This is a genomic window from Janthinobacterium sp. SUN128 (assembly GCF_030587275.1).
GTDB classification, from domain to species: domain Bacteria; phylum Pseudomonadota; class Gammaproteobacteria; order Burkholderiales; family Burkholderiaceae_D; genus Janthinobacterium; species Janthinobacterium lividum.
Genome location: NZ_JAPWHY010000001.1, coordinates 397461 through 454436, shown reverse-complemented (window position 1 = coordinate 454436; position 56976 = coordinate 397461). Strand labels below are relative to the sequence as shown.

General features: G+C 63.0%; 53 protein-coding genes and 1 pseudogene (2 of these 54 running past the window's edge). 24 read left to right on the top strand and 30 right to left on the bottom strand.

Annotation, left to right across the window (positions count from 1 at the left end):
• Both gltX and O3297_RS02205 read right to left on the bottom strand, forming a co-directional pair.
• On the bottom strand, window positions 1-37 hold the start of the coding sequence (gltX, locus tag O3297_RS02210; RefSeq protein WP_305047626.1) for a glutamate--tRNA ligase. The gene continues 1370 nt to the left of window position 1, outside the view; 37 of the gene's 1407 nt are visible here — the first part of the coding sequence; it begins with the start codon at window positions 35-37; the stop codon falls past the left edge of the window.
• Between the two features lie 70 nt (window positions 38-107).
• Window positions 108-1019 (bottom strand): LysR family transcriptional regulator, encoded by a 912-nt coding sequence (locus O3297_RS02205; protein WP_305047625.1) that lies wholly within the window; start codon window positions 1017-1019, stop codon window positions 108-110.
• Window positions 1020-1165: 146 nt separating this feature from the next.
• On the opposite strand from O3297_RS02205, the gene lysA reads away from it, so the two are divergent.
• On the top strand, window positions 1166-2404 hold the full coding sequence (gene lysA / locus O3297_RS02200) for a diaminopimelate decarboxylase (protein ID WP_305047624.1): 1239 nt from the start codon (window positions 1166-1168) through the stop codon (window positions 2402-2404).
• 62 nt (window positions 2405-2466) lie between these two features.
• The gene (locus O3297_RS02195) at window positions 2467-4032 is read left to right on the top strand and encodes a phospholipase D family protein (protein WP_305047623.1); all 1566 of its coding nucleotides are present in this window, start codon (window positions 2467-2469) and stop codon (window positions 4030-4032) included.
• 52 nt (window positions 4033-4084) lie between these two features.
• Here O3297_RS02195 and O3297_RS02190 read toward each other — a convergent pair whose 3' ends face one another.
• From O3297_RS02190 to apbC, 3 genes are all read right to left on the bottom strand, one after another.
• On the bottom strand, window positions 4085-5761 hold the full coding sequence (locus tag O3297_RS02190; protein ID WP_305047622.1) for an alkaline phosphatase family protein: 1677 nt from the start codon (window positions 5759-5761) through the stop codon (window positions 4085-4087).
• Window positions 5762-5900: 139 nt separating this feature from the next.
• On the bottom strand, window positions 5901-6308 hold the full coding sequence (locus O3297_RS02185) for a DUF4399 domain-containing protein (protein WP_034778045.1): 408 nt from the start codon (window positions 6306-6308) through the stop codon (window positions 5901-5903).
• Between the two features lie 87 nt (window positions 6309-6395).
• The gene (gene apbC / locus O3297_RS02180; protein WP_034758315.1) at window positions 6396-7484 is read right to left on the bottom strand and encodes an iron-sulfur cluster carrier protein ApbC; all 1089 of its coding nucleotides are present in this window, start codon (window positions 7482-7484) and stop codon (window positions 6396-6398) included.
• A 160-nt stretch (window positions 7485-7644) separates the two neighbouring features.
• Here apbC and metG point away from each other — a divergent pair, with 160 nt between their 5' ends.
• The 5 genes from metG (at window position 7645) to panC (ending at window position 12457) form a co-directional block, all read left to right on the top strand.
• Entirely contained in the window at window positions 7645-9804 is a 2160-nt protein-coding gene (metG, locus tag O3297_RS02175; protein WP_099393082.1) for a methionine--tRNA ligase, read from the top strand.
• 19 nt (window positions 9805-9823) lie between these two features.
• Window positions 9824-10303 carry a GNAT family N-acetyltransferase gene (locus O3297_RS02170; protein WP_034778216.1) on the top strand — a complete coding sequence of 160 codons (480 nt, stop codon included), beginning with the start codon at window positions 9824-9826 and terminating at the stop codon, window positions 10301-10303.
• A gap of 108 nt (window positions 10304-10411) precedes the next feature.
• A complete protein-coding gene (locus tag O3297_RS02165) occupies window positions 10412-10621 on the top strand; it encodes a DUF3460 family protein (RefSeq protein ID WP_034778041.1) in 210 nt (69 codons plus the stop codon).
• Window positions 10622-10638: 17 nt separating this feature from the next.
• Window positions 10639-11562 (top strand): ScpA family protein, encoded by a 924-nt coding sequence (locus tag O3297_RS02160; protein WP_305047621.1) that lies wholly within the window; start codon window positions 10639-10641, stop codon window positions 11560-11562.
• A 55-nt stretch (window positions 11563-11617) separates the two neighbouring features.
• Window positions 11618-12457: a pantoate--beta-alanine ligase gene (gene panC / locus O3297_RS02155; RefSeq protein WP_305047620.1), complete on the top strand. Its 840-nt coding sequence runs from the start codon at window positions 11618-11620 to the stop codon at window positions 12455-12457.
• A 53-nt stretch (window positions 12458-12510) separates the two neighbouring features.
• Here the strand turns inward: panC and O3297_RS02150 are convergent, their stop codons facing one another.
• A complete protein-coding gene (locus O3297_RS02150) occupies window positions 12511-12963 on the bottom strand; it encodes a hypothetical protein (RefSeq protein WP_305047619.1) in 453 nt (150 codons plus the stop codon).
• Window positions 12964-13257: 294 nt separating this feature from the next.
• Between O3297_RS02150 and O3297_RS02145 the strand changes: the two genes are divergently transcribed.
• Complete coding sequence (locus O3297_RS02145) at window positions 13258-14010, top strand: SDR family oxidoreductase (RefSeq protein ID WP_305047618.1); 753 nt, start codon at window positions 13258-13260, stop codon at window positions 14008-14010.
• A 72-nt stretch (window positions 14011-14082) separates the two neighbouring features.
• Here the strand turns inward: O3297_RS02145 and cheY are convergent, their stop codons facing one another.
• From cheY to flhD, 14 genes are all read right to left on the bottom strand, one after another.
• Window positions 14083-14481, bottom strand: a complete 399-nt coding sequence (cheY, locus tag O3297_RS02140) for a chemotaxis response regulator CheY (protein WP_010396677.1) — start codon at window positions 14479-14481, stop codon at window positions 14083-14085.
• A 147-nt stretch (window positions 14482-14628) separates the two neighbouring features.
• Window positions 14629-15699, bottom strand: coding sequence for a chemotaxis response regulator protein-glutamate methylesterase (locus tag O3297_RS02135; RefSeq protein WP_034778028.1), 1071 nt, complete (start codon window positions 15697-15699; stop codon window positions 14629-14631).
• Between the two features lie 108 nt (window positions 15700-15807).
• Window positions 15808-16416: a chemoreceptor glutamine deamidase CheD gene (gene cheD / locus O3297_RS02130; RefSeq protein ID WP_034758343.1), complete on the bottom strand. Its 609-nt coding sequence runs from the start codon at window positions 16414-16416 to the stop codon at window positions 15808-15810.
• Window positions 16417-16425: 9 nt separating this feature from the next.
• Window positions 16426-17298 carry a CheR family methyltransferase gene (locus O3297_RS02125; RefSeq protein WP_034778025.1) on the bottom strand — a complete coding sequence of 291 codons (873 nt, stop codon included), beginning with the start codon at window positions 17296-17298 and terminating at the stop codon, window positions 16426-16428.
• A 71-nt stretch (window positions 17299-17369) separates the two neighbouring features.
• A complete protein-coding gene (locus tag O3297_RS02120; RefSeq protein WP_305047617.1) occupies window positions 17370-19088 on the bottom strand; it encodes a methyl-accepting chemotaxis protein in 1719 nt (572 codons plus the stop codon).
• A gap of 188 nt (window positions 19089-19276) precedes the next feature.
• On the bottom strand, window positions 19277-19783 hold the full coding sequence (locus O3297_RS02115) for a chemotaxis protein CheW (protein ID WP_034758356.1): 507 nt from the start codon (window positions 19781-19783) through the stop codon (window positions 19277-19279).
• Window positions 19784-19813: 30 nt separating this feature from the next.
• A complete protein-coding gene (gene cheA / locus O3297_RS02110; RefSeq protein WP_305047616.1) occupies window positions 19814-22015 on the bottom strand; it encodes a chemotaxis protein CheA in 2202 nt (733 codons plus the stop codon).
• A gap of 43 nt (window positions 22016-22058) precedes the next feature.
• Window positions 22059-22424 carry a response regulator gene (locus O3297_RS02105; protein WP_034758362.1) on the bottom strand — a complete coding sequence of 122 codons (366 nt, stop codon included), beginning with the start codon at window positions 22422-22424 and terminating at the stop codon, window positions 22059-22061.
• Window positions 22425-22507: 83 nt separating this feature from the next.
• Window positions 22508-23056: a hypothetical protein gene (locus tag O3297_RS02100; protein ID WP_034758366.1), complete on the bottom strand. Its 549-nt coding sequence runs from the start codon at window positions 23054-23056 to the stop codon at window positions 22508-22510.
• A gap of 46 nt (window positions 23057-23102) precedes the next feature.
• Window positions 23103-24080: a flagellar motor protein MotB gene (gene motB, locus O3297_RS02095; protein WP_034778017.1), complete on the bottom strand. Its 978-nt coding sequence runs from the start codon at window positions 24078-24080 to the stop codon at window positions 23103-23105.
• A 58-nt stretch (window positions 24081-24138) separates the two neighbouring features.
• A complete protein-coding gene (motA, locus tag O3297_RS02090; RefSeq protein ID WP_034778015.1) occupies window positions 24139-24999 on the bottom strand; it encodes a flagellar motor stator protein MotA in 861 nt (286 codons plus the stop codon).
• 220 nt (window positions 25000-25219) lie between these two features.
• Window positions 25220-25981 carry a cyclopropane-fatty-acyl-phospholipid synthase family protein gene (locus O3297_RS02085; protein ID WP_070257775.1) on the bottom strand — a complete coding sequence of 254 codons (762 nt, stop codon included), beginning with the start codon at window positions 25979-25981 and terminating at the stop codon, window positions 25220-25222.
• Window positions 25982-26090: 109 nt separating this feature from the next.
• Complete coding sequence (gene flhC / locus O3297_RS02080; RefSeq protein WP_034778011.1) at window positions 26091-26651, bottom strand: flagellar transcriptional regulator FlhC; 561 nt, start codon at window positions 26649-26651, stop codon at window positions 26091-26093.
• A gap of 146 nt (window positions 26652-26797) precedes the next feature.
• Window positions 26798-27115 carry a flagellar transcriptional regulator FlhD gene (gene flhD, locus O3297_RS02075; RefSeq protein WP_034758381.1) on the bottom strand — a complete coding sequence of 106 codons (318 nt, stop codon included), beginning with the start codon at window positions 27113-27115 and terminating at the stop codon, window positions 26798-26800.
• A gap of 605 nt (window positions 27116-27720) precedes the next feature.
• Between flhD and kynU the strand changes: the two genes are divergently transcribed.
• The 5 genes from kynU (at window position 27721) to O3297_RS02050 (ending at window position 33606) form a co-directional block, all read left to right on the top strand.
• Window positions 27721-28971: a kynureninase gene (kynU, locus tag O3297_RS02070; RefSeq protein WP_305047615.1), complete on the top strand. Its 1251-nt coding sequence runs from the start codon at window positions 27721-27723 to the stop codon at window positions 28969-28971.
• 8 nt (window positions 28972-28979) lie between these two features.
• Window positions 28980-29867 carry a tryptophan 2,3-dioxygenase gene (gene kynA / locus O3297_RS02065; RefSeq protein WP_034778007.1) on the top strand — a complete coding sequence of 296 codons (888 nt, stop codon included), beginning with the start codon at window positions 28980-28982 and terminating at the stop codon, window positions 29865-29867.
• Between the two features lie 9 nt (window positions 29868-29876).
• Window positions 29877-30422: an alpha/beta hydrolase gene (locus O3297_RS02060; RefSeq protein ID WP_305047614.1), complete on the top strand. Its 546-nt coding sequence runs from the start codon at window positions 29877-29879 to the stop codon at window positions 30420-30422.
• A gap of 95 nt (window positions 30423-30517) precedes the next feature.
• Window positions 30518-32572, top strand: a complete 2055-nt coding sequence (locus O3297_RS02055) for a toxin-antitoxin system YwqK family antitoxin (RefSeq protein WP_305047613.1) — start codon at window positions 30518-30520, stop codon at window positions 32570-32572.
• A gap of 2 nt (window positions 32573-32574) precedes the next feature.
• Entirely contained in the window at window positions 32575-33606 is a 1032-nt protein-coding gene (locus tag O3297_RS02050; protein WP_305047612.1) for a hypothetical protein, read from the top strand.
• On the opposite strand, the gene O3297_RS02045 is transcribed toward O3297_RS02050, so the two are convergent.
• Window positions 33603-34649, bottom strand: a complete 1047-nt coding sequence (locus O3297_RS02045) for a hypothetical protein (protein ID WP_211547152.1) — start codon at window positions 34647-34649, stop codon at window positions 33603-33605. The two genes, O3297_RS02050 and O3297_RS02045, sit on opposite strands and share 4 nt — an antisense overlap.
• Before the next feature lie 134 nt (window positions 34650-34783).
• Here O3297_RS02045 and O3297_RS02040 point away from each other — a divergent pair, with 134 nt between their 5' ends.
• Complete coding sequence (locus O3297_RS02040; protein WP_305047611.1) at window positions 34784-35515, top strand: alpha/beta fold hydrolase; 732 nt, start codon at window positions 34784-34786, stop codon at window positions 35513-35515.
• Here O3297_RS02040 and O3297_RS02035 read toward each other — a convergent pair.
• Complete coding sequence (locus O3297_RS02035; protein WP_305047610.1) at window positions 35492-35857, bottom strand: hypothetical protein; 366 nt, start codon at window positions 35855-35857, stop codon at window positions 35492-35494. The genes O3297_RS02040 and O3297_RS02035 overlap by 24 nt on opposite strands.
• 166 nt (window positions 35858-36023) lie before the next feature.
• Here O3297_RS02035 and O3297_RS02030 point away from each other — a divergent pair.
• The 4 genes and pseudogenes from O3297_RS02030 to O3297_RS02015 form a co-directional block, all read left to right on the top strand.
• Window positions 36024-37118, top strand: a pseudogene (locus O3297_RS02030) (alkene reductase); the annotation flags it as partial.
• Between the two features lie 21 nt (window positions 37119-37139).
• Entirely contained in the window at window positions 37140-37685 is a 546-nt protein-coding gene (locus tag O3297_RS02025) for an OsmC family protein (RefSeq protein ID WP_305049589.1), read from the top strand.
• Window positions 37686-37747: 62 nt separating this feature from the next.
• Window positions 37748-38080, top strand: a complete 333-nt coding sequence (locus O3297_RS02020) for a carboxymuconolactone decarboxylase family protein (RefSeq protein WP_121668995.1) — start codon at window positions 37748-37750, stop codon at window positions 38078-38080.
• A gap of 61 nt (window positions 38081-38141) precedes the next feature.
• Window positions 38142-38840: a DsbA family oxidoreductase gene (locus O3297_RS02015; protein ID WP_305047609.1), complete on the top strand. Its 699-nt coding sequence runs from the start codon at window positions 38142-38144 to the stop codon at window positions 38838-38840.
• An 11-nt stretch (window positions 38841-38851) separates the two neighbouring features.
• On the opposite strand, the gene O3297_RS02010 is transcribed toward O3297_RS02015, so the two are convergent.
• The 3 genes from O3297_RS02010 to O3297_RS02000 form a co-directional block, all read right to left on the bottom strand.
• The gene (locus tag O3297_RS02010) at window positions 38852-39415 is read right to left on the bottom strand and encodes a TetR/AcrR family transcriptional regulator (RefSeq protein ID WP_151093828.1); all 564 of its coding nucleotides are present in this window, start codon (window positions 39413-39415) and stop codon (window positions 38852-38854) included.
• Between the two features lie 185 nt (window positions 39416-39600).
• Window positions 39601-41520, bottom strand: a complete 1920-nt coding sequence (gene htpG, locus O3297_RS02005) for a molecular chaperone HtpG (protein ID WP_305047608.1) — start codon at window positions 41518-41520, stop codon at window positions 39601-39603.
• An 89-nt stretch (window positions 41521-41609) separates the two neighbouring features.
• Entirely contained in the window at window positions 41610-43034 is a 1425-nt protein-coding gene (locus O3297_RS02000) for a PLP-dependent aminotransferase family protein (protein ID WP_225317246.1), read from the bottom strand.
• A gap of 137 nt (window positions 43035-43171) precedes the next feature.
• On the opposite strand from O3297_RS02000, the gene O3297_RS01995 reads away from it, so the two are divergent.
• From O3297_RS01995 to O3297_RS01985, 3 genes are all read left to right on the top strand, one after another.
• Window positions 43172-44083 (top strand): DMT family transporter, encoded by a 912-nt coding sequence (locus O3297_RS01995; RefSeq protein ID WP_151093826.1) that lies wholly within the window; start codon window positions 43172-43174, stop codon window positions 44081-44083.
• 176 nt (window positions 44084-44259) lie between these two features.
• Complete coding sequence (locus tag O3297_RS01990; protein ID WP_070278801.1) at window positions 44260-45453, top strand: PLP-dependent aminotransferase family protein; 1194 nt, start codon at window positions 44260-44262, stop codon at window positions 45451-45453.
• A 290-nt stretch (window positions 45454-45743) separates the two neighbouring features.
• Entirely contained in the window at window positions 45744-47102 is a 1359-nt protein-coding gene (locus O3297_RS01985) for a diguanylate cyclase domain-containing protein (RefSeq protein ID WP_305047607.1), read from the top strand.
• On the opposite strand, the gene O3297_RS01980 is transcribed toward O3297_RS01985, so the two are convergent.
• From O3297_RS01980 to O3297_RS01960, 5 genes are all read right to left on the bottom strand, one after another.
• The gene (locus O3297_RS01980) at window positions 47099-49360 is read right to left on the bottom strand and encodes a TonB-dependent hemoglobin/transferrin/lactoferrin family receptor (protein WP_305047606.1); all 2262 of its coding nucleotides are present in this window, start codon (window positions 49358-49360) and stop codon (window positions 47099-47101) included. The genes O3297_RS01985 and O3297_RS01980 overlap by 4 nt on opposite strands.
• A gap of 250 nt (window positions 49361-49610) precedes the next feature.
• Entirely contained in the window at window positions 49611-51188 is a 1578-nt protein-coding gene (locus O3297_RS01975) for an FGGY-family carbohydrate kinase (protein ID WP_305047605.1), read from the bottom strand.
• 3 nt (window positions 51189-51191) lie between these two features.
• On the bottom strand, window positions 51192-51587 hold the full coding sequence (locus tag O3297_RS01970; protein ID WP_305047604.1) for a hypothetical protein: 396 nt from the start codon (window positions 51585-51587) through the stop codon (window positions 51192-51194).
• Window positions 51544-53112 (bottom strand): glycerol-3-phosphate dehydrogenase/oxidase, encoded by a 1569-nt coding sequence (locus tag O3297_RS01965; protein ID WP_305047603.1) that lies wholly within the window; start codon window positions 53110-53112, stop codon window positions 51544-51546. The genes O3297_RS01970 and O3297_RS01965 overlap by 44 nt, the downstream gene beginning before the upstream one ends.
• The gene (locus O3297_RS01960) at window positions 53109-54719 is read right to left on the bottom strand and encodes an FAD-binding oxidoreductase (RefSeq protein ID WP_305047602.1); all 1611 of its coding nucleotides are present in this window, start codon (window positions 54717-54719) and stop codon (window positions 53109-53111) included. Before O3297_RS01960 ends, O3297_RS01965 begins: the two co-directional genes overlap by 4 nt.
• Before the next feature lie 139 nt (window positions 54720-54858).
• Between O3297_RS01960 and O3297_RS01955 the strand changes: the two genes are divergently transcribed.
• The 3 genes from O3297_RS01955 to O3297_RS01945 all read left to right on the top strand — a co-directional run.
• Window positions 54859-55932, top strand: coding sequence for an AraC family transcriptional regulator (locus O3297_RS01955; protein WP_305047601.1), 1074 nt, complete (start codon window positions 54859-54861; stop codon window positions 55930-55932).
• Between the two features lie 92 nt (window positions 55933-56024).
• Window positions 56025-56807, top strand: coding sequence for a 3-hydroxybutyrate dehydrogenase (locus O3297_RS01950; RefSeq protein WP_034777971.1), 783 nt, complete (start codon window positions 56025-56027; stop codon window positions 56805-56807).
• 62 nt (window positions 56808-56869) lie between these two features.
• Window positions 56870-56976, top strand: partial view of a DUF2071 domain-containing protein gene (locus tag O3297_RS01945; protein ID WP_305047600.1) — the start only. The gene runs 742 nt beyond the window's last position; only the first 107 of its 849 coding nucleotides appear in the window; it begins with the start codon at window positions 56870-56872; its stop codon lies beyond the right edge, outside the window.

The following is a 56976-nucleotide window of genomic DNA, read 5'->3' as shown; positions in this document are numbered from 1 at the left end:
CGAAACGGGTACGGACGGGAGTAGCGGTTGTGGTCATCGAAGTAATCAGGCCTGAATAAGTAAAACGCCATTTTACTCTGTTGACCGCCGCCGCTCCACAAGCACCGTCACAGCTGCAGCAGCCGCCTTTTCACTTCGTCCGCCTGCGCATGCAACGCCTGCTCGAACAGGGCGACAAGTTGCGACAGGGGCCGGTGCAAAGGCTTCACGAGATTCACCGTGAACGGCAGGGACACGGCGAAGCGGCGGATCTGCAAGCCCTGCCCCGCATAATCGAGGGCCGTGAGCGGATTGACGATGGCCAGGCCCACGCCTTCGCGCACCATCGCGCACACGGAGGCGGCGCTGTGCGTGTCGAGCGCCATGCGCCGCTCCACGCCCGCCTGCGCGAAGATGGCGTCGATCTGCTGGCGGTAGGGGTCGACGGCGGCCAGGCTGATGAAAGGCTGGCCCGCGAAGTCCGCCGGCTGCAGCACGCTCTTGCTGGCGAGCGCATGGCCGTCCGGCAGCACGCACACTTCATCGACGGACATCAGGGTGTCGAGCGCGGTGCCCGGCGGCGCATTGCCCACTTCCGTCAGGCCGATATCGTGCCGCTGCGCCGACAGCCACTCTTCCAGCAGCGGCGACTCCTGCGGCGTGATGCTGATGCTCACTTTGGGAAAATCGGCGACGAAGCGCTTGCACGCCTGCGGCAGCAGCGACTGGGAAAACACGGGCAGGCAGGCGATCGACAACTGTCCCTGGTCGAACTGGCGCAGGGCCGCCGCCGTGCTGACGATGCGCTCGAGGCCGAAATATGCGCGCTGCACTTCCTCGAACAGCTGCAGCGCCTGGGCCGTGGGACGCAGCCGCCCCCGCTCGCGCTCGAACAGGATCAAGCCCGTCAAATGCTCGAGGCGCGCCAGTTCGCGGCTGACGGTGGGCTGCGACGTATGCAGCATGGCGGCGGCGGCCGTCACGCTGCCCGTCGTCATGATGGCGCGGAAGACTTCGATATGGCGCAGGGAGATAGTCATGGCCATATCATAAATGAATAAGGTAGGCCTAAATAGATATTTTATGTTTACAAAGAAAACCCGCATCATGGCCAGCATCGTAGGTCGGATTAGCGGGCAAAGCCCGCGTAATCCGACGCCACCCATCAAATGACAAAGACCACACCATGAAACCAGTGCCAGACGCCACCCTCGCCCAACTCGCCCAGGAACACGGCACCCCCCTGTGGGTGTATGACGCGGCCACCATCCGCGCGCGCGTGGCGCAGCTGGCGCAGTTCGACACCGTGCGCTTCGCGCAAAAGGCCAATTCGAACATCCATCTGCTGACCTTGATGCGCGAAGCGGGCGTGCACGTGGACGCCGTGTCGCTGGGCGAGATCGAGCGCGCGCTGCAGGCAGGCTTTACACCGGCGCAAACGAACGGCGCCGCCGGCGTGGTCTTTACCTGCGACCTGTTCGACCGCGCCACCCTGGCGCGCGTGGCGGCGGCGAAGATCGAAGTCAATTGCGGCTCCGTCGACATGCTGCGCCAGCTGGGTCCCGTGTCGCCCGGCCACCGCGTCTGGCTGCGCATCAATCCAGGCTATGGCCATGGCCACAGCAACAAGACCAATACGGGCGGCGAAAACAGCAAGCACGGCATCTGGCATGAAGAGCTGCCGGAGGCGCTGGCCGTCATCCGCGCGCATGGCCTGCACCTGGTGGGCCTGCACATGCACATCGGCTCGGGCGTCGACTACAGCCACCTGGAAACCGTCTGCGGCACCATGGTCGATCTGGTCAAAAACATGGGCCACGATATCGAAGCCATTTCCACGGGCGGCGGCCTGTCCGTGCCCTACCGCGAAGGCGAGCAGCCCGTCGACACGGACCACTACTTCCAGCTGTGGGATGCGGCGCGCAAGCAGATCGAGGCGCACCTGGGCCATCGCGTGCACCTGGAAATCGAACCGGGCCGCTTCCTCGTGGCCGACGCGGGCTTGCTGGTGGCCGAAGTACGCGCCACCAAGCAAATGGGCGGCAACCATTTCACCTTGCTCGATACGGGCTTCAATGAACTGATGCGCCCGGCCATGTACGGCAGCTACCATGAAATGTCGGTGATCGCGCATGACGGCCGCGCGCTGGACGCGCAGCACGCCACCGTCGTCGGCGGCCCCCTGTGCGAATCGGGCGATGTGTTTACCCAGCGCGATGGCGGCGTGGTGGAAACCCGGCAGCTGCCGGCAGCGCAGGTAGGCGACTACGTCGTGTTCGAGGGCGCGGGCGCGTATGGCGCGTCGATGTCGTCGAACTACAACAGCCGCCCCCATGCGGCGGAATACCTGGTCGACGGAGAACAATCCCGCTTGATCCGCCGCCGCCAGACGGTGGCCGAGCTGATCGCGCTGGAACAACTCTAAAACCGCGCCGCGTGCGGGCATGCGCATCTGCTAACATCAGGGCAACTCGATGAAAGCCCGCCATGCCCGCCCAAGCACTTCCCTTCCGCAGCGCCACCCGGCTGCTGCTGCCCCTGCTGCTGTCCACCATCCTCGCTGGCTGCGCTTCACTGCCTTCGCTGGAGAGCCGCACTCCCTCCAGCGTCATCACCGATACGGCACATACCCAGCTGGCCACGGCCATTGCGCCCATGGCGGCGCAGCATCCGGGCGTGTCCGGCATTTATCCGCTGGTCGATGGGCGCGACGCCTTTGCCGCGCGCGCCCTGCTGGCCGCCGCCGCCCAGCGCAGCCTGGACGTGCAGTACTACATCTGGCACAAGGACATCACGGGCACACTGCTGTTCGACGCCCTGCGCCAGGCAGCGGAGCGGGGCGTGCGCGTGCGCCTGCTGCTCGACGATAACAACACGGCGGGCCTGGACCAGACCTTGAGCATGCTGGGCAAGCAGCAGAATCTGGAGATCCGCCTGTTCAACCCATTCATTCCCCGCGCGCCGCGCGCACTGGCCTTTGCCGCGGATTTTTCCCGCCTCAACCGGCGCATGCACAACAAATCGTTCACGGCCGATAACCAGGCCACCATCGTCGGCGGACGCAATGTGGGCGATGAATATTTTGGCGCGGCCGGCGATGTGCTGTTTGCCGACCTTGACGTGCTGGCCATCGGCCCCGTCGTCGACGACGTGTCGCAGGATTTCGACCGCTACTGGAACAGCGCCTCTGCCTACCCGGCCAGACTGCTGCTGACCAGCCCTGTCGAGGGCGACGCGGCCACCATCGCCGCCGAAGCGGACCGCATCGACGATACCAAGGCGGCCGAGGAATACGTGCAGGCGCTGCGCACCTCGCCCTTCGTCAAGCAGATGATGGAACGCACCCTGCCCTTCGAATGGGCCAAGACGCGCATGGTCAGCGACGACCCGGCCAAGGTGCTGGACAAGGCCCGGCCAGGCACGGGCGTGGCGGACAACCTGCAAAACCTGCTGGGTGTGCCGGAAAAGGAAGTGGACCTGGTGTCGCCGTATTTCGTGCCCGGCAAATCGGGCACGCAAGCCTTCGCCGACCTGGCAAGAAAAGGCGTGGGCGTGCGCATCCTGACGAATGCGCTGGAAGCGACCGACGTGGCGGCCGTGCATGCCGGCTATGCGAAGTGGAGAAAGCCGCTGCTGGAAGCAGGCGTGCTGCTGTACGAGTCGCGCCGTTCGTGGGAACGGGGCGATGCGCGCGAACAGCCGGGCCGCTTCGGCAGCTCCGCATCGAGCCTGCATGCAAAGACCTTTGCCGTCGATGATAGGCGCATCTTTGTCGGCTCGTTCAACTTCGATCCGCGCTCGATCGAATTGAACACGGAAATGGGCCTCGTCATCGACAGCCCCGCGCTGGCCAGCCAGCTGGGGCAAGCCATGCGCACCACGATCCCGCAGCGCGCCTACCAGGTGCTGCTTGGCGACGACGGTGCGCTGTACTGGATCGCGCGCGACGCCAGCGGCGCCACCACGCGCTACGACACGGAGCCGGGCACCAGCGTGTGGAAGCGCATGGGGGTGGCGATTCTGTCGGTGCTGCCGATCGACTGGCTGCTGTAAGCGGCTTGACCAACGATGTTGTCGGATTACGCGGCTTCGCCGCTAATCCGACCTACCGCACCGCTTCCGTCAAAACCCGCCCTTCCGACGCCGATGGCTGGCGTATGCGCAGCAGATGGGCCAGGGTCGGCGCGATGTCGACCACTTCCGCGTACTCGCCGTAGGCGCCCGGCTTGATCCAGCGGGGGCCGAAGACCATCAGCGGCACGTTGGTGTCATAGGTGTACGGCGTGCCGTGCGAAGTGCCGCCGCTGCCCTTGCCGAAGTACCAGGCCGGCTTTGTGACGACCATCAGGTCGCCCGACAGCTGGCGGTTCCAGGCGCGGCGCATCAGGGTGTCCATGCGCGTGGCGACGGCTCCCGTTTCCATCTGCGTGCGCGTGTAGACTTGCGCCAGGCCGTCCTGCTGCAGCAGGAAGCGGGCCGCCGCGTCTTCCAGGGCGGCGCGATTGACGCCGCTCTTTTCCGCCAGCGCGTAATCGAGGTAGATATTCGGCAGCGACGACGCCGTCACCAGCTTATCGATGCCCAGGTTTGTCGCCAGGTGCCGGTTCAAGCCATCGACCAGTTTGGCGCCATCGATGCGCTTGGCCGAGAAGCCGCGCGTTTCGGCAAATTCCGGCACGTTGGCAAAGCCATGGTCGGCCGTCAGCACCACCAGCACATTATCCATGCCGACTTTTTTATCGAGGTCGGCAAAGAAGCCGGCCAGCATGCGGTCCAGGCGCTGCAGGTGGTCGTGCGACATCTTGCTTTCCGGGCCGTAGGCGTGATTCACATAATCGTGCGCGGACAGGCTCACGCCGAGGATATCGGGCACGCCGGCCGGGTTGCGGCCCAGGTTCTCGCCATCGATGGCGGCACGCGCGAATTCCAGGGTCAGTTCATCGAGGAAGGGGCCGGACTTCAAGCGGCTGTAGTACTCGCCATCGAGCTTGCCGCTGTCGCTGTAGTAGGCGAACGGGAAGGTGTTGCGCGTGCCCGGCTTGGCCGCCACAAGGTCATCACGGGCGTCCCGCGCATAGGCCGAATCGGCCAGCAGCGGCGTCCAGCTCTTGCCATAGTAGCGGTCCTGCGGTTTGGCAGCCTGGTAGCGCTGCACCCATTGCGGATGCTGCTGCATGTAATAGGTGCTGCTGGCGAAATTGCCCGTCTTTTCCATGTACATATAGGCCGTGCCCGTTTTCCCGGCCAGCAGGATGGCGCCCCGGTCCTTGCCCGACACGGTGACGACCTTGGCCTGGTCGCCCGTGGAATAGCGCAGCTCGTCGCCCAGGGTGCTCACGCGCAGTTTCGTCGGCGCCGTGCCATCATCGGGCTGCGTGTCTTCGCCGATGTAATGGAAATTGCCATCTTCGGTGCAATACACGGATTTTTTCGTGACGGGATCGATCCAGTTATTGCCGATCACGCCGTGCTGATACGGATAGGTGCCCGACAGCACGGCTGAATGGCCGATGGCGGTGACCGTGATGCCATGCGCCTGGTGGGCATCGCTGAACCACGCGCCCTGCTCCAGCAGACGGCGGAAACCGCCCTGGCCGAACTGGTCGCGGTAGCGCGTCACCTGCTCCTGCGGCAAACCGTCCACCACCAGCACCACCACCAGCTTCGGCTGCGCCACGGTATTGGGAACCGCCTTGGCCGCGTGCGCCTGGCACGCCGCCACGCCAGCGACCAGCAGCAGCGCCTGCGCCAGTTGCCGGGAAAGGGAGAAATGTTTCGTCATATCCGCTCATCAAAAGTTAGGCCACCGGGCAGCATACGCCGACTATATGACGCAATGATGACAAAAAGCAATACCATAAAAAAGGCCGGGCTCCATCGCTGGAACCCGGCCTTTGCCGAAACAGATGAAAATGCCGGACTTACTTGACCGTCACCTTGATGCTTTTGCTCAACTCCGGCCCATACGACTGGTGCGCGCCATTGGCGAACTGCATCGTCAGGGTGTACTGGCCCGGCGGCAAGGTGACGTCCGTTTCCGTCTGTCCTTTGCCGAAATGCAAATGCTTGTCATCCATGGGTATCATCTCGCCCGCCTTCATCGGCCCCATATTGATGAGCAAATGATGGTGGCCCGTCTTTGCCGTCATGTCGCCGGCCGGCTTGACGTCCATGCCGCTGACGGCGAACTTGACCTTGAACGGGCTCGTCACCGTCGCGCCATCGACTGGCTCGACGAACGAAACGGATTGCGCAAACGCGCTGGCGGCCAGCAGGCTGCCGGCGATCACGGCTGCGGCCTGGCGCAGGAATACGGTGGTCAATTGCATGATGTCTCCTCTTGTTTAATAACAACACGGACTGCATGAAACCATATTCCTGCTGACACTGGCGCATGGGAGCGCCACATCCGACGTTTAATCGTTCTTGATGACGATCGACGGGAATTTACTTGTCATGTCCTTCGCCTTTTCCGCCACCTTGATGGCGATGGTGCGGGCGATCTGCTTGTAGATCACGGCGACGGGACCTTCCGGCTCGGCCACGACGGTGGGCGTGCCCGAATCCGTCTGCTGGCGAATCGCCATGGTCAGCGGCAAGGCGCCGAGGAATTCCACGCCGAAGTCCGCGCACATCTTCGCGCCGCCGCCGGCGCCGAAGATTTCTTCCGCATGGCCGCAGTTCGAGCAGATGTGCGTGCTCATGTTTTCCACCACGCCGAGGATCGGGATGCCGACCTTCTCGAACATTTTCAAGCCCTTGCGCGCGTCCAGCAGCGCGATGTCCTGCGGCGTCGTGACGATGACGGCGCCCGTGACGGGCACTTTCTGCGACAGGGTCAGCTGGATGTCGCCCGTGCCCGGCGGCATGTCGACGATCAGGTAATCGAGGTCGCGCCAGTTGGTCTGGTCCAGCAATTGCTGCAAGGCTTGCGTGACCATCGGGCCGCGCCACACCATCGGTTCGTCCGGATCGATCATGAAGCCGATCGACGACACTTGCAGGCCGTGGTTTTCCATCGGCTCCATGCTCTTGCCGTCCAGGGTCTTCGGCTGGCCGCTGATGCCCAGCATCATCGGTTGCGATGGGCCATAGATGTCGGCGTCCAGCATGCCGACGGTGGCGCCTTCGGCCGCCAGGGCCAGGGCCAGGTTCACGGCCGTGGTCGATTTGCCAACACCGCCCTTGCCGGAAGCGACGGCAATGATGTTTTTCACGTTGCTCATCGGCTTCAAGCCGCGCTGCACCGTGTGCGAAATGATTTTCGACGACACGCCCACGCTGACATTGCCTACGCCCGGCAGCACGCGCAGGGCGGCCAGCACGGATTTGCGAATCAGGTCGATCTGGCTTTTCGCCGGATAGCCCAGCTCGATGTCGAGCGAAATGTCATCGCCATCGACCTTCAGATTCTTGACTGTTTTACTGGAAACGAAATCTTTATGTGTATTTGGATCAATAACCTGGGCCAGCGCGGCCTTGACGTCTTCTACTGTGATGCTCATGTAAATCTCCGTGTGTACTACATATGTGCAATACGCGCAGTCTAGCGCAAATTTGCAGGGCGCGATGGCGGCAAAAGCAGCACTTGCCGGCGCTGCATCTGCTCATATTGCCTTTCCGCTGTTAAAATGTCCTATTATCCATCCCAAAAGTGCATCAATCATGACTCGCAAGCTGTTCGTCACCACTGCCCTGCCTTACGCAAACGCCGCTTTTCACATTGGCCACATCATGGAATACATCCAGGCTGATATCTGGGTCCGGTTCCAGCGAATGCAACGCGATGGCGCAGCCGGCCGTGAAGTGCACTTTGTGGGCGCCGACGATACGCATGGCACGCCCATCATGATCGCCGCCGAAAAGGAAGGCATCACGCCGCAGCAATTCGTCGCCAATATCGCCGCCGGCCGCGCCCAGTACCTCGATGGCTTCCATATCGCCTTCGATAACTGGTACTCGACCGATTCGCCGGAAAACGTCGATCTGTCGCAATCGATCTACCGCAAACTGCGCGATACGGGCCTGATCGTCACGAAAACCGTCGACCGCTTCTTCGATCCGGTCAAGGGCATGTTCCTGGCCGACCGCAACATCAAGGGCGAATGCCCGAAATGCGGCGCCAAGAACCAGTACGGCGACAATTGCGAAGTGTGCGGCGCGGCCTACCAGCCGACCGACCTGGTCAACCCGTTCTCCGTGTTTACCAATGCGACACCCGTGATGAAGCCGTCGGAACAGTATTTCTTCAAGCTGTCCGACCCGCGCTGCTTCGAGTTCCTCAAGGATTGGCTCAACACGCCAGGCCGTTTGCAGCCTGAAATGGTCAACAAGGTCAGCGAATGGCTGGGAGAAGCGGGCGAAAAGCTGGCCGACTGGGATATCTCGCGCGATGCGCCTTACTTCGGCATCCCGATTCCCGATGCGCCGGGCAAGTTCTTCTATGTGTGGATGGACGCGCCCGTCGGCTACCTGGCCAGCCTGAAAAACTATTGCGACAAGAAAGGCCTCGATTTTGACGCCCTCTTGAACGACCCGGCCACGGAACAGATCCACTTCATCGGCAAGGACATCGTTTCCTTCCATTTGCTGTTCTGGCCCGCCATGCTGAAATTCGCCGGCCATCCGGTGATCGACAAACTGAAAGTCAATGTTCATGGCTTCCTGACGGTCAACAACGAAAAGATGTCGAAGTCGCGCGGCACGGGCATCTCGCCGCTGCGCTACCTGGACTTGGGCATGAACCCGGAATGGCTGCGCTACTACATCGCCTTCAAGCTGAACTCGAAAGTGGAAGACCTGGACTTCAACGGCGACGACTTCGTGGCCCGCGTGAACAGCGACCTGATCGGCAAATACGTGAACATCGCCAGCCGCTGCGCCGGCTTCATCGCCAAGCGTTTCGACGGCAAGCTGGCATCGACGCTGTCGGAAGGCGCGCAAAGCTGGATCAACCGCGCGCTGACGGTGGACGTCAACGGCGTCATCGTCGAGCGCCAGGCCAGTATCGCCGCACACTTCGAGAACCGCGAATTCGGCAAGGCCTTGCGCGAGATCATGGAAATCGCCGACATCACCAACCAGTATGTCGATGAAAACAAACCGTGGATCCTGGCCAAGGACGCGGACAAGACGGCCGAACTGCACGACGTGTGCACCACGGCCCTGATCCTGTTCCGCCAGCTGACGATCCTGCTGTCGCCGGTCCTGCCGGGCGTGGCCAAGAACGTGGCCTCGTTCCTCAACGACGCCGAGTTTACCTGGGCCGATACGCAAGTGTTCGGCGACGCCGTCTCGAACAGCATGCTGGGCCGTACTATCGGCGCCTACAGCCACTTGATGACGCGCATGGATGCGAAGATGATCGAAGCGCTGTTTGACGCGCCGCAAGCGGCCGCTGCCATTGCCGCACCGGCTGGCGACGCCGCGAACGACGCCGCAGCGGTCGCTGAAACACCGGCCTCCGCCATCGAGGATCTTGCGCCCGAAATCAAGATCGACGACTTCCTCAAGGTCGACTTGCGCATCGCCAAGATCGTCAACTGCGAGCTGGTGGACGGCTCCGACAAGCTGCTGCGCCTGACCCTGGACGCGGGCGAAGGCCGCTTGCGCAATGTCTTCTCCGGCATCCGTTCGGCTTACCAGCCGGAAGAGCTGGTCGGCAAGCTGACGGTGCTGGTGGCCAATCTGGCGCCGCGCAAGATGAAGTTCGGCATTTCGGAAGGCATGGTCATGGCCGCCTCCGCCGCCGACGAAAAGGCGAATCCGGGCATCTACATCCTGAACCCGTGGCCAGGCGCCGAACCTGGCATGCGCATCCGTTAAGCCACCACAAGGACCGATGATGAATATCGTGGTGCGCGAAGCAACGAATGCCGATGCACAGCTGATGGCCGAGCTGACCCGCGCCGCGTGGGCCGGCAAGGTGGCCGCCTCGTCCAGTGGACACCACGAGACGGCGCAGCAGGTGGAAGAGCAATTGCGCCACGGCGGCGGCTTTCTGTTGCTGATCGACGACATTCCCGCCGGTTCGCTGCGCTGGATGCCGCTCGACAGCGACCCCGCCATCTGGAAGATTTCACGCATGGGCGTGCTGCCCGCCTACCGGGGCAGCCACGTTTCGCAGCACTTGCTGGAAGCCATCATTCATCACGGCCTGTCGTGCCAGGCCGAGGAATTGCGCCTGGCCGTGCGGCGCGACCAGCGCAAGCTGATCGATTTTTATGCGGCCTTCGAATTCGACTTGGCCGAAGAACTGGAATATTCGCACGCCAACCCCGCCGAACCGGCGCCGATGGTGATGCGGCGTTTGTTGCGTTATTGATTTTTAGCAATTTCGCCCCCGGACTTGCCGATACAACAACCCGCCAAGCGGCACGGCGCGGTAAAATACGGCCGGCTGACCTTACCGATAAGACACTCAGAAGAGAATATGAAACTGCCTGCAAAACACAACAACTACGTATCCGACCACACCTTGTTCATCGCTGAGCTGAAGGCCAAGAACCCTGGCATGGAAGCGGGCCAGCAAGCGGGCCGCGCCCTGCTGTGGGACAAGCCGGCCGTCAGCATCGATGAGCAGGAACGCCAGCTGGCGTCGGCCGTCAAGCAACAGGCTTACGTTTACCAGAACAAGAACTAAGATCTGGAACCGGCACGATGTTGCCTGAAGAGTCTGCAGTCACGCCGGAAGCCGATGCTCCCGGCGCCGGCGCAGTCATCGAGTCGCCCCAACCTGTCGCTGAAGGCGACGGCAGCGGCGCCCCTGCAACAAAGGTAACGGACGCGGCGCCCGCCGCCGACCCGCTGGGCATCGCCCGCCTGTATGGCGAGCCGATGATGCGCATGCCGACGGATCTGTACATTCCGCCGGACGCGCTGGAAATCTTCCTCGAAGCCTTCGAAGGCCCGCTCGACTTGCTGCTCTACCTGATCCGCAAGCAAAACTTCAACATTCTCGATATTCCGATGGCGCAGGTAACCCTGCAATATCTGAAATATGTCGACCAGATCCGCGTGCGCAACCTGGAACTGGCCGCAGAATACCTGTTGATGGCGGCCATGCTGATCGAGATCAAGTCGCGCATGCTCTTGCCTTCGCGCAAGAGCGACGTCGAGGAAGATGGCGGCGACCCCCGTGCCGAACTGGTGCGCCGCCTGCTCGAGTACGAGCAGATCAAGCTGGCCGCCTACGATCTGAATGCCATCCCGCAGTTCGAGCGCGATTTCGTGCGCACGCAGATTTTCATCGAGCAAAGCCTGACGCCCACCTGGCCCGACGTGGAACCGGTGGACTTGCAGCAGGCGTGGCTCGACGTGCTGAAACGCGCCAAGCTGACCCAGCATCACCGCATCAGCCGCCAGGAACTGTCCGTGCGCGAGCACATGTCGAGCATCCTGCGCCACCTGCAATCGTCGCGCTTCGTCGAATTCAGCGAGCTGTTCGACATTGCCGGCGGCGTGCCCGTGGTGGTGGTCAACTTCGTGGCCCTGCTGGAACTGGCCAAGGAAACCCTGATCGAAATCACGCAGGCAGAACCGTTTGCCCCCATCTACGTCCGGCTGGCGTATTCGCCCGCCTGATATCCTTCCCTTTGTCACTGACCACCGTACAACGGGGTTTTAGCGAAAGCAATCCATGAAAATTATTTCCGACATCGAAGAATTGCGCGACCAGCTCAGCGGACAGCTGCGCACGGCGTTCGTTCCCACCATGGGCAACCTGCACGAAGGCCATCTGTCGCTGATGCGCCTGGCGCGCAAGCATGGCGATCCCGTCGTCGCCTCGATCTTCGTGAACCGCCTGCAATTCGGCCCGAACGAAGACTTCGAGAAATATCCGCGCACCATGGCGGCCGACATCGCCAAGCTGGAAAAGGAAGGCGTGTACGTGCTGTTCGCGCCGACGGAAAAGGAACTGTACCCGGAGCCGCAGGAATACCGCGTGCGTCCGCCCGATGACCTGGGCAATACCCTGGAAGGCGAATTCCGTCCCGGCTTCTTCGAAGGCGTGTGCACGGTCGTCACCAAGCTGTTCTCGTGCGTGGGTCCGCGCGTGGCCGTATTCGGCAAGAAGGATTACCAGCAACTGATGATCATCCGTAACATGGCGCGCCAGTTCGCGCTGCCGACGGAAATCATCGCCGCCGAAACCTACCGCGCAGACGATGGCCTGGCCTTATCGTCGCGCAATATGTATCTGTCGGAAAGCGAGCGGGCGGAAGCACCGGAACTGTACAAAGGCCTTAATTTCGTCGCCGAGGAAGTGCGCAAGGGTAACCTGGCCGTCGCTGAACTGGAACAGGCCAGCATGCAGCTATTGAACAGCCGCGGCTGGAAATCGGACTACATCGCCGTGCGCAAGCGCGCCAACCTGCAGGCGCCAAACGCCGCCGAACTGGCCGCCGGCGAACCGCTGGTGGTGCTGGCTGCCGCCAAGCTGGGCCAGACTCGCCTGATCGACAACCTGGAAATTTAAGCGCCATCTCCAAGCGTCACCTCGACGGGGCCATTCGGCCCCGTTGCTTTTTCTTACTTATCCATCCCTACCAGCTTGAGTTCCGCAAACAGCGGCTTGCTGCTGCCGCGTGCCGCTTGCAACATGTCGTAGCTGGCCGCATCGAGCACGATTTCCTCTCCCGCCCACAGCTTGCGCTGGTGCGCAGGCAGCCTCAGGCTGCGCAGGATGGCCCGGACCTGGGCCGGATCGGCCGCCAGCAGGCGGATGGCGCGCGCATGGCGCTGCGTGCCCGTGAGTATCGGCAAGCCGCCCTCCGGGCCATTCTGGCTCAGGCTGACATAATCATGGCCGCCCACGCGGTGCAGATATGCGTGCCGGCCATCAGCTTCGACAGGCAAGGGCGCGGCCGGTTCCTGCATTTCGACAGACGCGACAGGCGCAACGGCGGTTTGTTCAAGGCTCACGCCACAGGCCGCCAACAGGGCCGTGCTCAGGGCAAAAAATAATACGGGTGCTCGGCGCATCGTGCGCTCCTTCTTGTCGGGGTCGGGGACAGAGGTGGAATACTGCAGCGATCATGGGCCAAATTATTTGACGTGTAAAGTTAACTTTAGGAAATATTTCATTCCTTTGCGCAATGACTTATGCTCGGCTGGATCTTGCCTGTCCATATCAACCTGGCCGAGAACAATTGTTAATGAAATTTGCACACTGAAACTATCATCACCATCTTTATCCATGAATTAATAAAGATCACAATGGCTGCACTGGCTCGCAGCGACAGCATGCGGGCTTCCCACCACGACAGGAGAGCAGCCATGAACACCACATCCACCCCCGCCAAGGTCGCCATCGTCACAGGTGCCTCGCGCGGCATCGGCGCGGCCATCGCCCGCCGCCTGGCACGCGACGGCATGCAGGTCGTCATCAATTACGCCAGCGGCAAGGATGCGGCGGATGAGCTGGTGGCGGCCATCGTGGCCGGCGGCGGCGCCGCCATCGCCGTCCAGGCCAACGTGGCTGACGCGGGCGAGGTGCAAGCGCTGTTCGATGCGGCAGAAGCGGCCTATGGCGGCATCGACGTGCTGGTCAACAACGCCGGCATCATGCCGCCCATGCTGCCGGCCCTGGCCGACACGGACGACGCCACCTTCGACAGCCTGTTCGCCATCAACGTCAAGGGCAGCTTCAACACCATGCGCCAGGCGGCGACGCGCTTGCGCCACGGCGGCAGCGTGGTCAACTTCTCCACCAGCGTGATTGGCCTGGCCCTGCCCGGCTATGCCGTCTACGGCGCCACCAAGGCGGCCATCGAGACGATGACGAATATCTTTGCCAAGGAATTACGCGGCAAGAACATCACCGTCAATGCCGTCGCCCCCGGCCCCACGGCCACTGCCCTGTTCTTGAACGGCAAGACGGAAGAAACGATACAGCGCATGGGCAAGATGGCGCCCCTGGAACGCCTGGGTACGCCGGACGACATCGCCGCCGCCGTGGCTTTCCTGGCAGGACCGGATGGCCGCTGGGTGAATGGACAAACGTTACGCGCGAATGGCGGTCTGGTCTGAGTTTTTTGCGGACAAAAAAAACGCTGCCAATTCGCACTGGCAGCGTTTTTTTTGATAACGGTCAAACCTGGATTAAGCGCCGGCTTTTTCCAGCTTCTCGAAAATCTTGTTCAGCTTTTCATCGAGGGTCGCGGCCGTGAACGGCTTGACAACATAACCGCTGGCGCCAGCTTGCGCGGCGGCGATGATGTTTTCTTTTTTCGCTTCGGCGGTCACCATCAGCACGGGCAGCTTGGCCAGTGCCGGATCGGCGCGGATATGCTGCAGCATCGTCAGGCCATCCATGTTTGGCATGTTCCAGTCCGAAACGACGAAATCATACGATTCCGCGCGCAGCTTGGCCAGGCCCATCACGCCGTCTTCCGCCTCATCGACGTTGGCATAACCCAGTTCCTTCAACAGATTCCGGACAATGCGGCGCATCGTCGAAAAATCGTCAACGACTAAAAATTTCATCTTTGGATCAGCCATGAATAACTCCGTTGTTTCTGTAGCGGTTTGTTAATAATATCGACATGAATGCCGACATTATGGTCGACACTACGGCAGCAAGTTGTAGGATAGCATTTTCGTTGCTTTTAGGCGAACAAACTTGCCTCAGATCATATAAAACGTGGCTTACACGCGCAAAGCACGCATGCCATGCGCAGCCAGGTGTCCCAGCACCATGCCAGGCAACGCCGTCAAAGCACCGACCTCATGCGTAGCACCGACAGCGATCGCCTCGCGCGGCATGCCGAACACCACGCAACTGGCTTCATCCTGCGCAAAATTATACGCTCCTGCGGCCTTCATCTCCAACATGCCTTGCGCGCCATCCTTGCCCATGCCGGTGAGGATCACGCCAACGGCATTTTTACCGGCCGATTGCGCGGCCGAACGGAACAGCACATCGACCGACGGGCGGTGGCGGTTCACCGGCTCGCCCTGGTCGATCTTGGTCATGTAATTGGCGCCGCTGCGCGTCAAGGTCAGGTGCGAATGGCCGGGCGCGATATAGGCGTGGCCCGGCAGTACCCGTTCGCCGCCTGCCGCTTCCTGCACCGATATCTTGCACAGCGAATCGAGGCGGCGCGCAAACGAGCGCGTAAAGCCTTCCGGCATGTGCTGCGTGATCAGGATGCCGGGGCAATCGGAAGGCATCTGCATGAGAAATTCGCGGATCGCTTCCGTGCCGCCTGTGGACGCGCCCACGATGATCAGCTTTTCACTCGACGTCAATGGGCTGCGCAGCGCAGGCAGCGGTGCAGCCACCTTGTCGCTGGCCGACGGCAGGGTGCGCGCGCGGATGCGCGCCTTCGAGGCGGCGCGGATCTTGTCGGCGATCATGTCCGTGTACTCGCGCATGCCGCTCTGGATGGAGATCTTCGGCTTGGTGACGAAATCGACGGCGCCCAGTTCCAGCGCGCGCATGGTGATTTCCGAACCGCGTTCGGTCAGCGACGACACCATCAATACCGGCATCGGGCGCAAGCGCATCAGCTTTTCCAGGAAATCGAGGCCATCCATCTTCGGCATCTCGACGTCGAGGGTCAGCACGTCGGGGTTGGTCTGCTTGATCATCTCGCGTGCCACCAGCGGATCGGGCGCCGCGCCCACCACTTCCATGTCGGGCTGACTGTTCACGATTTCCGTCATCACGCTGCGGATCAGCGCCGAATCATCCACGATCAATACTTTGATCTTCATAGTTATCCTTCCAGGCCTTGCGGCCCTTATTCTTTATTAAATTAGTACACCGGACAAAACCATCGCAGGCCGCAAAGCACGACGCGCAGCAGGCTTGGTCTGGCGTTATCAGAACAGTTCGACCTCGCCGCCCACCGGCGCAACTTTCAAACGGCTGGCGTAATCGAGTTCGCGGCGTACCAGCGTATCGTTATGCGTCTGCATCAGCTTTTTCACCAGCACCTTGCCGCTGCGGGGGAAAAAATACACCTTGCGTGGGTGGATGTCGTTCAGGTCTTCCGCCACCACGCGCATCTTTTCCGCCTTCAGGTAATTGATGACGAAGGCCGCATTGCGCTCACCCACGTTGATCGCCGTGAAGCCGCGCAGCACGGCGCCGCCGCCGAACACTTTCGCTTCCATGTTCTCGCGCCGCGCGCCGGCCTTCAGCAAATCGTTGATCAGGATTTCCATGGCGTAGGTGCCATAGCGCATCGACGCGGAAATCGGGCTATTCGGATCGCTGCCGCCATCGGGCAGCATGAAGTGATTCATGCCGCCCAGGCCCGTGACGCGGTCGCGGATGCAGGCCGAGACGCAGGAGCCGAGCACGGTGACGATCAGCATGTCCTTGTTGGTAAAGTAATACTCACCAGGCAAGATCTTGGCGGCGTCACAATTGAACGTCCTGTCGTAATAGACGTTAGTGGCAAATTGCTCTTTGGATTCCAGGCTCATATTTCACTCTCATGTACGATGCGACGATGCCTTGGGCGCGGCGCCCCGAGGCTGATCGAGCTCATAGACTGTTTTACCGCGCAGCTTCAATGAATCCGACACGTACAGGAAATTCTCCGAATGGCCGGCAAACAGCAGGGCATCCGGCTTCATCAACGGCACAAAGCGCGACAGGATCTTGCGCTGCGTCGCCTTGTCAAAATAAATCATCACGTTGCGGCAAAAGATGACGTCGAACTGGCCTGTCAATGGCCAGCTGTCGGCCAGCAGGTTGAGCGGCTTGAAAGTGATCATCTGGCGCAGTTCCGGGCGCACCCGCACCTGTCCCTCGCGATCGCCCTTGCCGCGCAAGAAAAAGCGCCGCGCACGGTCGGCCGGCATCTTGTCGAGCCGGTCCAGGTTGTAGACGCCATTGGCGGCCGTGGCCAGCACGTTCGTGTCGATGTCCGTGGCGATGATGGTGACCGGCGGCGTGAGCGTATTGAACGCCTCGCACACCGTCATGGCGATCGAATACGGCTCCTCGCCGGTGGAACTGGCCGAACACCAGATGGTGATCGGCCCGCTCAGTTTTTTCACATGCTCGGCCAGCAGCGGGAAGTGATGCGCCTCTCGGAAGAACGACGTCAGGTTGGTCGTCAGCGCATTCGTGAACGCTTCCCACTCGTCGCCCATGCGGCCAGCTTCCAGGTCGTCCAGGTAACGGACGAACGAGGAAATGCCGGTCGCGCGCAGGCGCCGCGCCAGGCGGCTGTAGACCATCTCCTGCTTGCTGTCGGCCAGCGCGATGCCGGCCCGCTTGTAAATCATGGCGCGGACCCGTTCGAAGTCCTTGCCAGTGAAATCAAATTCCTTGACCGAATCCGTTTTAGTTTGCGGCATTTTGTTTTTACCTCTCTATGACTACTCTGACCAATGCCTTTGCAAGTATAACTAGCGGGACCGGGTTGGCGTCAGAACTCTTCCCAATCGTCGCCGCCGGCCGCCGCCAGCTTTTTCGCGGGCGGTGGCGTGCCGGCTTGCGCCGTCGTTGCCAACCGCCGTGTCGTTGCCGCCACGCTCGGCGCCGGCCGCGCCGCCTTGACTACTGGCGCGGGCACGGGCATGGCCGCCTGCGCCGCGCTCTCGCCATCGAGCTTGAAAATGCTGACGGCGTCGGCCAGTTTCTGCGCCTGGTCCTGCATGCTTTCAGCCGCCGCCGCCGCCTCCTCGACCAGCGCCGCGTTTTGCTGCGTCATCTGGTCCATCTGCGCGATGGCCTGGTTGACCTCTTCGATGCCATGGCTCTGTTCCTGCGTTGCCGCCGTGATCTCGCCCATGATGTCGGCTACCTGCCGGATCGACGTGACGATCAGGCCCATGGTCTGCCCCGCCTCGTCCACCAGGCGGCTGCCGGCATCGACCTTGTCGACCGAGTCGCCGATCAAGCCCTTGATCTCTTTCGCCGCGCCAGCCGAGCGTTGCGCAAGATTGCGCACTTCCGACGCCACCACCGCAAAACCGCGTCCCTGCTCGCCTGCGCGCGCCGCTTCGACGGCCGCATTCAATGCCAGGATATTCGTCTGGAACGCGATGCCGTCGATGACGCCGATAATGTCGACGATCTTGCGCGAACTGTCCTTGATGGAACCCATGGTATCGACCACTTGCGCCACCACCTTGCCGCCCTGCTCCGCCACCGACGACGCCGACACGGCCAGCTGGTTGGCCTGGCGCGCATTGTCCGCGTTCTGCTTCACGGTCGACGTCAGCTCTTCCATCGACGATGCCGTCTCTTCGAGCGAACTGGCCTGCGTTTCCGTACGCGCCGACAGGTCCGCATTGCCGCTGGCGATCTCGCGCGACGCCACGGTGATGGTGTCCGTCCCATTGCGCACGTCGCTGACCGTCTGCACCAGGCTTTCGTTCATGTCCTTGAGCGCCTGCTGCAGCGCGCTCGTTTCATCCTTGCCTTCGACCACCACGCGCGACGTCAGCTCGCCGGCAGCGACCTTCTGCGCCACGGCCAGTGCGCCAGACAGCGGCACCGTGATCGAGCGCGTGATGAAGATGGCGCACCAGGCGCCGATCGCCACCGCCGCGCCGCCCAGGATGAACAGTACCGTCATCAGGCGCGCATCGGCCGCCAGCGAGTCGTCCATGAAGCTTTGCTGCGCCACGTGCTGCAAGTCGAGCAGCTTGTTGATATCGGCCAGCGTCGTCTTGTTCAAGGGGTCGATGCGGGTGGCAATCACCTTCGCCGCGCCCTCGCTGTTAAATGCCAGCACCTGTCCCATCGCTTCCTTGAAGGCCGCATCGACATCGCCGTCGACCTTGGCGATATTGGCCAGCAGCGCCTTCTCGCCCTCGGACAGTCCCAGGCTGGACAGCTTGCCGCGCGCGCCGTCGTACAGCTTGCGCTGCTCGCGCACCTTGCCCTCTTCCGCCTGCATCAGCCCCACATCGCCCTGCAGGCCGATATTGCGCATGGCGATACCGGTTTCCAGCATCGCGCTTTTCATCAGCGATGCCTGCGTATTCTTTTCGCTTGCCAGCTCCAGGCCCGTGAGCAACTGGGCCTTGTTACGGTAATTCAGTGCATTCGCCGAAACGATCACTACCACCAGGATGGCGAGGATGCTGCCAAAACCTATCCCCAGCCGGGTGCCTATCTTGAAATCGCGCAAACTCATTACAGTCTCCAATATTTATGTGAACGGCGCCCGTTCAACCGGACGGCGCCGTGTTGTGGCCTGGTCTCTGACGGACCTTGCAGCCTGCCGGCGCGCCTCTGCTCGCGCCGGTACATGCATATCTGTAGTGATTCTTTGCGTGCCAAAACGGCGGCGCACCGGGCGCCGCCTTGCTGCCATGCGGCCGTTTACGCCGCCAGCTTGTCGATCAGGCCCATCTCGCTGCTCGACATCAGCTTGTCGATATCGACCAGGATCAGCATGCGCTCGTCGATGGTGCCCAGGCCGATCATGTAGTCGGTCGAGAAGGCGGTGCCCATTTCCGGCGCCGGCTTGACCTGCTCCGGCGTCAGGGTGGTGACGTCGGAAACGCTGTCGACCACCATGCCGACGATGCGGCCGCCGATGTTCAGGATGATCACGACCGTGAACTGGTCGTACACGGGCGTGCCCAGGTTGAACTTGATGCGCATGTCGACCACGGGAATGATGATGCCGCGCAGGTTGATCACGCCCTTGATGAATTCAGGCGCGTTGGCGATGCGGGTGACCGCTTCGTAACCACGGATTTCCTGGACCTTCAGGATATCGATGCCGTACTCTTCGGAGCCCAGCGTGAAGGCCAGGAATTCACGGCCGGCGATGTCCTTGCCGTCGCCCGCATTGCTTCCGGATGTTTGTTGAGTATCTGACATGGTGCGTTTTCCTATCTTTATCTATCGGTATTACGAAAAAATGGACTCGTCGGCCAGCTGGCGAGAGGAACGGATCAGGGCGGCGACATCGAGAATCAGCGACACGCCGCCATCGCCCAGGATGGTGGCGCCGGAAATGCCCACCACCTTGCGGTAATTCGATTCGAGGTTTTTCACCACGACTTGCTGTTGCCCCACCAGGTCGTCGACGAACAGGGCCGCCTTGCGCCCTTCCGTCTCGAGGATCACGCAGATGCCTTCCGAGGGACTGGTAAAGCGCGGCGCGATGTCGAACATCTGGTACAGCGGAATCAAAGGCAGGTATTCGCCGCGCACCTTCACCACCTGGCCTTTACCGCTGATGTCCTTGATATCCTCAACGGCCGGCTGCAGGGATTCGATGACAAAGCCCAGCGGCAAGATATACACTTCGTCGCCGACTCTGATCGACATGCCGTCCAGGATGGCCAGGGTCAGCGGCAGCGAGATGGAAATCGTCGTGCCGAAGCCCTTCGCCGAACGGATGTCGACGACGCCGCCCATGGCGCTGATATTGCGCTTGACGACATCCATGCCCACGCCGCGGCCCGACACGTCGGTGACCGCTTCGGCGGTGGAAAAGCCGGGCGCGAAGATCAGCTGCCACACGTCGGCGTCGCTCATCGTCTCGGATACGTCCAGGCCCTGCTGCGCGGCCTTGGCCAGGATGCGCTCGCGGTTCAATCCCGCGCCGTCATCGGACACTTCGATGATGATGTTGCCGCCCTGGTGGCTGGCCGAGAGGAACAAACGGCCCGCCTCGGTCTTGCCGGCTGCCACGCGGGCGGCCGGCATTTCCACGCCATGGTCGATGCTGTTGCGCACCAGGTGCGTGAGCGGGTCGACGATGCGCTCGATGAGGCCCTTGTCCAGTTCCGTGGCGGCGCCGTTCGTGATGAAATCGACCTTCTTGCCCAGTTTCGTCGCCAGGTCGCGCACCATGCGCGGGAAGCGCGAAAAGACGAAATCCATCGGCATCATGCGGATCGACATCACCGCTTCCTGCAAGTCGCGCGTATTGCGCGTCAGGTGGCTGACGCTGTCGAGCAGCTTTTCATGCAGCATCGGATCGAGCGCGCTGGCGCGCTGCTCGATCATCGCCTGCGTGATCACCAGTTCGCCCACCAGGTTGATCAGCTGGTCGACCTTCTCGATCGAGACGCGGATCGACGACGATTCGGCGCCGGCCTTGTCGCCCTCTTTCTTGGCCGGTTTCTTTTCCTGCTCCGCTTCGGCCACGGCGCTGGCCACGGCCGGCGTGGCGGCGGCGCCGGCGTTGCCCGCCTTGGCCGCGTCGGCGCGAATCTGTTCGAGCGGCTGGAAGAAACCATAGCCCTGTTCGGCGTCGCTCTGCACGCCGGCGGCGGCGCGGATATCCTCGAGCGGCTGGAAGAAGCCATAGCCAGGATCGGCTTGACCCTGCGCACCAGGCGCGCCTGGCAGCGGGTCGAAGAAGCCGTAGCCCTGGGCTTTTTCCTGCGCCGCGCGGGCCGCATCGGCTTCGCCTGGCGCCAGTGGCGGCGCCTGCGTGATCACCATGTCGTCCGGGTTGAGCACGAACGAGCAGATGGCCAGGATATCGTCCAGGCTTTCATGCGTCGTCACTTCCAGCACCTTGCGCGCGTCGGGCAAGGTCGACACGGCAACGTCGCCCAGCAAGCCCAGTTCGGCCGCCAGCGCATCGACTTCGCGCGGCTCCATTGCCGGCAGTTCCAGGCGGATGCGATGGCCGCCGGCATGGCTGACGGCGGCCTTTTCCGCCGTATGGAAGGCCGGCGCGACGGGCGTGAGCGCGGCCACGGGCACGTCCTGCGAAAACGACTGCAGCATCATGCGCACATTGGCCACGGCATCCTGGTCGACGGCGCTGCCCAGGCGATGGCCGTCGAGCTGCATCTTGAGGATATCCTTGGCCGCCAAAAAGGCGTCGACGTGTTCCGCCGTCAGGGCCATCTGGCCCTGGCGGATGCGGTCGAGCAGCGACTCGAGGATGTGCGTCACCTCGCTCATGTCGGAGAGGCCGAACGTCGATGCGCCGCCCTTGATCGAATGGGCAGTGCGGAAAATGGCATTCAGGTCTTCGGCGTCGGGCGCCGCAATATCAACGGCCAGCAGCAGCCGTTCTTTTTCAGCCAGCAGTTCTTCGGCCTCATCGAAAAAGACCTGAAAAAACTGGCTAATATCGATGGTCATAGGGTGACTCCGTCAATTGCATCGTTGTGCTGCGCGGCTGGCATCAGCCGATCACCTTCTTGACCACTTCGATCAGGCGTTGCGGATCGAAGGGCTTGACCAGCCAGCCATTGGCGCCGGCGGCACGTCCCTTCGACTTCATCTCGTCCGACGACTCCGTCGTCAGCATCAGGATGGGTACCTTCTGGTAGGTCGGCAGTTCGCGCAGCAGCTTGATCAGCTCCAGGCCATCCATGCGCGGCATGTTCTGGTCCGTCAATACCAGGTCCACGGTTTGCAGCTTGGCTTTTTCCAGTCCATCCTGGCCGTCGACGGCCTCCACCACCTGGTAACCGGCGGCTTTCAGGCTGAACGCCACCATCTGGCGCAATGAGCTGGAATCGTCCACTGCAAGTATCGTTTTGGCCATCTTTGCTCCCACTTATTCCGGGCATCCTGCCCGAGTATTTGATTAATCAATCCATGCAACCACAAGCGTTCCGCACTGGCATGCTAGAACAGCTCGATGTCGCCACTTTCCAAATGCTGTTGACTGACAGCCTTGCGCAGCACGCTGCGCAACTCCAGGCTTTGAATCGCCAGCGCCATGCTGACCCGCCCCAGCAGGGCGACAATTTCTTCATTGTCGCTCTCCGGCAACATCTCCGCGCCATGCTCGCCCAGGGTTCCGAGGAACTCCCGCAAGCCCGTCACGCGCTTCAAGGTGCGCTCGATCAGCTGGCTGGTCATGTCCTGGAACTGCAGGCTGGTGATGGCGGCATTCACATAGCCCCCCACCTCATCCTGCAATGCCAGCAATTTTTCCCGCTGCTGCTCGGCTGGAATACCGCCGTCGAGCAGCAGGGCGATGGTATCTTGCTGCGCAGCAACGGCTGCGTGTATCGCCATGAAATTGAAGGATAGCTTCTCGATCGCCTCTTCCAGCAAGATGCCGGTCTGCACCAGGTCGGTTTCCACCTCCGTCAAGTGCTTGCGGCCATGGTCCGACACGCCAGACAGCAGGCGCTTTACATGCGAGCCAAGTATTTTCTTTCTTGTCATAAAGGTCTCATTGTTTCAATACACCACGCGTCGACAGCCTTGCGTGTTATTTTTTTGCCGCTACCGGGCTGGGGGCTGGTGCCGCCGCGGGGGGCGCACCGGCCGCCAACCCGGAAGCGACAGCGGCGGAAGCGGCATCGGTCACCGGCAGCTCGATCGCCGAGCCATCGCGCAGGACATTTTCTTCCGTGCGTTTGTTCATGACGATGATGCTGATGCGCCGGTTGATCGGATTGAAGGGGTCGAGCTTGTCCAGGTGGGCGGCCGAGCCCAGTCCCACCACGCGCAATACTTTCTCTTCCTTCATGCCGCCAATCACCAGTTCGCGCCGCGACGCATTCGCGCGGTCGGCCGACAATTCCCAGTTGCTGTAGCCGGCATCGCTCATGTAGGGCGTCGAATCCGTATGGCCGGACAGGCCGATGCGGTTCGGCACTTCATTGAGCACGAAGCCGATGGCGTGCAGGATTTCCTTGGTGTACGGTTGCAGATTCGCATTGGCGAGCGCAAACATCGGACGGTTCTGCTCGTCGACGATCTGGATGCGCAAGCCTTCGCTGGTGATATCGAGCAGCAGCTGGTTCTTGTATTTTTTCAGCAGGGGATTGGCGTCGATGGTCGCTTCGATGCGCGCCTTGAGCGCCTGCAGGCGCTTGCCCTCCTCGCGTTCGAGCGCGGCCTTGGCGGAATTGAGGTCGAACGATTTGCGCTGCTGCTCTTCCTGCGCCTTGCGCACTTGTCCATCCTGGCGCGACAGGTCCTGGCCGCCGCCCTGGATGACGGAATTGCTTTCGCCGCTGCCGGAGCCGCCCGCCATCGCCACTTTCAAGGGCGTCTTGAAGAATTCGGAAATGCCGTTCAAGTCGCCCTTCGAGGTGGAACCCAGCAGCCACATCAGCAGGAAGAAGGCCATCATGGCCGTGACAAAGTCGGCGTAGGCGATTTTCCACGCCCCGCCATGGTGTCCGCCAGCCGTCTTCTTGATACGCTTGACGATAATCGGGCGCATGCCTTCATCGGCCATGGCGTCCCCCTTCCGTGTGCTGCAAATGACTCATGGTGTCCAGGCGTATATTCACTGCTTACTTCGTTTTCGATTTCTTGATGTGGTCTTCCAGCTCATTGAACGTCGGGCGCTCGGTCGAGAACAGCACCTTGCGGCCGAACTCCACGGCCAGCGCCGGCGCATAGCCGTTCAGGCTGGCCAGCAGGGTCACTTTCACGCACTGGAACATCTTGCTCGACTCTTCCAGCTTCTGCTCCAGCAGGCTGGCCAGCGGGCCGACGAAGCCATAGGCCAGCAAGATGCCGAGGAAGGTGCCGACCAGCGCGTGCGCGATCAGCATGCCCAGCTCGGCCGGCGGGATGCCCACCGATTCCATCGTGTGCACCACGCCCATCACGGCGGCGACGATACCGAAAGCGGGCAAGCCGTCGCCCACCTTGGCGATCACGTGGGCCGGCACGGCGCCTTCGTGATGGTGCGTCTCGATTTCGTTGTCCATCAGATTTTCGATCTGGAACGCATCCATATTGCCCGATACCATCAGGCGCAGGTAATCGGTCATGAATTCGATGATATGGTGGTCGGCCAGCACGGCCGGATACTTGGAAAACAGCGGGCTTTCTTCGGGCTTGTCGATATCGCCTTCGATCGACATCAAGCCTTCCTTGCGCACCTTGCTGAGCACTTCGAACAGCAGCGACATCAGTTCCATGTACAGCTCTTTGGTATAGCGCGAACCCTTGAACAGGCTGGGCAAGGCGGCGATCGTTGCCTTGATGGCCTTGTTATTGTTACCAACAAGGAAGGCGCCCAGGGCGGCGCCGCCGATCATCAGCAACTCCAGCGGCTGAAACAGCGCCGCCAGATGGCCGCCGGCCATTGCGAAGCCGCCAAAGACCGAGGCGCAGACGATGATGTATCCGATTATGACTAACAAGTGCCCTGACTCCCAATAATGGCCGGGGCTGTGTGCCCGGCATGTTCAAACCTGTTCCTGTCTTCTGGCGGCAGCGCCGCCGGCGGAGACAGCGGCAAAAAAAAGCAACCGGAAGTTAATTGAAATGCGCTGCTTTTCAATGCAATTCCGAGAAAATGCCGTGTGGAACTACAATAACGTGAGATTGCCCCACGGGCAAGCAAATAACGCAGACAATTGCTTAAAAGCACCATATGTAAAGTAAAGGGCCACCCTCTGTGGCGGCGATGGTCTTATCGGGCTCGCGTGCCGCAATCTGGAATTCGTAACTAAGAAGCATGCTACCGGGCAACATTTCCCTTTCCGCCTTGCTCCACAGGGCCGCCATCGCCGCCGGCGACAGGTAGGCAAACACGGCGTCGTAGCGGCCGAAATCGAGCGCCTCGTAGTCGCCGCGCAGGAAGCGCGCGCGGCTGCCCGCCAGCCATGCGCGCAAGCGGCTTGCCAGCCACGGCAGCGGCGCCAGCTCGATGCCGGAAAACTGTCCGTCGGGGCGGCGCCGCGCCAGGTCGAGCACCAGGCCGCCCAGGCCGCTGCCGATATCGATCAGCCGCACGCCGGGACGGTCCGCGATCAGCTCCGCCACCGCCTGCCATACCTTCGGCCCCGACGGGTAAAACGGCACTTGCGTGCGGAACGTGGACCAGTACAAACTCAGCAGGAAAACAAAGGCGACCAGGAACACGGCCGGGGGCAAATCGAGCCAGCTGGCCGCCAGCAAGGCGGGCGCAAACAGCAAGCCGATGGCGCACCACCAGCGCGCCAGTCCCGCGCGCCACGTGATGACAGCCGCCAGCACGCCCTGCACCAGCGCCACGGCCGGCAGCGACATGGCCACGCCCGCACGCGCCAAACCATATACCAATAGCAACATCAAGGGAAAGGCCAGCACCTGAATCAGGATGGCCTTGAGCGCGGGCGCGCGCAGGATCTGTTGCAGCATGGAATAGCCAAAGGAGGAAAACGCCAGTGTAAGCGAAAGCGGCATGAAAAAGCCGGAGTGCGGTCAGGCGACCGGCTCCGGCTTGCTCTCTGTCTTATCTATGTACGGCTCAGGCAACCACGCCCGGCACGGCAGCGGCCGCTTCATCGCGCGCCTTCTTGGTCTTGCCGGCACGCGAAGGCATGTGGCACAGGCCGCACACATAATCGGCGTTCAGGTCAAGGCAGTTGACGACAAACTTGCCGCCGCACTTGCCGCAGGGCGCCATGTCCAGCATCTTGCTGCTGAAAAAGCGCACCAGGGTCCAGGCCCGCGTCAGCGACAGCAGCGGCTCTTCACCCGCTTCGGGCGGCATTTGTTCCAGATACAGTTTATAGGCCTTCATCACGGCTTCGATGCCCGTGGCGCCGGCGTGGTCGACGAGGAATTTATGGATATTGATGAACAGCGAGGAATGGATATTCGGTTGCCAGGTAATGAACCAGTCGGTGGAAAATGGCAGCATGCCCTTGGGCGGCGAGACGCCCTTCAATTCCTTGTACAGATTCAGCAGGCGTTCGCGCGACAGCGAGACTTCCGTCTCCAGCAGTTGCAAACGGGCGCCCAGCTGTATCAATTCGATGGCCAGCTGGATTTCCTGCGCTTCCGATACGACACTTTTTTTGGCCATGCTGTGTACTCCACTACTGACTGATACTGACTGATACTGCCTAACAAGGTTGCCAGAAAAATGTTCAGGGCAAGGCGCGTTGCAGACGACAGTACGAATGTACGGCGAGGCAATGCAACACCGCCATGGACGTTTTGATGGGAACCTTAGGCGATTTCTTCGACGCCCTGGCCGGCCATCAGGATGGCGGCATGCGACTGGGCCAGCGAGCGGTCTTTATTGTAGTTCGTCAACATGCCCAGGATGGCGCTGTCGTCGAAGCGGAAGCGGGCCAGCATCATGTTGCCGCCAGCCAGTTTCAGGATCTGGGCATTGCTCATGCCTTCGATCAGTTCGGCGATTTCGGCGGCAATGCCCAAACGGAAGATGGCCGTTACTTTGTCCGCACGAATCATTTGCTGGGCCAGCATCAGGTAGCTCAGGTTAGCGTCGCGAATCTCAGCCATCATGTCGTTAGCAGTCATTTCCATCTCCTCAATCCGTTGAATTCAGCTGGCGTTGTGTGTTGCCAGTGAGATACATTCTGCAGGAGCAACATTAAACGCAACAGAGGCGTAGCGCTGTATTTTTGGTCGGGGAATAGCGGATGGGATCGTAGGTGTTTGTCTGACAAACACTGCTCGATCATGGTCGCACGCCAGCAATGGCGCGGATGTAGGAGGTTGGCACTGTGCCGGATTTGCCCGACTTTTGGCCTGTAAAAAATATCACTTTTTTACAACAACTTGATAAGAATCAAGCCTGTCTACTGAGATAACGGCCGCCTTGGCAGGAACTTTAGGGCTTTTTTAAAAAATATTTAAAATATTTCCAGTGCTGCCCTGACCGATTACCGGCGTTCATGTATGTGTTGTCGGCGGCGAATCGCAGAACTTTAGGGTTTTTTGAAAATATTTTTAAAAATCGTGATTTCTTTCGTTGACGCCCCACAAGCGGGCATTTTTCGCCGTCTTTCCATGCCGGGAACCGCGCTTCGCGGCAAGGATTTGCTACACTGCCACTTCCGCGTGATACTTTAAGCCTCAAGCAATATCATGCCATCCAGACAAGTATCAATATGAAAGCCACCATGATTTCTCGACAAGACTGCAGCGCGCGCGATCTCGATGATCCCCTCGCGCCCCTGCGCCAGCAATTCGATTTGCCGCAGGGCGTGATTTACCTCGACGGCAATTCCCTGGGTGCGCGGCCGAAGGCGGCGCTGGCCCGCGCCCAGCACGTCATCACGGCAGAATGGGGCACGGACCTGATCCGCAGCTGGAATACGGCCGGCTGGTTCGACCTGCCCAAGCGCCTGGGCGATCGCCTGGCTCCGCTGCTGGGCGCCGGCACGGGCGAAGTGGTGATCACCGATACCACCTCCGTCAACCTGTTCAAGGCCCTGGCCGCCGCCCTGCAGATGCAAGCCGGCGATCCGGCCCATGCCGCGCGCAGAATCATCGTCAGCGAACGCAGCAACTTCCCCACCGACCTGTACATGGCGCAAGGCCTGGCCGCCTGGCTCGACCACGGCTACCAGCTGCGCCTGGTCGACAGCCCCGACGAACTGGCGCAAGCCATCGATGCCGATTGCGCCGTCGCCATGCTCACGCACGTCAATTACCGTACGGGCTACCAGCACGACATGGCCGCCATCAGCAGCCATTGCCACGCGCAGGGCGCGCTGGCGCTGTGGGACCTGGCCCATTCGGCCGGCGCCGTGCCGCTGGACCTGAACGGCGCCGGCGCCGACCTGGCCGTCGGCTGCACCTATAAATACCTGAATGGCGGTCCCGGCTCGCCCGCCTTCATCTGGGTGCCGGAAAAACACCAGGCGCGCTTCCGCCAGCCTTTGTCCGGCTGGTGGGGCCACGCCACGCCGTTCGCCATGGAGCCGGGCTTCGCGCCCGCCGACGGCATCGCCCGCGCCCTGTGCGGCACGCAGCCGATACTCTCGCTGGCCCTCGTCGAATGCGGCCTCGATATCTTTGCGCAAACGAGCATGGAAGCCATCCGCCGCAAGTCGCTGGCCCTGACGGACCTGTTCATCGCGCTGGTGGAACAGCGCTGCGCCAGCCATCCGCTGGGCCTCGTCACCCCGCGCGAGCATGCGCGGCGCGGCAGCCAGGTCAGCTTCACGCACCCGCACGGCTATGCCGTGATGCAGGCGCTGATCGCGCGCGGCGTGATCGGCGACTACCGCGAACCGGCCATCATGCGCTTTGGCTTCACGCCCCTGTACACGAGCTTTGCCGACGTGTGGGATGCCGTGGAAATCCTGCGCGACATCCTCGACACACTAGCCTACGACATCGCCGCCAAGCGCGATGCGGTCACCTGAGCCATCCCATGAGCGACGACAAGAATATGAACAAGGAAAACACCAGCGGCTGCCCCATGCATGCCGGCGGCCAGGATGCGCAGTGGCACGGCGCACAGATGGATTTCAGCGAATCTATGAGCTACGGTAACTACCTGGCGCTGGACCGCATCCTCACGGCCCAGCATCCGCTGTCGCCGAACCACAACGAGATGCTGTTCATCGTGCAGCACCAGACGAGCGAATTGTGGATGAAGCTGATGCTGCACGAAATGCACGCCGTGCGCGCCAACCTGCAAAGCGGCGACCTGGCGCCCGCCTTCAAAATGCTGGCCCGCGTGGCGCGCATCATGGACCAGCTGGTGCATGCCTGGGACGTACTGGCCACCATGACGCCGCCCGAATACACGGCCATCCGCCCCTACCTGGGCGCCTCGTCCGGCTTCCAGTCCTTCCAGTACCGCGAAATCGAATTCATCCTGGGGAACAAGAACGCCGCCCTGCTCAACGTGCATACGACGGCGCCGGAAAACTACAAAGTGCTCGACGCAGCCCTGCGCGCGCCATCCGTCTACGATGAGTCGATCAAGCTGCTGGCGCGCAGCGGCTTGCCCATCTCCGCCGAGCGGCTGAACGCCGACTGGACCCTGCCGACCGCCTCCGACGCGTCGGTAAAGGCGGCGTGGCTGGAAGTCTACCGCGACCCGTCGAAACACTGGGCCCTGTACGAACTGGCAGAAAAGCTGGTCGACCTGGAAACGGCCTTCCGCTTCTGGCGCTTCCGCCATGTGACGACGGTCGAGCGCATCATCGGCTTCAAGACGGGCACGGGCGGCACGGCGGGCGTGAGCTATTTGCGCAAGATGCTCGACGTGGTATTGTTCCCGGAGTTATTCGCCTTGCGTACCGAACTTTAAGGAGCATCGATGTCGCCTCTCGTCCTGACCCTGGCCGGCCTGTGGAATTCCGGGCCGCAGCACTGGCAAACCCATTGGGAAGCGCGCCACCCGCAATGGTCGCGCGTGCCGCATCGGGAATGGCAGACGCCGGACAAGGACGAATGGGTGGCGGAACTCGATCGCGCCATCGCCGCCTGCGAGCGCCCGCCCGTGCTGGCCGCGCACAGCCTGGCTTGCACGCTGGTGGCCCACTGGGCGGCCAGCGGCTCGCCGCACAAGATCGCCGGCGCCTTCCTCGTCGCTCCCAGCGATGTGGAAGCGCCCTCCTACCCGTCCGGCACGACGGGCTTTGCGCCGATGCCGCTGCAAGCCTTGTCGTTTCCCAGCCTGGTGGTGGCCAGCGGCGATGATCCCTACGTCAGCTTCGCGCGGGCACGCGCGTTTGCCGCCGCCTGGGGCAGCGATTTCACCATGATCGGCGACGCCGACCATATCAACGGCGACGCCGGCTACGGCCCCTGGCCGGACGGCGAACAGCTGCTGTTGGATTTTTGCGCCGCGCACCAGCCCTGAACCGGGGCGCGCACGATAGGGGCGTATTTGCCCACAAGTAAGAACGCAGGCAGAATCGTGGCCTTTCCATTGCGGCGCCCCGGCGCCAGCCCACGATGAAACGTCTGCTTCTGCCCTTGCTGCTTTGCTCCGCCCTCGCCCACGGCGCGCCCTTTTATGAAGGCAAGAACCTCGCCCATCCCGCCATCAGCGCCTCGCAGGACAGCGGCCTCGATATCGCCTTCCTCAAGGAAAAAGAAGGCGTCAACGGCTATTACTGCGAGTGCAAGAGCGGTAGCGCGAAACCCATTTTGCTCGACCAGTTCGGCAACGCCGTCATCCGTTCCGTCTTCTACGCTTCGCTGGACCAGGAGACGGACGACAGCGTGCAAACCATGCTGGTGCTGCTGCGCCAGGGCGACAAGAACGGCTTGCGCGCCTACCGCTATCACCGCAGCTCCGGCAAATACCGGCGCCTCGATGGCTTGCAGCCAGCCTTGAACCGCATCGTGGCGCAAAGCAGTGCTCCCAACGCGGGCCAGGTCAAGGCCGCGCTGGCCAAGCTGGCGCCGATGGACTACAGCGTCCCGCGCGGCAAGAGCGGCAATGCGGACTTCGACGCCATCGACCATACGCAAGGCACCATCGTCGGCTACTACAGCGATGACGGCAAGCCCGTGGCCGGTGCCGGCAAGGACGCCATCACCTACAAGAAAACCTTCCAGAAGAAAGGCGAGCGTTTTCTCACCGCCAGCTACACCCTGTACAGCGATGCGGGCGCGGGCATCCTGCCCAACTACCGCCTGTGGCAAGTGACGTGGGAAACGGCGCCGAAGCAATTCACGGGCAGCGCAGATGGCCCGTCCGTCATCTACAGCCTGGCCTGGGACGACGGCTCGGTGGTCGAGCGGGGAGAATACGTGAAAGGCAGGCGCCAGGGACTGTGGGTGCGCGAAGGCATGCACGAAGGCAGCGAAAAAGGCCATTACGTCAACGGCCTGCAGGAAGGCATGTGGTACTTCAATTATCCCAGGCAGAGCGAGAGTGGCATGTACCGGGCCGGCAAGCGCGAAGGCCACTGGACCGTCGTCAACTATGCCGATGCAGAAGAAGTGACGGGCTTCGACACCTATGCGGGCGGCCAGCTGAACGGCCCGCACGAACGCAGCATGGGCGGCAAGCTGCAAACGCGCGGCAACTACGTGAACGGCACGCGCCATGGCGCGTGGATCACGGAAGACGGCGACGGCAGCTTTATCGACGGCTTGCGCGACGGGCCGTGGAAGCTCAAGCTCAAGGACAAGGTCACGCAAAGCGTCACTTTCGTGCAAGGCAAAAAACAGGGCGAGGCCCTCGACAAGGATGCGCAAGGCGCGCTGCGCGTGCGCGACCATTACCAGGCGGGCGTGCTCGATGGCAGCCGCACGCGCTATCTGGGCCCGGCCGGCAAGGAATACGTGGTCTACACGGCTACCTACCGCAACGGCCAGCTCGATGGGCGCGAGCAGGCGTTCGACGACAGCGGCAAGATCCTGCGCCTCGATACCCTATGGGACAACGGCAAGAAGCAGGGCCTGGACGCGCGCTACTACCCGAACGGCAAGCCGGAACGCCTGGCTGTCATCGACCAGGGCCGCCTGCTCACGCACCTGCGCGAGTACTATGAGGACGGCCAGCTGCTCAACGACATCCACCGCTGCACCTTCAAGGAGTACGGCAGCACGCGCGACGACGTATGCGAGTACCACCACATGTACTACCCGGACGGCAAGCCGCAGTATTACTATGCATTCCAGTACGGCCAGCGCCAGGAAGGCTATTCGAACTACCCGAACGGCAAGCGCAAGGACGAACTGCTGGTCGACCGCGCCGCCGATACCTCCATCGTCAACGCCTATTACGAAAGCGGCCAGCTCAAATGCACGGAGCCGCGCAGCGGCCACAGCACGCGCACGGTGAATGGCCAGACCATGATCAGCTACGCTTCGGCCGACCGCGACGGCGACAATATCTGCTACCACCCGAACGGCAAGGTGGCCAGCATCTACACCTTCCGCAAGCGCGTGCTCGTGGAGTGCGGCAAGCGCTACGACGACACGGGCAAGCAGACGTTCCCCGGGCCGGAAGGCTGCCCGCCCCCCAGGAAGGTGGACTACCCGATAGGACTATGACAATGACGCAAACAAGACAGCAGCAGTGCATCCAGAACCCCGAGCGCATCGACGCCGCGGCGATCCGCGCCGCCATCGCCAGCGGCCAGCAGGTGCTGGTGCAGTTCAATACCCTGGCCGAACCGGGGCCGCTGCTGGCCGACCTCGACGCCCTGGCCGCCACCTGCGGCACGGCGCTGACCATCCGCATCTACGGCTATGACCCGAGGGTGTTCGATACCCGCATCCTGCGCGCGCTGCCGCATGTGGCCAGCCTGTCCATCGATTGCCACTGGCAAGCCATCCATCTGGAAGTGCTGGGCGAGCTGCGCCATCTGAAGCGCCTGAGCCTGGGCGTCTACCAGCTGGCGGAGGGCGACATCCTGCAGCTGGACAATTTGCGCGGCCTCGAATACCTGAACTTGGGCGAATCGGCCAAGAACAATATCGACCTGGCGCCCCTGCGCCACTACGCGCACCTGGCCAGCCTGGTCATCGAGGGCCACAGCAAGCATATCGACACCCTGGCCGGCCTGCCGGCGCTGCACGAGCTGTCGCTGTACCGCATCAAGAACAAGGTGCCGCTGGATTTCATCTCGGCGATGGGTCGCCTGGACAGGCTGCTGCTGCAATTGGGCGGCCGCGAATCGCTCGCGCACATCGAGGCGCCGCTGTTGAAGAAACTGGAAGTGATACGCGTGCGCGGCCTGGAAACGCTGGGCGACATCGGCCGCTTCCCGCTGCTGCAGGCGCTATGGGTGGAAGACCAGATCAAGCTGCGGCAGATCGTGCTGGGGGCCAATCCCGTGCTCGAACGCCTGAATCTGCACACCTGCAAGACGCTCGACAGCCTGCCCGGCCTCGCCGCCCTGCCCGCACTGCGCCAGCTGTCGGCATCCGAGACCATGCTCGACGTCGACGCACTGCTGGCGCACGGCTTGCCCGCGTCCCTCACGCACGTGCACCTGCGCACGGGCAAAAAAACACGCGACGACGACATCGCCGCGCAGCTGGCGCAACTGGGCTACGACAGCGCGCGCGCAGTATTGACCTAGCGGACCTGGCGGCTGGCTACCAGCTTGCGCTGCCACAGCGCCACGTCGATCATCACGCCATCGGCGCCCGTGTTGCGGATGTAGACGCGGTAGCTGCCCTGCCCCATGTCGCCATCGAGGTAGGCCGTGCGCTCGTTGCGCTGCAGCCTGGCGCCTTTGGCCAGCTGGCGGTAGCGCTCGACCACCGTGTCGAAGCTGGCATAGCTGCGCAGCGCCACTTCCAGGTCGCGCGGCGGGCGGCCTTCGGCATGGTCCAGCACATTGTTCTGTTTCTTGCCCTTCAGCGTGAGCGGATAGGCAAACACGCCGGCGCCGGCCGACGTCAGCACCGTGGATTTATCGAGCAGCAGCGGCAGCAGCGCCGGCGGATACGCGGGCGGCAGCTGGGCGCGGTTCCAGCCCGGCAAGGCCGGCTGCGCCAGCACATATTCGACGCTGGCGATCTTCTGCCCGTCGGCGCCCGCTTCCTTGTCGCCCGCGATCAGCGCCAGCATGGGCGGCAATTGCCGGGCCCATGCCAGCAAGGGCGCCGCATCCCCGACCAGCATGCCCTTGCGGTGGAACACCGTCAGCACAGCATTCGGATCGGGATTGCAGACTTTCGCCAGCGGCTGCCCCTCCAGGCGGCAATGCCCGTTGACCAGGCCAAAGGCGATGATGGCGCCGCGCTTGTCGAGCAGCATGGCGCCGCGTTCGCGGCCCTGCTTGCGGTCATTCATCGAGGCCAGCAACTGGCGGCCATCGGCCAGCACGCTGCGCGTGGCGTCGCGCTTTTCGCTGATCGCTTCAAGCGCCTGCGCCAGCAGCAGTTCATCGTCTTCCGTGTAGCTGCCGCGCGCGTAACCGAAGAAATCGAACAGGGCGGCGCGCACTTGCGGGTCTTCGCTCAGGCGCGGCAAGGGGCCGCCTGTCAACAGGGAAGACAGGCTTTTCCCGGCCGGCGCCGAGGGTGCCGCCGTGGCGCGGGCAGGCTGGGAAAGGACGCATGCCGCTGCCAGCAAGGCGCCGCCCAGGGTGCGGTAATTCGATAAAATGATATGCATGATTCTGTCTGTCGGTGATTTGACCGCGATTCCGGCCACGCATGGCGCGCCGGCGATTCTAGCATGGCGCCAGTCCCCATGCGGTGCGGCTGGCGGACGGCGCGTGTGCCGGCGTGGCTGTTATGATGGCCGCAATGACGATACCAACCCACGCCTCGCCCCTGCTTGTCCTCCTGCCCGGCATGGATGGCACGGCACGGCTATTCCACCGTTTTGAAGCCGCCTTGCGCGCACAGGCCGCCATCGACACCCAAGCCATCGCCTATCCGGCCGCGCCACTCGATTATGCGGCGCTGGAAGCATTCGTGCGCGAGCGCTTGCCGCGGGACCGCCCCTTCGTCGTGCTGGCCGAATCGTTTTCGGGCCCGCTGGGCGCCGCCCTGCGCGCCGAGCCGCCGCCCGGTATGCGCGCCCTGGTCCTGTGCTGTTCGTTTGTGCGCAATCCGCGCCCGATGCTGGCGCCGCTGCGCCACTTGCTCGGCCTTGTGCCCTTTGGCGCCATGCCCGGCTTCGCTCTGCGCCAGGCGCTGCTGGCGCCCTGCTCCACGCCGCAGTTGCAGGATGAACTGGCAGCGGCGCTGGCGCAAGTACCGCCCAGCGTGCTGCGCCAGCGCCTGCGCGCCGTGCTGGAAACCGATGCCTCGCGCAGCTTCGCGCGCGGCAGCCTGCCCGTGCTGTATCTGCGCGCCCGCCACGACCGCCTGGTGCCGCCCGCGAACGCCGTGCAGATACTGCGGCAGGCAGCAGGCGCGCAACTGGTCGACATCGCCGCGCCGCACATGCTGCTGCAGGCGGCGCCGGAAGCGGCAGCCGTCGCCGTCACCGCCTTTCTCGCGGGCCTGTCAGCCGCGCAGGTATCCGCTTAAACGCACGCTGGCCAGCACGGCCAGCCAGCTCACGCCGCCCGACAACACGCTGAAGTAGATGGCTCGCAGCGGATGGTGGGGCAGCAGGTACGCGAGCACGGCCGCACCCAGCAGACCGCACAGCGCAGGCTTCCACCAGCCGGGCGGCAGCAGCACCAGCAACAGATTCGTGCCCGCATACACGTAAAACACCAGCAGCAGGGCCAGACCGCCGGCCACGCCGCGCGAGCCCAGGCTGCCAAACAGCTGCGTGTACAAATAAAACCCCAGCCAGCTCAATGCGATAAACAGCAGGCAGCCCAGCGTATGCGCGCCCAGGCCGGCCATCAGGCGAATTTTCATGGTCATCATCCGTATCGTCTGGTGCAAAGCCGCATCATAGCGATTCTGTTGGAGATGCCATCGGTTGACTTGCCTACCTACTAGATGGTAGACTAATTTCAAACCCGGTATTTCACCCGGCAATCCTTCCGCGCCACGGCGCATTCGACCCTTTGCGAGGCATCACATGCATCAACTGTTTACCCCCTATGACCTGTCCGGCATTTCCCTGGCCAACCGCGTCGTCATGGCGCCGATGACGCGTACGCGCACCCTCGAAAACAATCCCGATGTGCTCACCATACTGTATTACGCACAACGCGCCTCGGCCGGCCTGATCGTCACCGAAGGCTTGCCGGTCTCCGATGAGGGCCGCGGCTACCTGTACACGCCGGGCATTTACAGCACGGCGCAAGGACAGGGCTGGCGCCAGGTCACCGATGCCGTGCATGCCAACGGCGGCAAGATCTTCGCCCAGCTGTGGCACGTGGGCCGCATGTCGCATGTGTCGATCCAGCCTGGCAACGTGGCGCCCGTCGGCCCCAGTACCGTGGCGGCGGAAAACACCACCGTCTATGCCTGGATCGAACCGGGCCAGGCCGGACCGGTGCTGCCCAGCGTGCCGCGTGCGCTGACGGTTGACGACATTGCACGCGTGACCGCCGACTTCGTACATGCCGCGCAGGTGGCCATGGCCGCAGGCTTCGACGGCGTCGAAATCATGGCGGCCAACGGTTTCCTGTTCGACCAGTTCCTCAGCAGCGCCGTCAATACGCGCACCGACCAGTACGGCGGCAGCATAGCCAACCGCCAGCGCTTTTTGCTTGAAACGATAGACGCCATGTCGGCCGCCATCGGCAGCGCCAAAGTCGGCGTGCGCGTCTCGCCGTTCGGCCGCCTGTATGACATGCGCGCCTATGCCGATGAAGCGCAGGTGTGGCGCAGCGTGGCACAGTCACTCGATACCAGGAAGCTGGCCTATGTACACCTGAACTACCAGCCGACCATCACGGCGGCGGAAGTGCCACCCGGCTTTGGCGCGCAATTCCGCCAGGACTACCATGGCACCTTGATCGGCGCGGGCGGCTTCACCCAGGAAGTGGCGCGCAGCGAGCTGGAAAAAGGCGACCTTGACCTCATCGCCTTCGGCATGCCGTTCATCGCCAACCCGGATCTGGTGGAGCGCATGCAAAACAACTGGCCGCTGGCCGACAGCGACCGCGCGACCTACTACGGCGTCAGCGGCGCCCTGTCCCAGGGCTACACCGACTACCCAGCCTACCGTGCAGCGGCCAGTGCCAACATGCTCAATGGCATTAACGTGGAAGCATTGCAACAATTTGCGCAAGGCGTGGCAGACCATCCAGACAAGGGCGAAGCGCGCTTCAACGTCAAGACCAAATGGCAACATCAGACGCGCAGCGTGGCCACCGTCAGCCACTATGTCCTGGGCGGTGAACAGTATGCGCGCCATTTCGAGATCGCCTCCGACGAACCGCATGAATTACTGGGCCAAAACACGGCGCCGAATCCGCAAGAGCTGCTGATGGCCGCCCTCAACGCCTGCCTTTCAGTGGGTTACGCCGCCAATGCGGCTTCCATGGGCATCACCGTGCACAGCCTGGAGATCGAAACGGACGGCAAGCTGGATCTGCGCGGCTTCCTCGGCCTGGACGACAGCGTCAATCCCGGCTACGACGAAGTCAGCTACGTGGTGCGGCTGCGTACGGATGCCTCGCGCGAGCGCGTCGAGGCGCTGCACCAAGCCGTGACCAAGACCTCGGTCAACCTGGCCAATTTCTCGAAGGCCATCCGCATGCTGCCCAAGCTGGAAATTATCGAGGCCTGATTCCCATCCGGGAGTTGCCGGACCACCAACCCGCGCGCAAGCGCATACATAGTGAGGAAATTATGGAAGACTGGAAACAAGCTCGGCAAGACATCAACACACGTGCGATGCAACTCAATGCACTGACGCCCGACACCATGAAAGGCATCGCCGCACTGGGCGGCGCTGGCGACAAGACCAACCATCTCGATGCGAAGACGCGGGAACTGATCTCGCTGGCAGTGGCCGTCACCACGCGCTGCGATGGCTGTATCGCTTTCCACGCTGCCGCCGCCAAGAAACTCGGCGTGACCGTGGAAGAAATTGCCGAAGCGCTCGGGGTGGCGATCAACCTCAATGCAGGCGCCGCTGTTGTGTACAGCACCCACGTGCTGGACGCTTTCGACAAGGCTTGATACAGCCGCGTCATCCGGCTTGGCATGTACGCGTGCCAAGCCGGCCATTCAAGGAAAAACCATGAACAGCAACACAACGACGCTCGTCGTCGATATCTGGTCCGATTTTGTCTGCCCTTGGTGCTGGATTGCCAAGCGCCGCTTCGACAAGGCCCTTGCCGCTTTCGAACACAAAGACGCAGTGCAGGTCAACTTGCGCGCTTACCGCATTGCGCCGGACTATCAAGCCGAACCGATCAAGGCAGCCTTGCTGAAAAAGTTCCGCGATCCGATGGCCGCCGAAGGAATGATGTATTCGGTTCAATCGCATGGGGTGGCGGAAGGCCTGGACTACCGCTTCGACACCATGCTGTTTGGCGACACCATGGACGCGCACATGCTCGTCAAGGCAGTCGACGACGAGGCCTTGCGACAACGCCTGGTCGAAGTGCTTTATGAGCAGAGTATTTCGCATGGCAAGTCGCTATTCGACCGCGACTCCCTTGCGCTACTCGCGGCGCAAGCGGGAGTGCCTGCCGAAATGGTGAAGCGCGCATGGTCGACACCGCAATTGCGCCAGCAGGTGCAGGACGATGAACGCGGCGCCTCGCGCATGGCTTCCGGCGTACCGCTGTTCGTCTTTGGCAATGGCACGCCTATTTCTGGCGCCCAGCCGCAAGAGGTGTTCCAGCAGGCGCTGGAAAAAATGCATGCCCGGTCCCAGGTGAACCTGGCGGCATTTGCCGGCCAGGCCTGTGGCGTGGCCGGCTGCACCATTTAGGCGCAGGATTCTCACGCCAGATTGTCGAGCATGTAGTGAAAAGCTGCCAGCGGATCGGTCGATGGCCCCAGGGCCCAGCCGATAAAGCTGGCGCCTTCGAGGGCGCTGAGCAGCATAAAAGCGTAATCCCTCGGAGGTTTCTGCAAGGTCCAGCCATGCAGCTGCGCCGCCTGCACGAGATTTTTCTCCATCCAATCCAGCTGCTGCGCCATCAGGCGCCGGCCCAGGACCTGCAACGATTCGGGCAGCGCCGCCATTTCGGCCGCGAGCGCGCCGCACAGCGGCAGCAAATGATCATTGGCGCTGGCCAGAAACAGCCCGGCGAACTCGCGCAGGCGTTCGACCGGATCGGCATGCGCCGCGTCGATCGCGTGCAGCTTCTCGGTAAACACCTCGATATATTGTGTGATCAAGGCCACGCCAAGGTTTTCCTTGGTGGGGAAATGATGGTGAATACTGGCCTTGCGTATGCCGATCTCCTCCGACAGATCGGCATAACTGAAAGCGGCGTAGCCTTTCGAACGCAGGTGGATCTCTGCACTTTTCAAAAGGGCATCCCGGGTACTCACTGACATGACAGGCTCCTGCGCCAACGGCCATGCCGGCCATTGACGGATTAAATTCAACAAGAAGCAATTATGCCTCAAGTACCTGCCATCAGGGCTTGAAGCGCGCTCATGCGACGCTGAACATCACGCATAAAAAAAGCCGGCCCTTTCACGCAGAAAGGGCCGGCTTGCTTACGTCGACAACCAGGCGTTTACTTCGCCGAATTGAGCAGCAATTCGTTGAGGCGTTTCACGAAACTGGCCGGGTCGGCCAGCGAACCGCCTTCGGCCAGCATGGCCTGGTCGAACAGGATGTTGGCCCAGTCGCCGAACTTGCCGCCTTCGGCATCTTCGTATTTCAGGCGCGTCACCAGCGGGTGGTTCGGGTTGATTTCCAAAATCGGCTTCGATTCCGGCGCGCTCTGGCCAGCAGCTTTGAGCATGCGCAGCAGGTTGCCCGACAATTCGTTTTCATCGGCCACCAGGCAGGCTGGCGAATCGGTCAGGCGGAACGTCACGCGCACGTCCTTGGCCTTGTCGACCAGCACGGTCTTCATCTTGCCCACCAGGTCGGCGTACGAGGTTTCCGTTTCTTCGTGCTCTTTCTTTTCCGCTTCGTCTTCCAGCGCGCCCAGGTCCAGGCCGCCTTTTGCGACGGAGACCAGTTCCTTGCCTTCGAAGTCCTGGATAAACGACAGCATCCATTCATCGACGCGGTCCGTCAGCAGCAGCACTTCGACGCCCTTCTTGCGGAAGATTTCCAGGTGCGGGCTGTTCTTGGCGGCGGCGTAGTTGTCGGCCGTGACGTAGTAAATCTTGTCCTGGCCTTCCTTCATGCGCACCACGTAGTCGGCGAACGAGGTGATTTGCTCGTCGCTGTCGTTGGCCGTCGACGCAAAGCGCAGCAGCTTGGCCAGGCGTTCCTTATTCGCCGCGTCTTCGCCGATGCCTTCCTTCAGCACCTGGCCGAATTCCTTCCAGAAGACGGCGTACTTGTCCTTCTTGTCCTGCTCGTCGGCGTTCGCCAGTTCTTCCAGCATGCCCAGCACGCGCTTGGTCGAGCCTTCTCGGATCACCTTGACGTCGCGCGACTCCTGCAGGATTTCACGCGACACGTTCAGCGGCAGGTCGGCCGAGTCGATCACCCCGCGCACGAAGCGCAGGTAGGTCGGCATCAGCTGCTCGGCATCGTCCATGATGAAGACGCGCTTGACGTACAGCTTGATGCCGCCGCGCTTGTTGCGGTCCCACATGTCGAACGGCGCCTTGGCCGGAATGTACAGCAGCTGCGTGTATTCGCTGCGGCCTTCCACGCGGTTGTGCGTGTGCGTCAGCGGCGACTGGAAGTCGTGCGACACGTGCTTGTAGAATTCGTCGTACTGTTCCGGCGTGATGTCGGCCTTGTTGCGGGCCCACAGGGCGCTGGCCTGGTTGACGGTTTCGAATTCGTCCTTCAGGACGGTTTCTTTTTTCTCGTCGTCCCACTCTTCCTTCTGCATCACGATCGGCAGCGAGATATGGTCCGAGTATTTGCGGATGATGGACTTGATCTTCCAGCTCGACAGCAATTCGTCCTCGCCTTCGCGCAGGTGCAGGATGATGTCCGTGCCGCGCGACGGCTTGTCGATCGATTCGATGCTGTAATCGCCTTCGCCGGCCGACTCCCAGCGCACGCCTTCGGAAGCGTCCACGCCGGCGCGGCGCGTTTCGACGGTGATCTTGTCGGCGACGATGAAGCCCGAATAGAAGCCCACGCCGAACTGGCCGATCAGGGCCGCATCCTGCTGCTGGTCGCCCGACAGCTTGCCGAAGAATTCTTTGGTGCCCGACTTGGCGATGGTGCCCAGGTGCGAGATCGCCTCGTCACGGGTCATGCCGATGCCATTGTCGGAAATGGTGATGGTGCGCGCATCCTTGTCGAAGCTGACCTTGATCTTCAATTCGTGATCGTTGCCGTACAGGGCATCGTTATCGATCGCTTCAAAGCGCAATTTGTCGGCCGCGTCGGACGCGTTCGAGATCAATTCGCGCAGGAAGATTTCCTTGTTCGAGTACAGGGAATGGATCATCAGGTGCAGCATTTGCTTCACTTCGGTCTGAAAACCCAGGGTTTGCTTTTCGGAGACAGCCATTTTTACCTCATAGTCTTGTGGATGGGACGGATTCTACGGAGTTGGGGATGGTACAAGCGATTTCAAGAGCCCCCGGTAAATGTGCTGTTTTAGCCCAGTGCGCGGGCGAAAAACGCCCAGATGCGCTCGTCCTGCACCGTGGCCAGGTTCAGGCGCATGCGGGTCGACGGCAGCTGGCGTGGTGAAAACAGGCTGCCCGGCGCCAGCACCAGCCCCTCGGCCAGCGCCTTCTCGGCCAGGACATTCGTGTCGCAGCCCGCATCGGCCCACACGAACATGCCGGCCGGTGCGGGATCGAAACGCAAGCCCGCCTGTTCGACCTTGCGGTACGTACCCTCGCGCACCTTGTCGAGCCGCGCGCGCAGGCGCTCCGCATGCTTGCGGTACAGCCCCTGCGAGAGGATCTTATACACGACGCGTTCGCCGATATCGCTGGTGGTCAAGGTGGCCAGCATCTTGCGGTCGGCCAGGCGCTGCGCCCGCTCCGGCGACGTGGCGATGAAGCCCACGCGCAGGTTCGCCGCCAGGCTCTTGGAAAAGCCGCCCAGGTAAATCACGCGGCGCAGCTGGTCCAGCGCGGCCAGGCGCGTGGCCGGCTGCACCAGACCGGCTGCGCCCGGGTGCATGTCGCAATAGATGTCATCCTCGACGATGAGGAAATCGTGCTGTTCGGCCAGGCGCAGCACCTGGAACGCCTTGGCCGCCGACAGCGAGGTCGAACTGGGGTTGTGCAGCACCGAGTTGATCACGTACAGCTTGGGACGGTGCAGCGCCGCCAGCTCGGCCAGCACGGCGATATCGGGGCCGTCACCCAGGCGCGGGATGCCGATGACGTTCATGCCCATGGCGGCAAAGGCGCCGAACATCAGCCAGTACGCGGGATCGTCGACGAAAATGGTGTCGCCGGGGCGGGCGAACTCGCGCGCCACCAGGTCCAGCGCCTGCATCACGCCCACCGTGGTGACGATCTGCTCGGGCGGACAGGCGATTTCCAGTCCTGCCAGCTTCAGTTGCAACTGCTGGCGCAGGGGCAGGAAACCCTGCGGCGTGCCGTAGCCCAGCAGCAAACTGCCAGGCTGGCGGCTGACGTCGCGCAAGGCGCGCGCCACCAGGTCGCCATCGAGCCACTCGGCAGGCAGCATGCCGGTGCCGGGCGCGGGGATGGCCGGCGTCTGGCGGAACATGTTACGGATCAGCCACACCACGTCCATCGGCTGCGCCACCGCTTCCTGTGCGCCAGCGGGCGGCGCCGGCGTATTCAGGGGCGAGCGCTCGCGCACGAAAAAGCCGGCGCCGCGCCGCGATTCCAGGTAACCGCGCGCCACCAGCTTGTCGTAGCTGGCCACCACCGTGGCGCACGACACGTCCAGGCTGGCGGCGCACTGGCGGATCGAGGGCATGCGCGCGCCGCCGCGCAGCAGCTTGTCGTCGATGCGCGCCGCCAGCGAGCGCGTGATCTGGTCGATCAGGGTTTCGCCCGAGGCGCGTGACAACAAGGGAAGTGTATTGCTCATATGACCATGACAGTATGTGGAATTATGCGTGAAAGTGTATTTGTACTGTATTGCTATTGAGCCCTAGGATAGCAGTACCGGGCGCATTCATCCGCATCTGCCCGTCTTTATTCCACGCCACCCGCACCAGGACAGCCATGCCATCGCACGCCACCACCTCCCCCAGTTCCCTCCCGCGCCTCGGCGCCGACCGCACAGGCCTGTTGCTGGGCTTGATCGCCGTCGCCCTCTTCAGCCTGACCCTGCCCTTTACGCGGCTGGCCGTGGCCGAACTCGACCCCACTTTTGTCGCCCTGGGCCGCGCCCTGGTGGCCGCCGTCCTGGCCGGCCTGTGGCTATGGCAGCAGCGCGCGCCTATGCCGCGCCGCGAACAGTGGCTGCCGCTGGCGCTCGTGTCGCTGGGCTGCGTGCTGGGTTTTCCCTGGCTGACCTCGATCGCCATGCGCAGCCTGCCCGCCTCGCATGGCGCCGTGCTGGTGGGCATCCTGCCGCTGGCCACCGCCGTGTTTGCCGTGCTGCGCGGCAAGGAACGCCCATCGCCGGGTTTCTGGCTGATGGCCCTGCTCGGCACGGCGCTGGTGGTGGCCTTCGCGCTGCGCCAGGGCGGCGGCAGCTTCCACCTGGCCGACTGGCTGATCTTTGCCGCCGTTCTGCTGGCTGCACTCGGCTATGCCGAAGGGGGGCGCCTGGCGCAAGCGATGCCGGGCCAGCATGTGATTTCCTGGGCCCTGCTGCTGGCCGTGCCTTTTGTCTTGCCCGTGGTACTGTGGAATGCCTGGCCGCAGCGCGCGCTGATGGCGCAGGCCAGCGGCGCGGCCTGGCTGGGCTTTGCCTACATTTCCGTGTTTTCCATGTTTATCGGCTTCTTTTTCTGGTACCGGGGCATGGCGCTGGGCGGCGTGGCGCGCGTGGGACAAACGCAGCTGCTGCAGCCTTTCCTCACCCTGGTGGGCGCGGCCGTGCTGCTGAACGAGCCGTTGACGGGTGAAAGCCTGCTGTTTGCCGGCGCCGTGATCGCCGTCGTAGGCATAGGACGCAAGCTGAAGTAAAGTGCCTTGACGCCCATTTGCAACGCCGTTGCGCGTGCGGATGGGCAGAGCAGCGTGCAAGCCGTACAATACCGCAGCACCATGGCGACGCCTATCCGGCGCCGCTTGCGCACGCACCGCCACAAGCGGGCCAACAAATCCAGCCGGCGCAGCTCGGCATCTTCTGTGAGACTCGTATGAAAATTGAAAATCCGAATCCGATCCAATGGCGCTTTGCCGAACGCGCGGAACAGCTGCAAAGCTCGTTCATCCGCGAAATCCTGAAGATCACGCAGCGTCCCGAGATCATCTCGTTTGCCGGCGGCCTGCCCTCGCCCGCCACCTTCCCCGTGGAAGAAATGAAGACCGCCTTCGACAAGGTCCTGTCGAACAATGGCAAAGTGGCCCTGCAATACGGCCCGACCGACGGCTACCTGCCGCTGCGCCAGTGGATCGCCGACTCGCTCTCCAGCAACGGCAGCACCATCATGCCGGAACAGGTGCTGATGACGTCCGGCTCGCAGCAGGCGCTGGACTTGCTGGGCAAGGTCCTGATCGACGAAGGCAGCAAGGTTCTGGTGGAAACCCCCAGCTACCTGGGCGCCCTGCAGGCGTTTTCCGTCTACCGTCCCGAATTCGTTTCCGTCGACACCGATGACGAAGGCCTGGTGCCGTCGTCGGTCAACCCCGTCGCCGATGGCGCGCGCCTGCTGTACGCACTGCCGAACTTCCAGAACCCGACGGGACGCAGCCTGTCCGTGGCGCGCCGCGTGGAGCTGGTGGAAACCTGCGCCCGCCACGGCCTGCCGCTGATCGAGGATGATCCGTACGGCGCCCTGAGCTACAGCGGCGAGCCGTATCCGAAGATGATCAACATGAATCCGGACGGCGTGATCTACATGGGCTCATTCTCGAAAGTGCTCACGCCGGGCATCCGCCTCGGCTACGTGGTGGCGCCGATGCCGCTGGTGCGCCGCCTGGAACTGGCCAAGCAGGCGGCCGACCTGCACACGTCGCAGCTGACGCAGATGGTCGTGCATGAAGTGATCAAGGATGGCTTCCTGGACCGCCATATCCCCAGCATCCGCAGCCTGTACGGCAACCAGTGCCAGGCCATGCTGTCGGCGCTGGAAGAGCATTTCCCGGCCGGCGTTACGTGGACCAGACCGGAAGGCGGCATGTTCATCTGGGTCACCCTGCCGAAACACATCGACGCGATGACACTGCTCGATGAAGCCATCGCCAACAAGGTCGCCTTCGTGCCGGGCGCGCCGTTCTACGCGAACACGCCGGAAACGCACACCTTGCGCCTGTCATTCGTGACGGTGCCGCCGGAACGTATCCGCGAAGGCATCGCCATCCTGGGCAAACTGATCGCCGCAAAAATGTAATTCACCTCTTCACGCCCCGCCTGCCGCGGGGCGTGTCACTGCTGCCCCCGGCACCAGGGGGCACGCATCTTTTCCGCTAAAAACCGCCTTCACGATGGCAACTGCGTGTATTTATTCATAAAAATATTAAAATAATAATATTTTACCGCCTCGTGCACCATCGATTTTTCCACCCAAAAAATTAGCAAAGCGGTATGATTTGACCGCTGTATCCGATTTGAACCCAGTCAGCATCACTTAAAGTGTAGCAAACGCTGGCATCGCAAAGTACATCGAGAAGGCCGGAAGCAATGAGTCCAGGCAGTGTGGAGCATTCCCAGAGGCGCAACGCCGCCATTTTGATTGTCGATGATGCGCCGGCCAACCTTGAGCTGCTGCGCAAGCTGATGAGCGAACAGGGTTATCAAACCTATGTCGCCACGTCCGGCGAGCGGGCGCTGGCGATCGCCCAGCGCGCCCACCCGGACCTGATCCTGCTCGACGTGCTGATGCCGGACATGGACGGCATCGAAACGTGCCGCCGCCTGAAGCAGCATCCGCTGACGCAGCGCATTCCCGTCATCTTCATGAGCGCCAAGACGGAAACGGAAGACGTGGTGGCCGGCTTCGACTGCGGCGCCGTCGACTACATCAGCAAGCCGCTGCGCATGGCCGAAGTGTGCGCGCGCGCGCGCGCCCAGCTGCAAATCCGCAGCAACAATGAAAACCAGCAGGAACAGGCCGAGCGCCTGCGCACCATCGTCAACAACATGGCCGAGGGCTTGCTGATCATCGAAGCCGATGGCCGCATCCAGTACACCAACCCGGCTTGCGACCAGTACCTGGGCTACCGCGAAAACGAACTGGCCGGACGCTCCATCGGCGAACTGCTCAGCCCCCTGGTGACGCAGGAATACCTCGATTACTTCGCCATGTACGCGGCCAATCCCGAGAAGGCGCACAACCACGGCACGCGCGAAGTGGCGATCCGCCACCGTAACGGCGAGACACTGTGCATGGACCTGACCCTGACGCCCATGTATCTGCGCCAGCCCCTGTATATCGGCCTGCTGCACGACATCACGCACCACAAGCAGTCGGAAGACGCCTTGCAGCGCGCCGCCTACCTCGATCCGCTGACAAAAATCGCCAACCGCAGGCATTTCGACAGCTTCCTGGAAAAGGAATGGCAGCGCGCCGTGCGCGGCGGCGGCGCCCTGTCGCTGGTGGTGCTCGACGTCGACCACTTCAAGCTGTACAACGACAGCCTGGGCCACCCGGCCGGCGACAGCTGCCTGCAGCAGGTGGCGCAAGCCATCGCCTCGCACGCCGCCCGCCCGGGCGACCTGGCGGCCCGCTACGGCGGCGAGGAATTCGTCCTGCTGTTCGCCGACACGGATGCCGAAAGCGCCCTGCACCTGGCCGAAGCCATCCGCGCGCACATCGAGGCACTGCAATTGCCGCACCCCCGATCTGGCACCTCGCCATGGATCACCGTCAGCATCGGCGTGGCGACCATCCACCCGCACCAGCTGGACGACCGCAAGGTGCTGTTCGTCGCCGCCGACCGCGCCCTGTACGTGGCCAAGGAAGAGGGGCGCAACCAGGTGCGCGCCACGCAGTCGGGCAGCACGGCCTGGGAAACGGTCAAGGCGCTCGTTTTACGTTAGAACTTTCTCGACACGCTCAGCTTCGCATTGCGCCCCACGCCCGTCACGGCTTCACTCAGGTACGGCATGTAGTTGCGGTTGAAGACATTATCGACCGTCAAGCGTACTTCCGTGCCACGCCACACTCCCTGCCTGCCATGCCACGAAGCGAACAGGGTGTGCAGCGCATAGCCTTTCGATGGCGGCAGGCGGTAGACATTCCCCACCGGCAGGACGCGCTCCTGCTTCGCCACGAAGCGGCCCTGCCAGCCGATGCTGGCCCCGAGGTCGGGCATGCGCCAGCCCAGGCCCGCCATCAATTTATCCGGCGCGATGGTCGACACGGGTTCGTCCTGGCCCCACGGGTCGCGCTGGGAACCGGTGCGCGTGCCGCGCTGCTTCGACAACGAAGCGCTGGCAAACAGGCGCGGCGAGTTGTAGTAGGACTCGACTTCCACGCCCTGCGTGTGGAAACCGGCCAGATTGCGGTACGACGACAGGGCTGGCGGCACCTTGCCCGATCCCGGCACATAGCCTTCGATCAGGATGCCCAGGCGCGGGCCGATATTGTCGCTGACCTTGTTGCGGTACGCCGTCAGGCGCAACTGCACGTCGTCGCGCTCCATGAATACGTTCTGCCGATGCAGCATGACGCCCGTGCGCACGGCCGTCACCCGCTCGACGGCCAGGTCGCGGCTGGTGCCCGGTGTCGATGAACCGAGCCTGGACGACACATAGTATTCGTTCGAATACATCTCGTCGATCGTCGGCGCGCGCCAGGTGCGGCTCAAGTCGCCGAACAGCGCCACGCTGCCCGACGCCTTCCAGAACAGGCCCAGGCGGGGAGACCAGTCCTCGTGCGTCTTTTCGCTGAAGTCGTGGCCAGCCGCCGCCAGCGGGCTGTTGTAGCGCGACGCCTTGTTCGGCACGCCCTCGGAAACGACCCGGTCGTGGCGCAGCGCCGCCGTCACCGTCAGGTCGCCATACGTCATCGCATCCTGCAGATACAGGCCCGTGGTTTCCTGGCGCCCGGCTGGCATGTAGTAAGGCTGGAAGTAGCCGTAGTTGTAGCTGGGATCCTTCAGCGCCGTCGACGACGGGTAGTACATCAGGGTGTCGCGCACGTTCTTGTGCCATTGCAGGCCCGTTAGCAACACGTGCGAAATGGCACCCGTCGCAAACACGCTTTCGTTGCGCACCTCCGCAATGCGGTCCACGTACGAGGCCCAGCTCTCGTTGCCCAGGGATCCCAGGTAGGAGCCCAGCGAAGCGGACGGCAGGCGCTTGTCATGCTGGTCCGTATGCGAATAGCCGGCGCTGGCCGTCAGCTTGATCCATGGATTGTCCTGCGGCGCGTACTGCCACTTCACGGAATACGTATCGTCGTCCTGGTCGCGGTATACGGCCTTGCGCTGCCACGCCTCTTCCAGTCCGTACTTGCGGATCTCCGCCTCGGTCGGCGTGGGCACGTCCTCGCCCATGGCGGCGAACGGGCCCCAGCCCGTGCTGCCGCTCTTCATCGCCGTCAGGGTCAGGAGCTGTTCCGGCGTCAAACGGATATTCAGCTTGGCCAGGCTCGATGGCGCGTCGATGGCGGAAAAGCGGAATGGCTTGCCATCTGGTTTGCGCAAATCGTCGGACTTGCGCTGCGTGGTGAAGGCCATCGCATCGAAGCGGCCATCTTCCGTGCGGCCGTAGACGGCCACGGTGGCGTCGTTTTCCGCATTGTTCGAATGACGCGAGTACTTGAGCATGGCGCCCACTTTCTCGCCGCCTTCCAGCAAGTCTTGCGCATCCTTGGTCTCGACCGTGATGACGCCGCCGAAGCCGCCATTGCCGTACAAGCTCGTATGCGCGCCCTTGTTCACTTCGATCTGCTTGATCAATTCCGGCTCGATGAAGATGGAACCCTGGCGGTATTTTTCAAAGCCCTTGGGCACGCCGTCGAGGATGACTTTCACGTCCTGGACTTTATTGAAGCCCCAGATATTGAGACTCTGGCCGCTGGGACGTGCCGTGCCGGCCAGGTCCACGCCAGGCAAGGTGTCGAGCAAGGACGCGACATTGTCGGCCTGCTGGCGTTCGATATCGGCGCTGTTGATGTACGAACGGCCGGCCGTGCCGGCGCTGATGGCGTCGCCAAACACGCTGATGGCGGGCATCTGCACGGCGTCGGCCTTGTCGGCCATCGCCGCTGCCCACGCATGGCCGTGCGCGCCGCCCAATGCCAGCGCCAGCGCGGCGGCCAGCGGGGTCAATCCATTTTTGCTGCTCTTCATCGCTATCCTTGCCTGGGTTTGCTTACTGCTTGATGCTTCTGGAATGAAAAAATGCTGGGGCAGAGGAAGGCGATGCACGATCAAGCGGCGGCGTTGAAGGAAGCGTTGCGGCGAAACTCTGCCCGCGCGGACACGCCGCCGGCGCATGGCCGGCGGCGCACTGCAGTCACCGGGATAAGTTGCCTTAGTGAAATGCGGAACACATCATATATCAAAATGCGAATGATTCGCAATACGATTTAATGCGTAGTTATTCCGGATAGCCTGTGATGTCGGCGATCTCGCGGTACAGGGGCTGCAGCCGCGCATACATCTTGCGGTACACGCGCCGGTACAGCTGTTCGTAGATCTTGCGGTGCTCGGGATGCGGCTGGAATACCTTGCCCTTGCGCGTCATCGCCTGCACGGCGGCGGGAAAGTCCGCATGCCAGCCCAGGCCCACGGCGGCGGCGATGGCCGCGCCCAGGCCCGAACTTTCATACACGTGGGCGCGCGCGGCCGGCAAGCCGAAGATGTCGGCCGTCAGCTGCATGGCAGAGTCGCTTTGCGAACCGCCGCCCGCGATGCGCAGCTCCGTGATGGCGATGCCGCTGCGCTGCTCGATGCGCTCCTTGCCTTCGCGCAGCGCATACGCGAGGCCTTCGAGGATGGCGCGGTAGATGTGCGCGCGCGTGTGCACGTCGCCAAAGCCGATCATGGCGCCCTTCGCTTCCGGGCCCGGCACCTTGATGCCGGGACTCCAGTACGGCTGCAGCATCAGGCCCATGGATCCGGGCGGCACGGCGTCGACCAGGCGGTCGAACAGCGCTTCGGCGGACAGGCCCGTGCCGTCTTCGGCGGCGGCCGCCCGCTCGCGGTCGCCGAACTGCTCCTTGAACCAGTTGACCATCCAGTAGCCGCGGAAGATCTGCACTTCCGTGCTGTAGGCGCCCGGCATGGCGGCCGGATACGGTGGAATGAAGCGCGTCACTTCCACGTACTTGCGGTTGGTCGTGTTGATGGTGGCCGTGGTGCCGTAGCTCAGGCACGCCACGTGGGGTTCGACGCAGCCGGCGCCCAGCACTTCGCACGCCTTGTCGGCGGCCGCCGCCAGCAGGGGCGTGCCTTCCGGGATGCCCGTCGCGGCGGCGGCGGATGCCGTGATGGCGCCCATGCGCGTGCCCGGCGTCACCAGCTCGGGCAGCATGGAGCGCTTGATCGCCAGCGCCTGCCACTTCCAGTCGAAGCGCCCGGCCCACGCATGGCGCTTGTAGTCGAACGGGATGTACGCCACTTGCGAGCCGGTCGAATCGACGTAGCGCCCGCAGAGGCGATGGTTCAAGAAGCCCGACAACAGCAGGAATTTGTGCGTGCGGCGCCAGATGTCGGGCTGGTGCGCGCTGATCCAGTTGATCTCGGCCTCGCGGCGGAAGTACGCGATCGTGCCATCGAGGCGCGTGGCGCGGAAGGCGGCGCGCCACCATGGCGCCAGTTGCGGGATGTCGCGCGTGCTGCGCTGGTCCAGCCAGGTGATGGCGGGCCGCAAGGGCTGCCCCTCTTCGTCCACGTTGACGACCGTGCCGCGCTGCGTGGTCACGGCCACGCCGGCCACCGAGGATTTATTGATGTCCGTGCCGCGCCACAGCTGCTGGCATGCTTCGCACACGGCTTGCCAGTAGCCGTCGGCGTCATGCTCGGCCCAGCCGGGGTGGTCGGAATAGTACGCTTCCAGGAACACTTGCGCCTTGGCCGCCAGCTTGCCGTCCCGGTCGAACAGCAGCGCGCGCACGCTTTGCGTGCCATTGTCGATGGAGAGGATATACGGACCATCGTCCGCCAGGGAAGCCATGGCTTATGCCACGCTGGCCAGCGCGGCGCGCAACGCTTGCAGCAGCGCCTGCGGATCCTTGTCAGGCTGCGCGCTGAACACGGGCGCTTCCCAGTCCTGTCCCCGCACGGCCACCACGCGCAAGCGTCCCTGCTCGCTCCATGCCGGATACCAGCCCACATCGACGATGTCGCCATTCGCGCACGTGATTTGCAGCAGGTCTTCGCCCAGATCGTCGGCGAGGGCATCCACGGGCTGGCGCAAGTCCAGCGGCGACAGGCTGTCGTAGGTGATGCGGGCGTCGCCCAGCGCCAGGGGCTGGCCAAACAGGGTGGTCTCGATGATGTTCTCCTCTTTTATAGTTTTTATCGTTGCTTCATGCGCCTTGCGGCACGCTGTAATGGCGGCGCCACAGGGCAAGGTAACGCTGCCGCTCTTCCTCCCAGCGCGCGTCATCCCAGCCCAGTTCATGCTGGCAGATGGCGCGCAGGCGCGGCATGATAGCAAGCGCGCCGCCTGCCAGCTGCAAACCGAGGCGCGTGCGCCGCAGCAGCAAGTCGTCCAGATGCTGCACGTCTTCCATGCGCGCGCCCCAGCGCAGCTGCGCCCACAGGGTCTGCGTGCCGGGAATCGGCGCCAGTTCGCCATCCTGCGCCGCATCGCACAGGGCCTGCGCGGCCGCGCCATGACGGCCCAGCAGGCGCTCGCGCTGCTCGCCGTCGAGCGCCAGGGCCTTGCCCGACAAGGGCGGCGTGGCGTCAAAAATCGGCAAGGGGCGCAAATCCGCCTGCCAGCCCGGCAGCAGCGGGGCCGCGCGGCGCAAGGCGTCGAGGGCGATCACGCGGAACGTCGTCAATTTTCCGCCCGCTACCGTCAGCAAGCCGTTTTCCAGCCATAGCGCATGTTCGCGCGCTTCCTTCGACGGGTCAAGCTGGCCACTGCCGATCACGGGACGCACGCCGGCAAACGTGGCCAGCACGTCGCCTTCGCCCAGCGCCAGCTGCGGGAACTGCCACTGCAATGCGGCCAGCAGATATGCGAGTTCGCCGCGCGTGATGGCCGGCTCCAGGTCCAGGCTGGCGCCATGGTCGACATCGGTGGTGCCCACCAGGGTCACGCCCTCCCATGGATATGCAAAGACAGGGCGGCCATCGTGCGGATGCATCAGGCTGACGGCTTGCGCCAGCGGCAAACGCCACGCGGGCAGCAGCAGATGGCTGCCGCGCAGGGGCCGCAGTTTCGGCTTTTCTCCCACCTGGCCGCGCAAGGCGTCGGCCCAGGCGCCCGTGGCGCTGATCACCAGGCGCGCACGCACGGTGGATACCGTGCCATCGAGCGCATCGTTCAACGTGGCGCCGGCGACCTTGCCGTCGTCATGCAGCAGCGATGCCACGCCCAGGTAATTGACGGCCACGCCGCCATGGCGGCGCGCTTCCTGCAGCACGCGCAGCACCAGGCGCGCATCGTCCGTCTTGGCGTCCTGGTACAGCATGCCGCCCTGCAGGCCGTCGCGCCGGATATGCGGCGCCAGCATGGCAAAGTCGGACGCATCGACATAGCGGCGCGCGCGCCGCCCCGCCATCACGTCATAGATGGCCAGGCCCAGCATGAACTGGCGCCGCCCCGGCTTCCTGCCCGTGTAGTCGCCAAAGGCAAAACCCTGCGGTTCGACCAGCCCCGCCGCATCCGTCAGCAAGGCTTGCCGCTCATGCACCGACTCGCGCGTCATCGCGAACTGGCCCTGCTTCAGGTAGCGCAAACCGCCGTGCACCAGCTTCGACGAGCGGCTCGACGTGCCCCAGGCGAAATCGCGCTGCTCCACCAGCAGCGCCGTCAAGCCGCGCCGCGCCGCTTCCAGCAGGATGCCGGCGCCCGTGATGCCGCCGCCGACGATCAAGATATCCCACTCGCGCGCCAGGATCCCAGGCAAATCCCCCCTGTTCACGATGGGCCTCCGGCGTCAGGCAGCAGTTTGCCGGGGTTCATCATGCCCTGCGGGTCGAACTGGCGCAGCAGCGCGCGCATGGCGGCGATGCCCAGTTCTCCCTTTTCCGCCGCCAGCCAGGGCGCGTGGTCCGTGCCCACGCCATGCTGGTGGCTGATGGTGCCGCCGTTGGCGACGATGGCCGCGCTGGCCGCGTCTTTCAAGGTGCGCCAGCGCGCCATGTTGTCTTCAAAGGTCGGCGCCAGCCGGTACACATACGTGGTGTAGACGCTGGCCCCCTGCGCATACACGTGCGACAAATGCGTGTAGGCGTGCACCTGCTCGCCATGCGCCGCCAGCGCATTGGCGCCCGCCTGCTCCAGCGCCGCCATCATCGCCGTGACGCGCGGCCAGTCGACGGCCGTTTCCACCGTATCGATGACATAGCCGTGTTCCCAGGCGCCGTTGCGCAGATAGACGTTGCGAAAGCGCCCCTGCTTCCACTTGTCGCCCATGTGGCGTCCCACGTGCACGCCCTTGTGCCGCCGCGCCAGCGCCAGGGCGCCGCGCAGGGCCGCGCGCGCCGGTTTTTCTTCTCCGCTGACGCCCACCATCAGCATGCATTTGCCTTCGCCGCAGCCGCGCAGGGACAAATAGCGTTCCAGCAGCCCCACCAGTTTCTTGTGCCCGGCCAGGGTCAGCATGGTTTGCGTTTCCAGCGCATTCGACAGGCGCAGCATGCACAGCGGAAGGCGCGACTGGGCCAGCGCCCGCACGGCCTCCTGCGCCTGGCCCCAGTCGGCGAAAAACACGGCGTGGAATGCTTCATAAGGGGGCAGCGGCGAGACGCGCACCGTCGCCTGCGTCACGATGCCCAGCCGGCCCTCGGAGCCGAGCACCATTTCGCGCAGGTCGATGCCGGCCGCCGAAGCGGGAAACGTGGGGATGCTCAGGGTGCCGGCCGGCGTTTCCACTTCGCCGCCCGCGAACAGCTGCTCGATGCGGCCATAGCGCAAGGATTGCTGGCCCGACGAGCGCGTGGCGATCCAGCCGCCTAGGGTCGAATATTCAAACGATTGAGGGTAGTGCCCCAGGGTGTAGCCGTGCGCGCGCAGTTGTGCTTCCAGGTCGGGGCCATACACGCCCGCGCCGAACGTGGCCAGCTGCGCCTCGCGGTCCAGGTGGCCCAGTGCGCACAGGCGCGCGAGGCTGAGCGCCAGCACGGGGCGCGGCCCCGCAGCCACCGTCAAATGCCCGGCCACGCTGGTGCCGCCACCGTGGGGAATCACGGCCACGCACGCCTGGCGCGCATACGCGAGCAGCTGGCGCACCTGCAGCGCGCTGTCCGGAAAGGCCACGCCATCGGGCACGGCGCCGATGCGGCCATGGCGTAATTTAAACCAGTCGGGCAGGCTTTGACCGAGCGCATGGCGCACCCGAGTGGCAGGCTGGGTGTCGATCAGCGGATGCGGCGCCAGGCGCGAAGCGGGCACTTGCGCACAGGCATCGTCGAAGGTGGCGTCGACAACGGCGCTGCCCGGTCCCAGGCGCGCGCGCAAGAAAGCCAGCGCATCCTCGCTCAGCGCATACGTGATGCTCTCGTCCCCCCAGCCATTCCAGCGTTGCATCGACATCCCCTGTGTTCGGCCAGTTGCGCGCCACGGCGGCTTGCTATACTGTTCTTGCCTGATTTTCTTGCTAGATCAATAGCATATGCCGCCACAGACGAAGGGTATTGGTTTTTCATGACAATCGCATTGTTCCATCATGACAAGTACTGACGGCCGGGTCGCCGGCGCCTATCTGCAGCCGCTGCTCGAAGCGGCCGGGGCGCACGGCATCACGCCTGCCAGCCTGGCGCAGGCGGCCGGCGTGGCGCCGCACAGCCTGGAAGCATCCGCGCCCAGCCTCGCCGCGCGCGACTACGTGCGCCTGCTCGATGCGGGTGCGCAGCTGGCGGGCGATGCGCATTTCGGCCTGCACGTGGGGCAGCGCGTACGCATGGGCACCTACAGCGCGTATGGCTTGATTTTGCTCAGTTGCAGCAACGTGGGCCAGGCGCTGGAACAGACGGCCCGCTATGAACGGCTGGCGCACGACCTGGGCCGCTCGACCCTGCAGCGCGATGGCGCCGTCGCCCATTACCGCTGGGCAAGCAACTATCCGGGCGCCAGCCGGCACCTGGTCGACAGCGTCTTTGCCGGCATTCGCGTCTGCGGCGACTGGCTGGCGGGCATGCCGCTGCCGCCGGCCCAACTGGCGTTCAGCCACGATGGCGGCGACGACCTGCTGCGCCACGCGGCGCACCGCGACGAATACATACGCGTGCTGGGCAGCCTGCCCGCCTTCAACGCCCCCGCCAACACGGCCACCTTCGATGCGCAATTGCTGGACTGGCCCGTGCCGAACGCCGACGTCAGCCTGTACCCCGTGCTGTGCCAGCATGCGGAACAATTGCTGGCGCTGCGAGAAGCTGAAACAGACACTGGCGGCGCCATTGACGCGCAAGTGCACGCGGCCATCGTGGCGGGTTTGCGCCAGGGATCGGCGCGGCTGGCCACCGTTGCCGCCGCCCTGGCTGTCACGCCGCGCACCTTGCAGCGCAAGCTGGCCGACGCGGGCACCAGCTTCCAGGCCCTGCTGGACCAGGCCAGGTACGGCCTGGCGCGCGACTATCTGCGCGAGCCGGATTTGTCGCTGGTCGACATCGCCTTCCTGCTCGGCTACCAGGAACAAAGCGCGTTCAATCACGCGTTTCGCACCTGGGCGGGCACCAATCCCGGCGCCTGGCGGCTACAGGAAATGCTTGACAAGCGACTTGACAAGCAGCAAGCCCCTTAGGCGTGCGCGGGGCATGCGCGGCGCGTTTTCTCGCTATACTGGCGCAGTCAGGTTTTCCACGATCACTCCAACCCGCAATGCAAAGGATTAATATGCAACTCAAAGATAAAGTCGCACTGATTACCGGCGCCGCCAGTGGTATCGGCAAGGAAATGGCCATCGAATACGCGAAACAAGGCGCCAAGGTCGTCATCGCCGACCTGGCCCTGGAAGCGGCCAGCAAGACGGCCGAGGAAATCAAGCAGTCGGGCGGCCAGGCGTTTGCCGTCGCCATGGATGTCTCCAGCGAAGAACAAGTGGACAAGGGCGTGGCGGATGCGGCGGCCCACTTCGGCGGCATCGATATCCTGATCAGCAATGCGGGCATTCAGATCATCAGCCCCGTCGTCGACTACCCGTTCGATCAATGGAAAAAGATGCTGGCCATTCACATGGACGGCGCCTTCCTCACCACGCGCGCCTGCATGCGCGAAATGATCAAGGCGGGCCGCGGCGGCGCCATCATCTACATGGGTTCCGTGCACTCGCACGAAGGCTCGCCATTCAAGAGCGCCTACGTGGCCGCCAAGCACGGCTTGCTGGGTCTGGCCAAGGTGGTGGCCAAGGAAGGTGCGAAAGACGGCATCCGCGCCAACGTCATCTGCCCCGGCTTCGTGCGCACGCCGCTGGTCGACAAGCAAATCCCCGAACAGGCGGCCCAGCTGAACATCAGCGAAGAAGACGTGATCAAGAAAGTGATGCTGAAAGACACCATTGACGGCGAATTCACCACCACGCAGGACGTGGCGCAAACGGCCGTGTTCCTGGCAGCGTTCCCGTCGAACGCCCTGAGCGGCCAGTCAATAGTAGTGAGTCACGGCTGGCATATGCAATAAACAGGTAATGTATCCGGCAGGCGGCGCCGTCCGCCTGCATCACCGCATCTGAAAGTTCCCAATTGCAAGACAACACTTACCGCCACCCGCGCGCGGGCTGGCCGGGGCGCCTGTTTGCGGCGCTCGCCAATTCCACGCGTTTCGCCAACCTGCGCCAGGCCGTCATGTC

Bases quoted from the DNA above. Each gene is read 5' to 3' on its own strand.
- O3297_RS02205 (WP_305047625.1), bottom strand. From the start codon at position 1,019: ATGACTATCTCCCTGCGCCATATCGAAGTCTTCCGCGCCATCATGACG.
- lysA (WP_305047624.1), top strand. From the start codon at position 1,166: ATGAAACCAGTGCCAGACGCCACCCTCGCCCAACTCGCCCAGGAACAC.
- O3297_RS02195 (WP_305047623.1), top strand. From the start codon at position 2,467: ATGCCCGCCCAAGCACTTCCCTTCCGCAGCGCCACCCGGCTGCTGCTG.
- O3297_RS02190 (WP_305047622.1), bottom strand. From the start codon at position 5,761: ATGACGAAACATTTCTCCCTTTCCCGGCAACTGGCGCAGGCGCTGCTG.
- O3297_RS02185 (WP_034778045.1), bottom strand. From the start codon at position 6,308: ATGCAATTGACCACCGTATTCCTGCGCCAGGCCGCAGCCGTGATCGCC.
- apbC (WP_034758315.1), bottom strand. From the start codon at position 7,484: ATGAGCATCACAGTAGAAGACGTCAAGGCCGCGCTGGCCCAGGTTATT.
- metG (WP_099393082.1), top strand. From the start codon at position 7,645: ATGACTCGCAAGCTGTTCGTCACCACTGCCCTGCCTTACGCAAACGCC.
- O3297_RS02170 (WP_034778216.1), top strand. From the start codon at position 9,824: ATGAATATCGTGGTGCGCGAAGCAACGAATGCCGATGCACAGCTGATG.
- O3297_RS02165 (WP_034778041.1), top strand. From the start codon at position 10,412: ATGAAACTGCCTGCAAAACACAACAACTACGTATCCGACCACACCTTG.
- O3297_RS02160 (WP_305047621.1), top strand. From the start codon at position 10,639: ATGTTGCCTGAAGAGTCTGCAGTCACGCCGGAAGCCGATGCTCCCGGC.
- panC (WP_305047620.1), top strand. From the start codon at position 11,618: ATGAAAATTATTTCCGACATCGAAGAATTGCGCGACCAGCTCAGCGGA.
- O3297_RS02150 (WP_305047619.1), bottom strand. From the start codon at position 12,963: ATGCGCCGAGCACCCGTATTATTTTTTGCCCTGAGCACGGCCCTGTTG.
- O3297_RS02145 (WP_305047618.1), top strand. From the start codon at position 13,258: ATGAACACCACATCCACCCCCGCCAAGGTCGCCATCGTCACAGGTGCC.
- cheY (WP_010396677.1), bottom strand. From the start codon at position 14,481: ATGGCTGATCCAAAGATGAAATTTTTAGTCGTTGACGATTTTTCGACG.
- O3297_RS02135 (WP_034778028.1), bottom strand. From the start codon at position 15,699: ATGAAGATCAAAGTATTGATCGTGGATGATTCGGCGCTGATCCGCAGC.
- cheD (WP_034758343.1), bottom strand. From the start codon at position 16,416: ATGAGCCTGGAATCCAAAGAGCAATTTGCCACTAACGTCTATTACGAC.
- O3297_RS02125 (WP_034778025.1), bottom strand. From the start codon at position 17,298: ATGCCGCAAACTAAAACGGATTCGGTCAAGGAATTTGATTTCACTGGC.
- O3297_RS02120 (WP_305047617.1), bottom strand. From the start codon at position 19,088: ATGAGTTTGCGCGATTTCAAGATAGGCACCCGGCTGGGGATAGGTTTT.
- O3297_RS02115 (WP_034758356.1), bottom strand. From the start codon at position 19,783: ATGTCAGATACTCAACAAACATCCGGAAGCAATGCGGGCGACGGCAAG.
- cheA (WP_305047616.1), bottom strand. From the start codon at position 22,015: ATGACCATCGATATTAGCCAGTTTTTTCAGGTCTTTTTCGATGAGGCC.
- O3297_RS02105 (WP_034758362.1), bottom strand. From the start codon at position 22,424: ATGGCCAAAACGATACTTGCAGTGGACGATTCCAGCTCATTGCGCCAG.
- O3297_RS02100 (WP_034758366.1), bottom strand. From the start codon at position 23,056: ATGACAAGAAAGAAAATACTTGGCTCGCATGTAAAGCGCCTGCTGTCT.
- motB (WP_034778017.1), bottom strand. From the start codon at position 24,080: ATGGCCGATGAAGGCATGCGCCCGATTATCGTCAAGCGTATCAAGAAG.
- O3297_RS02085 (WP_070257775.1), bottom strand. From the start codon at position 25,981: ATGCTGCAACAGATCCTGCGCGCGCCCGCGCTCAAGGCCATCCTGATT.
- flhC (WP_034778011.1), bottom strand. From the start codon at position 26,651: ATGGCCAAAAAAAGTGTCGTATCGGAAGCGCAGGAAATCCAGCTGGCC.
- flhD (WP_034758381.1), bottom strand. From the start codon at position 27,115: ATGACTGCTAACGACATGATGGCTGAGATTCGCGACGCTAACCTGAGC.
- kynU (WP_305047615.1), top strand. From the start codon at position 27,721: ATGATTTCTCGACAAGACTGCAGCGCGCGCGATCTCGATGATCCCCTC.
- kynA (WP_034778007.1), top strand. From the start codon at position 28,980: ATGAGCGACGACAAGAATATGAACAAGGAAAACACCAGCGGCTGCCCC.
- O3297_RS02060 (WP_305047614.1), top strand. From the start codon at position 29,877: ATGTCGCCTCTCGTCCTGACCCTGGCCGGCCTGTGGAATTCCGGGCCG.
- O3297_RS02055 (WP_305047613.1), top strand. From the start codon at position 30,518: ATGAAACGTCTGCTTCTGCCCTTGCTGCTTTGCTCCGCCCTCGCCCAC.
- O3297_RS02050 (WP_305047612.1), top strand. From the start codon at position 32,575: ATGACGCAAACAAGACAGCAGCAGTGCATCCAGAACCCCGAGCGCATC.
- O3297_RS02045 (WP_211547152.1), bottom strand. From the start codon at position 34,649: ATGCATATCATTTTATCGAATTACCGCACCCTGGGCGGCGCCTTGCTG.
- O3297_RS02040 (WP_305047611.1), top strand. From the start codon at position 34,784: ATGACGATACCAACCCACGCCTCGCCCCTGCTTGTCCTCCTGCCCGGC.
- O3297_RS02035 (WP_305047610.1), bottom strand. From the start codon at position 35,857: ATGAAAATTCGCCTGATGGCCGGCCTGGGCGCGCATACGCTGGGCTGC.
- O3297_RS02025 (WP_305049589.1), top strand. From the start codon at position 37,140: ATGCTCAATGGCATTAACGTGGAAGCATTGCAACAATTTGCGCAAGGC.
- O3297_RS02020 (WP_121668995.1), top strand. From the start codon at position 37,748: ATGGAAGACTGGAAACAAGCTCGGCAAGACATCAACACACGTGCGATG.
- O3297_RS02015 (WP_305047609.1), top strand. From the start codon at position 38,142: ATGAACAGCAACACAACGACGCTCGTCGTCGATATCTGGTCCGATTTT.
- O3297_RS02010 (WP_151093828.1), bottom strand. From the start codon at position 39,415: ATGTCAGTGAGTACCCGGGATGCCCTTTTGAAAAGTGCAGAGATCCAC.
- htpG (WP_305047608.1), bottom strand. From the start codon at position 41,520: ATGGCTGTCTCCGAAAAGCAAACCCTGGGTTTTCAGACCGAAGTGAAG.
- O3297_RS02000 (WP_225317246.1), bottom strand. From the start codon at position 43,034: ATGAGCAATACACTTCCCTTGTTGTCACGCGCCTCGGGCGAAACCCTG.
- O3297_RS01995 (WP_151093826.1), top strand. From the start codon at position 43,172: ATGCCATCGCACGCCACCACCTCCCCCAGTTCCCTCCCGCGCCTCGGC.
- O3297_RS01990 (WP_070278801.1), top strand. From the start codon at position 44,260: ATGAAAATTGAAAATCCGAATCCGATCCAATGGCGCTTTGCCGAACGC.
- O3297_RS01985 (WP_305047607.1), top strand. From the start codon at position 45,744: ATGAGTCCAGGCAGTGTGGAGCATTCCCAGAGGCGCAACGCCGCCATT.
- O3297_RS01980 (WP_305047606.1), bottom strand. From the start codon at position 49,360: ATGAAGAGCAGCAAAAATGGATTGACCCCGCTGGCCGCCGCGCTGGCG.
- O3297_RS01975 (WP_305047605.1), bottom strand. From the start codon at position 51,188: ATGGCTTCCCTGGCGGACGATGGTCCGTATATCCTCTCCATCGACAAT.
- O3297_RS01960 (WP_305047602.1), bottom strand. From the start codon at position 54,719: ATGCAACGCTGGAATGGCTGGGGGGACGAGAGCATCACGTATGCGCTG.
- O3297_RS01955 (WP_305047601.1), top strand. From the start codon at position 54,859: ATGACAAGTACTGACGGCCGGGTCGCCGGCGCCTATCTGCAGCCGCTG.
- O3297_RS01950 (WP_034777971.1), top strand. From the start codon at position 56,025: ATGCAACTCAAAGATAAAGTCGCACTGATTACCGGCGCCGCCAGTGGT.